The sequence below is a fragment of the Bacillus sp. SDLI1 genome (assembly GCF_001553895.1).
GTDB lineage: Bacteria > Bacillota > Bacilli > Bacillales > Bacillaceae > Bacillus > Bacillus siamensis.
The window spans coordinates 2,810,278-2,866,994 of the sequence record NZ_CP013950.1 but is presented as its reverse complement, the minus strand read 5'-3'; the positions used below and the strand labels follow the sequence as shown (position 1 = coordinate 2,866,994).

59 protein-coding genes, 1 tRNA gene and 2 pseudogenes (2 of these 62 only partly in view) are annotated in these 56,717 nt (G+C 46.3%); 16 read left to right on the top strand and 46 right to left on the bottom strand.

Annotated elements, in window-relative coordinates:
- Positions 1–283, bottom strand: the start of a protein-coding gene (rpoN, locus tag AUL54_RS13870) for an RNA polymerase factor sigma-54 (RefSeq protein WP_060965104.1). The gene continues 1,028 nt to the left of window position 1, outside the view; 283 of the gene's 1,311 nt are visible here — the first part of the coding sequence; it begins with the start codon at positions 281–283; its stop codon lies beyond the left edge, outside the window.
- 77 nt (positions 284–360) lie between these two features.
- On the opposite strand from rpoN, the gene yvfG reads away from it, so the two are divergent.
- Positions 361–579, top strand: a complete 219-nt coding sequence (yvfG, locus tag AUL54_RS13865) for a protein YvfG (protein ID WP_003151570.1) — start codon at positions 361–363, stop codon at positions 577–579.
- A gap of 13 nt (positions 580–592) precedes the next feature.
- Here yvfG and AUL54_RS13860 read toward each other — a convergent pair whose 3' ends face one another.
- The 15 genes from AUL54_RS13860 to AUL54_RS13790 all read right to left on the bottom strand — a co-directional run bounded on the left by AUL54_RS13860 (position 593) and on the right by AUL54_RS13790 (position 16,308).
- Positions 593–1,558 (bottom strand): polysaccharide pyruvyl transferase family protein, encoded by a 966-nt coding sequence (locus AUL54_RS13860; RefSeq protein WP_060964220.1) that lies wholly within the window; start codon positions 1,556–1,558, stop codon positions 593–595.
- Complete coding sequence (locus AUL54_RS13855) at positions 1,537–2,709, bottom strand: aminotransferase class I/II-fold pyridoxal phosphate-dependent enzyme (protein ID WP_060964219.1); 1,173 nt, start codon at positions 2,707–2,709, stop codon at positions 1,537–1,539. Before AUL54_RS13855 ends, AUL54_RS13860 begins: the two co-directional genes overlap by 22 nt.
- A gap of 4 nt (positions 2,710–2,713) precedes the next feature.
- Positions 2,714–3,361, bottom strand: coding sequence for an acetyltransferase (locus AUL54_RS13850; RefSeq protein ID WP_060964218.1), 648 nt, complete (start codon positions 3,359–3,361; stop codon positions 2,714–2,716).
- The gene (locus AUL54_RS13845; RefSeq protein ID WP_060964217.1) at positions 3,358–3,966 is read right to left on the bottom strand and encodes a sugar transferase; all 609 of its coding nucleotides are present in this window, start codon (positions 3,964–3,966) and stop codon (positions 3,358–3,360) included. The genes AUL54_RS13850 and AUL54_RS13845 overlap by 4 nt, the downstream gene beginning before the upstream one ends.
- Complete coding sequence (locus AUL54_RS13840; RefSeq protein WP_060964216.1) at positions 3,963–5,480, bottom strand: MATE family efflux transporter; 1,518 nt, start codon at positions 5,478–5,480, stop codon at positions 3,963–3,965. The genes AUL54_RS13845 and AUL54_RS13840 overlap by 4 nt, the downstream gene beginning before the upstream one ends.
- Entirely contained in the window at positions 5,477–6,511 is a 1,035-nt protein-coding gene (locus AUL54_RS13835; RefSeq protein ID WP_060964215.1) for a glycosyltransferase, read from the bottom strand. The genes AUL54_RS13840 and AUL54_RS13835 overlap by 4 nt, the downstream gene beginning before the upstream one ends.
- Positions 6,508–7,584, bottom strand: a complete 1,077-nt coding sequence (locus AUL54_RS13830) for a polysaccharide pyruvyl transferase family protein (protein ID WP_060964214.1) — start codon at positions 7,582–7,584, stop codon at positions 6,508–6,510. Before AUL54_RS13830 ends, AUL54_RS13835 begins: the two co-directional genes overlap by 4 nt.
- 4 nt (positions 7,585–7,588) lie before the next feature.
- Positions 7,589–8,626 (bottom strand): glycosyltransferase family 2 protein, encoded by a 1,038-nt coding sequence (locus AUL54_RS13825; RefSeq protein ID WP_060964213.1) that lies wholly within the window; start codon positions 8,624–8,626, stop codon positions 7,589–7,591.
- An 18-nt stretch (positions 8,627–8,644) separates the two neighbouring features.
- Complete coding sequence (locus AUL54_RS13820) at positions 8,645–9,748, bottom strand: biofilm exopolysaccharide biosynthesis protein EpsG (protein ID WP_047477235.1); 1,104 nt, start codon at positions 9,746–9,748, stop codon at positions 8,645–8,647.
- 3 nt (positions 9,749–9,751) lie between these two features.
- Entirely contained in the window at positions 9,752–10,888 is a 1,137-nt protein-coding gene (locus tag AUL54_RS13815) for a glycosyltransferase family 1 protein (RefSeq protein ID WP_060964212.1), read from the bottom strand.
- The gene (locus tag AUL54_RS13810) at positions 10,881–11,723 is read right to left on the bottom strand and encodes a glycosyltransferase EpsE (protein WP_060964211.1); all 843 of its coding nucleotides are present in this window, start codon (positions 11,721–11,723) and stop codon (positions 10,881–10,883) included. Before AUL54_RS13810 ends, AUL54_RS13815 begins: the two co-directional genes overlap by 8 nt.
- Positions 11,720–12,859, bottom strand: a complete 1,140-nt coding sequence (locus AUL54_RS13805; RefSeq protein WP_060964210.1) for a glycosyltransferase family 4 protein — start codon at positions 12,857–12,859, stop codon at positions 11,720–11,722. Before AUL54_RS13805 ends, AUL54_RS13810 begins: the two co-directional genes overlap by 4 nt.
- Positions 12,860–12,874: 15 nt before the next feature.
- Positions 12,875–14,692, bottom strand: a complete 1,818-nt coding sequence (locus AUL54_RS13800; protein ID WP_016937855.1) for a polysaccharide biosynthesis protein — start codon at positions 14,690–14,692, stop codon at positions 12,875–12,877.
- A gap of 222 nt (positions 14,693–14,914) precedes the next feature.
- On the bottom strand, positions 14,915–15,595 hold the full coding sequence (locus AUL54_RS13795) for a protein tyrosine kinase EpsB (protein WP_060964209.1): 681 nt from the start codon (positions 15,593–15,595) through the stop codon (positions 14,915–14,917).
- A gap of 5 nt (positions 15,596–15,600) precedes the next feature.
- Positions 15,601–16,308, bottom strand: a complete 708-nt coding sequence (locus AUL54_RS13790; protein WP_060964208.1) for a YveK family protein — start codon at positions 16,306–16,308, stop codon at positions 15,601–15,603.
- 245 nt (positions 16,309–16,553) lie between these two features.
- Here AUL54_RS13790 and slrR point away from each other — a divergent pair, with 245 nt between their 5' ends.
- The 3 genes from slrR to AUL54_RS13775 all read left to right on the top strand — a co-directional run bounded on the left by slrR (position 16,554) and on the right by AUL54_RS13775 (position 18,910).
- Positions 16,554–17,009 (top strand): HTH-type transcriptional regulator SlrR, encoded by a 456-nt coding sequence (gene slrR / locus AUL54_RS13785; protein WP_003151541.1) that lies wholly within the window; start codon positions 16,554–16,556, stop codon positions 17,007–17,009.
- 80 nt (positions 17,010–17,089) lie between these two features.
- The gene (locus AUL54_RS13780; RefSeq protein ID WP_060964207.1) at positions 17,090–18,553 is read left to right on the top strand and encodes a carboxylesterase/lipase family protein; all 1,464 of its coding nucleotides are present in this window, start codon (positions 17,090–17,092) and stop codon (positions 18,551–18,553) included.
- Positions 18,554–18,709: 156 nt separating this feature from the next.
- Complete coding sequence (locus AUL54_RS13775) at positions 18,710–18,910, top strand: hypothetical protein (RefSeq protein WP_049627452.1); 201 nt, start codon at positions 18,710–18,712, stop codon at positions 18,908–18,910.
- A 29-nt stretch (positions 18,911–18,939) separates the two neighbouring features.
- On the opposite strand, the gene AUL54_RS13770 is transcribed toward AUL54_RS13775, so the two are convergent.
- Together AUL54_RS13770 and AUL54_RS13765 are read right to left on the bottom strand one after the other, a co-directional pair.
- On the bottom strand, positions 18,940–19,470 hold the full coding sequence (locus tag AUL54_RS13770; RefSeq protein ID WP_060964206.1) for a dihydrofolate reductase family protein: 531 nt from the start codon (positions 19,468–19,470) through the stop codon (positions 18,940–18,942).
- A 102-nt stretch (positions 19,471–19,572) separates the two neighbouring features.
- Positions 19,573–20,202, bottom strand: a complete 630-nt coding sequence (locus AUL54_RS13765) for a YczE/YyaS/YitT family protein (RefSeq protein WP_060964205.1) — start codon at positions 20,200–20,202, stop codon at positions 19,573–19,575.
- Between the two features lie 119 nt (positions 20,203–20,321).
- Here AUL54_RS13765 and AUL54_RS13760 point away from each other — a divergent pair, with 119 nt between their 5' ends.
- Positions 20,322–20,840, top strand: a complete 519-nt coding sequence (locus tag AUL54_RS13760; RefSeq protein ID WP_060964204.1) for a spermidine/spermine N(1)-acetyltransferase — start codon at positions 20,322–20,324, stop codon at positions 20,838–20,840.
- Between the two features lie 62 nt (positions 20,841–20,902).
- Here the strand turns inward: AUL54_RS13760 and AUL54_RS13755 are convergent, their stop codons facing one another.
- From AUL54_RS13755 to AUL54_RS13735, 5 genes and pseudogenes are all read right to left on the bottom strand, one after another.
- Positions 20,903–21,391 carry a phenolic acid decarboxylase gene (locus AUL54_RS13755; protein ID WP_045925902.1) on the bottom strand — a complete coding sequence of 163 codons (489 nt, stop codon included), beginning with the start codon at positions 21,389–21,391 and terminating at the stop codon, positions 20,903–20,905.
- Between the two features lie 21 nt (positions 21,392–21,412).
- Positions 21,413–21,562 (bottom strand): annotated as a pseudogene (locus AUL54_RS20770) (DUF3237 family protein); the annotation flags it as partial.
- A gap of 260 nt (positions 21,563–21,822) precedes the next feature.
- A complete protein-coding gene (locus tag AUL54_RS13750) occupies positions 21,823–22,107 on the bottom strand; it encodes a DUF1433 domain-containing protein (protein WP_060965103.1) in 285 nt (94 codons plus the stop codon).
- A gap of 136 nt (positions 22,108–22,243) precedes the next feature.
- Positions 22,244–22,558, bottom strand: coding sequence for a DUF1433 domain-containing protein (locus AUL54_RS13745; RefSeq protein ID WP_060964203.1), 315 nt, complete (start codon positions 22,556–22,558; stop codon positions 22,244–22,246).
- A gap of 444 nt (positions 22,559–23,002) precedes the next feature.
- The gene (locus tag AUL54_RS13735) at positions 23,003–23,317 is read right to left on the bottom strand and encodes a DUF1433 domain-containing protein (protein WP_167388664.1); all 315 of its coding nucleotides are present in this window, start codon (positions 23,315–23,317) and stop codon (positions 23,003–23,005) included.
- 21 nt (positions 23,318–23,338) lie between these two features.
- Between AUL54_RS13735 and AUL54_RS21230 the strand changes: the two are divergent.
- Positions 23,339–23,698: pseudogene (locus AUL54_RS21230) on the top strand (hypothetical protein); the annotation flags it as partial.
- Positions 23,699–23,969: 271 nt separating this feature from the next.
- Here the strand turns inward: AUL54_RS21230 and AUL54_RS13725 are convergent.
- Positions 23,970–24,257, bottom strand: coding sequence for a DUF1433 domain-containing protein (locus AUL54_RS13725; protein ID WP_029973541.1), 288 nt, complete (start codon positions 24,255–24,257; stop codon positions 23,970–23,972).
- Positions 24,258–24,367: 110 nt separating this feature from the next.
- On the opposite strand from AUL54_RS13725, the gene AUL54_RS13720 reads away from it, so the two are divergent.
- On the top strand, positions 24,368–25,786 hold the full coding sequence (locus AUL54_RS13720) for a lipase (RefSeq protein WP_060964199.1): 1,419 nt from the start codon (positions 24,368–24,370) through the stop codon (positions 25,784–25,786).
- Between the two features lie 16 nt (positions 25,787–25,802).
- The gene (locus tag AUL54_RS13715; RefSeq protein WP_045925896.1) at positions 25,803–26,114 is read left to right on the top strand and encodes a hypothetical protein; all 312 of its coding nucleotides are present in this window, start codon (positions 25,803–25,805) and stop codon (positions 26,112–26,114) included.
- Between the two features lie 705 nt (positions 26,115–26,819).
- Here the strand turns inward: AUL54_RS13715 and AUL54_RS13705 are convergent.
- The 4 genes from AUL54_RS13705 to AUL54_RS13690 all read right to left on the bottom strand — a co-directional run bounded on the left by AUL54_RS13705 (position 26,820) and on the right by AUL54_RS13690 (position 30,927).
- Entirely contained in the window at positions 26,820–27,419 is a 600-nt protein-coding gene (locus AUL54_RS13705) for a hypothetical protein (RefSeq protein WP_223609738.1), read from the bottom strand.
- 464 nt (positions 27,420–27,883) lie between these two features.
- Positions 27,884–27,959: transfer RNA gene (locus AUL54_RS13700), tRNA-Arg, on the bottom strand.
- 251 nt (positions 27,960–28,210) lie between these two features.
- Positions 28,211–29,680 carry a glycoside hydrolase family 32 protein gene (locus tag AUL54_RS13695; RefSeq protein ID WP_060964198.1) on the bottom strand — a complete coding sequence of 490 codons (1,470 nt, stop codon included), beginning with the start codon at positions 29,678–29,680 and terminating at the stop codon, positions 28,211–28,213.
- Between the two features lie 14 nt (positions 29,681–29,694).
- Positions 29,695–30,927: an MFS transporter gene (locus AUL54_RS13690; protein WP_060964197.1), complete on the bottom strand. Its 1,233-nt coding sequence runs from the start codon at positions 30,925–30,927 to the stop codon at positions 29,695–29,697.
- 364 nt (positions 30,928–31,291) lie between these two features.
- On the opposite strand from AUL54_RS13690, the gene AUL54_RS13685 reads away from it, so the two are divergent.
- Both AUL54_RS13685 and clpP read left to right on the top strand, forming a co-directional pair.
- Positions 31,292–32,266 (top strand): LacI family DNA-binding transcriptional regulator, encoded by a 975-nt coding sequence (locus AUL54_RS13685; RefSeq protein WP_060964196.1) that lies wholly within the window; start codon positions 31,292–31,294, stop codon positions 32,264–32,266.
- A gap of 232 nt (positions 32,267–32,498) precedes the next feature.
- Positions 32,499–33,095, top strand: coding sequence for an ATP-dependent Clp endopeptidase proteolytic subunit ClpP (clpP, locus tag AUL54_RS13680; RefSeq protein ID WP_003151513.1), 597 nt, complete (start codon positions 32,499–32,501; stop codon positions 33,093–33,095).
- 41 nt (positions 33,096–33,136) lie between these two features.
- Here clpP and AUL54_RS13675 read toward each other — a convergent pair whose 3' ends face one another.
- Positions 33,137–33,997 carry a LysR family transcriptional regulator gene (locus AUL54_RS13675; RefSeq protein ID WP_060964195.1) on the bottom strand — a complete coding sequence of 287 codons (861 nt, stop codon included), beginning with the start codon at positions 33,995–33,997 and terminating at the stop codon, positions 33,137–33,139.
- A gap of 173 nt (positions 33,998–34,170) precedes the next feature.
- On the opposite strand from AUL54_RS13675, the gene AUL54_RS13670 reads away from it, so the two are divergent.
- The 3 genes from AUL54_RS13670 (at position 34,171) to AUL54_RS13660 (ending at position 37,740) form a co-directional block, all read left to right on the top strand.
- Positions 34,171–35,301, top strand: coding sequence for a 2-methylaconitate cis-trans isomerase PrpF family protein (locus AUL54_RS13670; RefSeq protein WP_060964194.1), 1,131 nt, complete (start codon positions 34,171–34,173; stop codon positions 35,299–35,301).
- 43 nt (positions 35,302–35,344) lie between these two features.
- Positions 35,345–36,721, top strand: a complete 1,377-nt coding sequence (locus AUL54_RS13665; protein WP_060964193.1) for an MFS transporter — start codon at positions 35,345–35,347, stop codon at positions 36,719–36,721.
- 134 nt (positions 36,722–36,855) lie between these two features.
- Positions 36,856–37,740: a hypothetical protein gene (locus AUL54_RS13660; RefSeq protein WP_235588372.1), complete on the top strand. Its 885-nt coding sequence runs from the start codon at positions 36,856–36,858 to the stop codon at positions 37,738–37,740.
- Positions 37,741–37,748: 8 nt separating this feature from the next.
- On the opposite strand, the gene AUL54_RS13655 is transcribed toward AUL54_RS13660, so the two are convergent.
- Positions 37,749–38,324 carry a TIGR00730 family Rossman fold protein gene (locus tag AUL54_RS13655; RefSeq protein ID WP_047477263.1) on the bottom strand — a complete coding sequence of 192 codons (576 nt, stop codon included), beginning with the start codon at positions 38,322–38,324 and terminating at the stop codon, positions 37,749–37,751.
- Positions 38,325–38,439: 115 nt separating this feature from the next.
- On the opposite strand from AUL54_RS13655, the gene AUL54_RS13650 reads away from it, so the two are divergent.
- Complete coding sequence (locus AUL54_RS13650) at positions 38,440–38,760, top strand: MazG nucleotide pyrophosphohydrolase domain-containing protein (RefSeq protein WP_060964191.1); 321 nt, start codon at positions 38,440–38,442, stop codon at positions 38,758–38,760.
- Between the two features lie 44 nt (positions 38,761–38,804).
- On the opposite strand, the gene AUL54_RS13645 is transcribed toward AUL54_RS13650, so the two are convergent.
- Positions 38,805–40,394 carry a SulP family inorganic anion transporter gene (locus AUL54_RS13645; protein ID WP_049627467.1) on the bottom strand — a complete coding sequence of 530 codons (1,590 nt, stop codon included), beginning with the start codon at positions 40,392–40,394 and terminating at the stop codon, positions 38,805–38,807.
- 2 nt (positions 40,395–40,396) lie between these two features.
- Positions 40,397–40,987, bottom strand: a complete 591-nt coding sequence (locus AUL54_RS13640; protein WP_095241440.1) for a beta-class carbonic anhydrase — start codon at positions 40,985–40,987, stop codon at positions 40,397–40,399.
- 365 nt (positions 40,988–41,352) lie between these two features.
- On the opposite strand from AUL54_RS13640, the gene AUL54_RS13635 reads away from it, so the two are divergent.
- Both AUL54_RS13635 and AUL54_RS13630 read left to right on the top strand, forming a co-directional pair.
- Positions 41,353–42,345: a 2-hydroxyacid dehydrogenase gene (locus tag AUL54_RS13635; RefSeq protein ID WP_095241282.1), complete on the top strand. Its 993-nt coding sequence runs from the start codon at positions 41,353–41,355 to the stop codon at positions 42,343–42,345.
- A 130-nt stretch (positions 42,346–42,475) separates the two neighbouring features.
- Positions 42,476–42,940, top strand: a complete 465-nt coding sequence (locus tag AUL54_RS13630) for a ribonuclease (protein WP_060964189.1) — start codon at positions 42,476–42,478, stop codon at positions 42,938–42,940.
- 60 nt (positions 42,941–43,000) lie between these two features.
- On the opposite strand, the gene AUL54_RS13625 is transcribed toward AUL54_RS13630, so the two are convergent.
- From AUL54_RS13625 to hisIE, 14 genes are all read right to left on the bottom strand, one after another.
- Complete coding sequence (locus AUL54_RS13625) at positions 43,001–43,747, bottom strand: arylamine N-acetyltransferase family protein (protein ID WP_060964188.1); 747 nt, start codon at positions 43,745–43,747, stop codon at positions 43,001–43,003.
- Positions 43,748–43,771: 24 nt separating this feature from the next.
- Positions 43,772–44,029, bottom strand: coding sequence for an HPr family phosphocarrier protein (locus tag AUL54_RS13620; RefSeq protein ID WP_012118534.1), 258 nt, complete (start codon positions 44,027–44,029; stop codon positions 43,772–43,774).
- Positions 44,030–44,052: 23 nt separating this feature from the next.
- The gene (gene whiA, locus AUL54_RS13615; protein WP_007407421.1) at positions 44,053–45,003 is read right to left on the bottom strand and encodes a DNA-binding protein WhiA; all 951 of its coding nucleotides are present in this window, start codon (positions 45,001–45,003) and stop codon (positions 44,053–44,055) included.
- A gap of 26 nt (positions 45,004–45,029) precedes the next feature.
- Positions 45,030–45,983 carry a gluconeogenesis factor YvcK family protein gene (locus tag AUL54_RS13610; protein ID WP_013353725.1) on the bottom strand — a complete coding sequence of 318 codons (954 nt, stop codon included), beginning with the start codon at positions 45,981–45,983 and terminating at the stop codon, positions 45,030–45,032.
- Positions 45,980–46,867, bottom strand: coding sequence for an RNase adapter RapZ (gene rapZ, locus AUL54_RS13605; protein WP_013353726.1), 888 nt, complete (start codon positions 46,865–46,867; stop codon positions 45,980–45,982). The genes AUL54_RS13610 and rapZ overlap by 4 nt, the downstream gene beginning before the upstream one ends.
- Positions 46,868–46,892: 25 nt before the next feature.
- Positions 46,893–47,360 (bottom strand): 8-oxo-dGTP diphosphatase, encoded by a 468-nt coding sequence (locus AUL54_RS13600; protein WP_013353727.1) that lies wholly within the window; start codon positions 47,358–47,360, stop codon positions 46,893–46,895.
- Positions 47,361–47,634: 274 nt separating this feature from the next.
- Complete coding sequence (gene trxB / locus AUL54_RS13595; RefSeq protein ID WP_101605595.1) at positions 47,635–48,585, bottom strand: thioredoxin-disulfide reductase; 951 nt, start codon at positions 48,583–48,585, stop codon at positions 47,635–47,637.
- A gap of 206 nt (positions 48,586–48,791) precedes the next feature.
- Positions 48,792–50,201: a peptidoglycan DL-endopeptidase CwlO gene (locus AUL54_RS13590; RefSeq protein WP_060964186.1), complete on the bottom strand. Its 1,410-nt coding sequence runs from the start codon at positions 50,199–50,201 to the stop codon at positions 48,792–48,794.
- Between the two features lie 397 nt (positions 50,202–50,598).
- A complete protein-coding gene (locus AUL54_RS13580) occupies positions 50,599–52,053 on the bottom strand; it encodes a tetratricopeptide repeat protein (protein WP_060964184.1) in 1,455 nt (484 codons plus the stop codon).
- 115 nt (positions 52,054–52,168) lie between these two features.
- Positions 52,169–53,227 carry a sensor histidine kinase gene (locus tag AUL54_RS13575; RefSeq protein WP_060964183.1) on the bottom strand — a complete coding sequence of 353 codons (1,059 nt, stop codon included), beginning with the start codon at positions 53,225–53,227 and terminating at the stop codon, positions 52,169–52,171.
- The gene (locus AUL54_RS13570) at positions 53,224–53,901 is read right to left on the bottom strand and encodes a response regulator transcription factor (protein ID WP_060964182.1); all 678 of its coding nucleotides are present in this window, start codon (positions 53,899–53,901) and stop codon (positions 53,224–53,226) included. Before AUL54_RS13570 ends, AUL54_RS13575 begins: the two co-directional genes overlap by 4 nt.
- Positions 53,902–53,938: 37 nt before the next feature.
- Positions 53,939–54,544, bottom strand: coding sequence for a hypothetical protein (locus AUL54_RS13565; RefSeq protein ID WP_060964181.1), 606 nt, complete (start codon positions 54,542–54,544; stop codon positions 53,939–53,941).
- A gap of 88 nt (positions 54,545–54,632) precedes the next feature.
- Positions 54,633–56,402, bottom strand: a complete 1,770-nt coding sequence (locus AUL54_RS13560; RefSeq protein WP_060964180.1) for an ABC transporter ATP-binding protein — start codon at positions 56,400–56,402, stop codon at positions 54,633–54,635.
- Positions 56,403–56,615: 213 nt separating this feature from the next.
- A protein-coding gene (gene hisIE / locus AUL54_RS13555; RefSeq protein ID WP_060964179.1) for a bifunctional phosphoribosyl-AMP cyclohydrolase/phosphoribosyl-ATP diphosphatase HisIE crosses the window boundary here: on the bottom strand, positions 56,616–56,717 show its 3' end. It continues 519 nt past the right edge of the window; 102 of the gene's 621 nt are visible here — the last part of the coding sequence; its start codon lies off the right edge, out of view; the stop codon is at positions 56,616–56,618.

Sequence of the window (56,717 nt, the reverse complement as noted above, 5' to 3'; positions counted from 1 at the left end):
TCATGTCTAAGGCCTGCTGTTTGAGCGAATCCTGCAGCGTTTTGCGCGTAAGTCTGATCTGCTGGCTTCCGTCCCGTTCTTTCATCCTGTTTTTACTTGTTTTATGGTAAGATAGTGGCGGCGTGTCTGTTTCCTTTCGTTCAATCAGAGGGTTTTCCAGTGAGAGCTCATCAATATATCCGGCCAGTTCCGCGGAATTGTATCCGAGTAATGCGATGGCCTGTTTAAGCTCTTGCGTTAATTGAGGCTTTAACATTTGTGTTTGCTGAAGTTTCATATCCATCATGCTCACTCCCCTTTTTTCATTGTACATGATTGGTTTCATACCGTATATACTTATTAAAAGGAGTTGCTTTATAGATGTCAGAACTTTTTTCTGTTCCGTATTTTATTGAAAACTTTACACAGCATATTGAAATGAATCCGAATGAAGACCGAATTCATGCGATGAACAGCTATTACCGCTCCGTCGTCTCAACCCTTGTCCAGGATCAGCTGACAAAGAACTCGGTTGTGCTCAAAAGAATTCAGCATTTGGATGAGGCATATAACAAAGTAAAACGTGGAGAAACAAAATAAACCTTCCGCTCATTCAAAGCGGAAGGTTTTCCTTCGTGCCGGCGGTTTCCCCGATCAGACGGACGTCCGGCGCTTCGTGCATCCAAGTGTGATAATAGTTGGCGTTTTTCCCGTATGAATTATCAATGACGGTATTTGGTTTCCCGAGAAGCGAGGACAGAATGTGGCCGTGAAGCCTTGACGTTTCCACCGATTCGTACCTGCTGAAAAACAGGACTGCTTTTTTCGTTAAGAAATCGGAATAGAGTTTCCAAAACCGCGCAATCGGCAGCGGGTTTCCCGCTTTTTTATTCAAAACATTCAGCGTTTGGAAAAAAGCGATCCCATGGCGGTCGCTTGCTGACAGCACATGCTGCCAGTCGCAGCTTTCAACGGAAGAATCGGTTTGCAGATTCGGATTGATTTCCCCGTCCGTGCGGATAAAATGAAGCTTGCCGCGTGACGGAGCCGCTGCCGTCCGGATCGGATACAGCTGATGGGCCATATCCGGCATAAGCCCGATATGATTTGCCGAAAAAAAGCGTTTCGCGGTTTCGTATGACACATGATCTCTCGTAAACAGGTGCAGATCCTTGTGCTCCGCAAAAAGCGCCGCTGTCTTTCGCAGCCGTGTTTTATCCTGATAATAGATGGTTTGCGGCAGAATGACGATCCTGTTTTCCGGAAAGGCTTTGACGATTCTTTCTCTGAACGTCTGATAGTACGGGTAGAGATCCCCGAAATTCCCGCCTCCCTGGCAGACGATGATCGTTTCTTTGCCCGCCCGGCGCCCAAATGGAAAATTATCTGGATTCCAGCGCTGTTTCACTCGGATGCCGTGCGCTTTAAAAAACGCCTCCGTCCCTTTCATAATTAATAAATCCCCTACATTTCCGTAGAGGGGATAGTCGGCATACATGATGTCAGACTTGGGCGGTATGACGCTGAGCAGACCTGCCAGCGTCTCTTTTAATCGGCTCATGACATGGCGGCTGTCCATGTTTTCTCCCCTTTCGTTTCAAACAGGTGCGCAAGTGCGTCAATGACACGCTGCTGCCCGACAATAGACAAGTCAGAGCCGGACGGCAGACAAATCCCCCGGCTGAAAAGATTCTCAGAAACCCGCTCATCTTCACTGTGAGGATAAAAGACAGAAGACGAGAAAAGCGGCTGCGTATGCAGCGGTTTCCACAACGGACGTGCCTCAATATGCTGTTCTGCAAGATAGGCGACGGCTTCTTCCGGCGTCACGCCGTTATCAAGCGTCAGAGCCGTGAGCCAGCGGTTTGAAACCGTTCCTTCAAGCTCCGGCATCATGCGGATTCCCGGATACGTTTCCAGCGCTTCCCGATACCTGTGAAAAATGTCTCTCCTCGCCCGGACGCGATCTTCGAGCACTTCCAGCTGTGATATACCCACGCCCGCGAGAATGTTGCTGAGTCTGTAGTTATAACCGAGCTCGCTGTGCTGGTAATGAACGGCGTCATCTCTCGCCTGTGACGCAAGAAACCTCGCTTTTTCAATCGCGGCTTCATCGTCAGACACGAGCATGCCGCCTCCCGATGTTGTAATGATTTTGTTTCCGTTAAAGGAATAAATGCCGAAACGGCCGAATGTGCCGCTCTGCCTGCCTTTATATGTTGATCCTAAAGACTCGGCAGCGTCTTCAATCAGACAGACGCCATAAGCATCGCAAAGGCTCACGAGTTCATCCATTTTTGCGCTTTGGCCGTAAAGATTGACGGCGATCACCGCTTTCGGGAGCCTGCCGCGCCGTTTTGCATCCCGGAGCGCCCGCTCAAGCGCGTCGGGAGACATGTTCCACGTCTCCCATTCCGAATCAATAAAAACGGGCTCTGCCTGCTCGTACACAATCGGATTCGCCGTGGCGACAAATGTAAAGGAGGGGCAAAATACAGCGTCTCCTTTTTTCACACCCGCAAGCCGCAGCGCAAGATGGATGGCCGCCGTTCCCGAGCTTACGGCCGCCGCGCATTTCACTCCCGCATATTCCGCCAGCCGCGCTTCAAACGAATTGACGAGCGGACCGAGCGGCGCAATCCAATTGGAACGGAAGGCTTCCGCGATGTATTCCTGTTCTTTTCCGCTCATATGCGGCGGAGATAAATAAATCCGTTTATTTGTATGCATGAAATCATCCTTTTTCATTATGAATAGAGGAGATGACGCGGGCCGGAACGCCGACCGCCGTCACATGATCGGGAATACTGCTGATGACGGCAGCCCCCGCGCCGATCACGGACCAAGGGCCGATGTCCATCTGCGGTATGACGGACGCCCCGATTCCGACGTGCGCTCCTTCCCCGACTTTCACTCCGCCGGCAAGCGCCGCGCGCGGTGAAAGATGGACGTAATCTCCGATTGCATTGTCATGATCGGCAACCGCACCCGTATTGATGATGCAATGGGCGCCGATGTCAGCGCCCGTCTGAATGACGGCGCCCGCCATCACAACCGTTCCGTGTCCGACGGAGGCCGTTTCACTGACGATTGCCCTTGGGTGAATGAGTGCGGCATAATCGTCTTGTTCAATCCCAAGCCTTTCAGCAAGCTGCTTTCTGACACCGTTATGTCCGATGCATAACGTGAACACGGCTTCGGGGACGAGTTGCAGAAGCATGTGCACGTCTTTCGTCCGGCCCGTATATAAACCGTTCCGAACGGCAAAACCGCTGAATCCGTCGTCCAATACGCCCGCAAGCTCCATATCGGAACGGGCCTGCACGATTTCCTTCACCACTTTTCCGTGTCCGCCGTTTCCGATCAGCACGATCTTTTTCACGATGACATATCTCCGCTGCCTGTGAAGCGCTTTGCCGTCACTTGGCCGTCTTGGTGTATGCCTTCTGACACGAGAACTTTTTTCACCGTTAAAAGCAGAATCTTTAAGTCGAGAAGGAATGAGCGGTTGTCGACATACCACACGTCAAGCTTGAATTTCTCTTCCCAGGAAATCGCGTTTCTCCCGTTAATCTGCGCCCAGCCCGTAATTCCCGGTTTCACCTCGTGCCGCCGCGCCTGCTCCGCCGTGTAAAGCGGCAGATAATCCATCAGCAAAGGGCGGGGGCCGACCAGACTGATATCGCCTTTGATCACATTAAAAAGCTGGGGAAGCTCGTCGATGCTTAGTTTTCTGATCAGCTTCCCCGTTTTGGTCAGACGGAGATGATCCGGAAGCAGCACACCGTTTTCATCACGCGCATCCGTCATCGTCCTGAGTTTATACAACGTAAACGGACGCCCGTTATGCCCCGGTCTCGTCTGTTTGAATAATACGGGAGACCCGATGGCGCATCTGACGGCTGCCATGGCGAAGAAAAGAATGACACTTGCGCCGCACAATAACAACATCGCGGCTGCTATATCAAATACACGTTTCGCCTTCAAATCTGAACAGCTCCTTTCACTTTTCGGCATTTCTGTAAAGCAAGCCGCCTTTCTTCTTTCGTACAAATGAAGAAAAAAGCGAATGCGGCATAGCTCATGCATACGGCAAGTCCCGCGGCGATCAGACCGGCCCAGCTGTCAAGCGGTGAAAACAGCCGGATACCCCGGCAGACAGCCCAGGCAAATGCGGCCGCCGCCAACGGACCGAACATGCCTTTGTAAAACGCGGTTTTCTGAAAGCCGGTAATATGCGAAACATACAGCGGCGTGAAGACGGCGTTTTTCAACATGAGGGAGACAGCCCCGGCAATGGTGATGCCGTACAGGCCGAGATGAGCCGGTCCGCTGAGAACCACGGCCAATATGACATTCAGTCCGCCTAAGCATAAAGTAACGACGGCGGGCGTTTTTTGTTTATTAAAAGCCGTCCATACGTAAAAAAGCGGCATGACAGAGAGACTGACCGCCAAGTACCCGGCGTGAATGTATAAAAGCGGCGCCGTCTGTACAAATGACGGGCCCAGCCAAATCGCCAGAAACGGTTCCGCAAGCCCTCCCAATAATGCCGCGGGAAGCGCGAGCAGAAGCCCGTTCAGCCGCACGGCCTTATTGGCGTAAGACAGGAGGCCTTCCATATCGCCTTTTGAATAGCAGGAAGTCAAAACCGGCGCAAACAGCGAAGCAAGCGTCCCGGCAAGACTTCTGAGCAGGAGCGGAAATTGAATAATCGCGGCATAGACACCCGCTTCAGACGGCCCCAGCACGAGGTTGGCCGTCATGAGGTCAATCTGCAGAAACAGCAGCACGCCGATCTGGTTGACAGAGCTCCAGGCACCGGCCGAAAACAGCACTTTGCTCGTCTGTAATGACAAGGTTTTACGGCTGAAAGAAAACCACGGAATCAATTTCTTAAAAAAGAAAAACGTCAGCACCGCAGCACAGACGGCTCCCGCTAAAGCCGAAAGCTGGATCTGCCAGATCTTCGGCGGCAGGCACGTAAACAGAGCGAGCACACACAGCACCCTGACCAGCATTTGCACGGCCTGAATAGAACTTGTGATATAAAGCTTGTTGGCAAAAAACGGCCCCGTCGCGAATCCCGCCGTCAAAAACGTCAGCATAAACAGCACACTGCCGATGACGATAGAGAGCCTCACATCCGTAACCAGCCCGGCCGGCACATTCATGATCTTGTCAATATAAAAAGCCGTCCCAGCGAGCGGCACAGCGAGCAAAAGCGATATCACGGCAGACGCGGCTAAATAATTGCTTACATACGCATTGGCCTCATCCCTGTTGCCCCTGTGGGCGGCGACGGTGAAAAACCTCACAACGACAGAGCTCAGCGCAACGGTAATAATTGAGAAATAGTTAATGATATTCTGTGTCAGATGGACAAATCCAAAAGCCTCCACACCTAATGTTTTCACAATAAAGGGCGTCATCCACACTGATAAAAACACCGATAGTAAAAACGCCGTCACATTAGCGCCGAAATTAATGGCAAATTTCATGCTCCTTCCGCACTGCCTTTCTCTTTCGTTTTCCGTTCGAAAAACGCATGCAGAAGAAGCGGAAGGCGCATTTTGCACAGACCGAGCACCACACGCTCCCCCGCCAGCAGCTGTTTATGCCGGCACGGCGTGCTGCGCACCGCCGTTTTTACCATGTCATACGTCAAAATTCTGCCGATGTGCGCCGTAATCTGATGTGACGGCTTCGGGGCGGCGCATGCGTTGGCGATCAGCATCGGGATCTGATGCTTGCACAAATACGTATCGATATCGTCCCGGCAGGCGTCCGTCAGCCCGTTCGCCTCATAAAAAGCCATTTTCGCTTCATATTGCTTCTGAAGTTCGTCATCTAAGTGAGGCTTAAACGGTGTTTCTGTAAGGCTTTGCGGGTTTTCCCGGTACACGTACAGCCCTTCATCTATCACTTTGACACGCGAGGCTTGCCGGAACGCTGCCAAGTTAAACGGAGAATCTTCGGCAAACCGGATATCTTCATGGAACAACAGCCCTTGCAGCGCTTCTCTCCGGTATATATAGCGCCACACATACCAAATAAACCGATGTTCGTGTGCGCGGGTCAGCAATGCAGTCATCTCAGCCGCCGTGAAGACGCGGCCCGGCGGAAGGGACGGCGGCATATACGTTCTTTCTTTAGACGGTGTTTCTTTGTAATAACCGCAGCCGGCGATATCAAGCCGGTTCTTCTCCGCTTCTTCATAAAGCCGCTCGAACATCGTTTCCGCCACATAGTCATCGCCGTCCGCAAAGCCGATATAACGGCCGCGGGCGGCTTTTATTCCGGCATTGCGGGCCGAGCTGAGGCCGCCGTTTTCTTTATGAATCACCCGGATTCTCGTATCTTCTGCGGCGAATTGTTCGGCAATCCGGCCGGACTGATCCGGTGAGCCGTCATTGACGAAAATGATTTCGATGTCTCTCAGCGTCTGTTTTGTTAAAGATACCGCGCATTCTTCAATAAAAGGCTCTGTCTTATACATCGGGACGATCACGCTCACAAGCGGCGCGTTCATTGGGCATCACCGCTGATTTTCGAGCGCAGACCGGCAAAATAAACACTGCGCAAAGAATCGCCTGCCTCATGCTTGCCGCTCAGCAGCCCGTTTACAGCGGCCGTCACGGCTTCAGGCTCCGGACGTTCAAGCAATGTCATATTCGGTATATGTTTCAGCCATTGAAAGCCTTCCATCACTTTATGATCAAACGAACGAATGACGACACAAGGCGTTTTCGTCAGCGCGCAAAAAATCATCCCGTGAAGCCTGTCAGTGACAACCGCCTCCGCGCCTTTCAGCGTATTCCACAGCGCCTCCAGCTCCCCTTCGCGTGTATGGCGGCTGACCCTTCGGCCGACCGTCGTGGTAAAAGTATGCAGCTCTCCGTACTCTTTTTTCAAAGCTTCTTTTACCATCGTTCTTTCCTCAGCTGTCAGTGCACTCTCCTTATCCTCCCGTAAACAAAGGTAGATCCCTTCCCGCGGGATGCGCCGCTCGCTTTTATCCAAATATAAGACCATATCAGGCTGTTTGAGCACAGTTTTTCCGGGAAAATGCCGCTTCATCCATTGATACGTCGTCTCATCTCTCGCCATTAACAGAAGATCGGGATGCGCATTGTACACTTTTTGGGCGCGTTTCAGTTCCTTCCGCCCCTTTTTTGAATCAGAAAAGTGAGCCGTCGCCGGAAGCTGAACGATCCGATACTGCCGGAATGTTTTTATAATAAAACGGCGCGTCCATTCCTCATACCGGTACAAATCCCCCATGTTCCCGCCGCCGATGATGAATACCATATCATCGGGATGGCGCTTTTTGATCAGCGCTTTTGCGGACCTGTAAATATCCTTCATATCGACCTCAATCAGGTCAAAATCGGGATATTCCCGTTCAAGAAACGTTTTGCTTGCGTAGGCGATGGCATGATCACCGAGATTATCGTGGGACGGAAGCAGCGTCAGAATGATCTTTTTTCTTGCCGCTGTATGCTCCGCCCTGTCCGCTGACGTTCCGAAATGAAATTGGGACGGGTATTTGACCTTTAGCAAAAGCCATTCCGCGAGATTGATTTTTAAAGATTGTATCGACATGTCTTCACCCTCTGATTTTCATTTTGTACTCGATTGCCCGCTGATACGCGGCTGATGCCAGCGATACGAACGGAATCAGCTTCAGCCTCGCCAAAAGCAGAAGGCATGAGCGTTTGGCGTCAAACGGCGCCGTTCCGGTTTTGGAAAGACTCAGCCGAAACACGGGGTCAGCGCATATCCGGCTGATATTCTTCCACTTCTCAGAAAACCGGCCGCCGTTATTCCGCTTCCATTCATTCAGCAGGCAGACTGTTCCGTGCTGAACGATAAAATAATCCAGCTCCTGCCGGTATTCCTGTAAGCAGCCGTTTTCACGCAAAAAAGCCTCGTTCAGCCGATAGAGAACGAGACCTGAGTCAAACAGCTTTTTCTGATAGCTTTGCACAATGGAAGTCAAGTGAATCCGATAATGATAGAGCGGCTGATCCACGTACGAGACCGCATCGGCGAAAACATGCGCCCGGAGGCTGAAGTACTGATCCTCCACGTGCTCAAGCTCATCCCGAAGCGGAAAGCGCAGCCGATGCTGTTCGATCATGGCCCTTTTGTACAGCTTGTTCCATGAGAATCCGCTGACTCTTCCTTCAAATAAATCTTTCAGGTACAGTTGTTTCGGGCGCCCCGCGTACACTGAAGCGATTGTTGAAACGGCGGTTTTCCCCGTATCCGCAAACTCGGCCGCATATTCGCAAATCACGAGATCAGCCTGATCAGCCTTCGCTTTTTCATACATGCGCAGGCAATAATCAGGTTCAACCCAGTCGTCCGCATCAATAAAAGCGATAAATTCGCCGCGCGCCGCCGCGATCCCCTTGTTGCGGACCGCGCCGAGTCCCCGGTTTTGCTGATGAATGACCCGGATTCTCTCATCCCGCTTCTGATAGGTTTCAAGAATGTCCGGGCTTTGATCTGTTGACCCGTCATTGACGGCGATGATTTCGATATTGGCGAGCGACTGATTGAGCAATGAATCTAAGCATCTTTCTAAATAAGATTCCGTATTATACACAGCAATTAATAAACTGACCGCGGGTGTTTCCATATAAACCTCCAGTATCCATTACCGGGAAAAAATCGTTCTGTACGGAAGCACAGACGAATCGACCGGCATAAGCAAATAGCTGTAAAGAAAATAACAGACAATAATGGCGATATAGATCAGCGCATTCGATTTTTCATCAAAAATCCTCACAAAATAAGGGATCAGGATCATTTGGTAAAGGCCGAAATATATATTAAACCGGGCAAAAATAACATCCTTTGTCGCCAGCAGACCGAAAAGCAGACCCAGCAGACAGAAATTCACGATGACATCAATGTCAGGCCAGAGCTTCCGCAGCCGCTCCCGATAGCAAAAAGCCAAGAACAGCGGCAGAAGCAGCACCGCGATTTTTACGACGTTCATCCCGTTCGTGTTGGTCATCAGCCATTTCTCATAATGACCGTACGAACTGTTTTCCAGCACGACGACAAACAGCGAAATGAACTTCTGATACAGAAACGTCATGAGAAGAAACAAGGCCGACAGCCCGAAAATCGCGGGCGACCAGGCTCTTCTTCTGACAATGAAATAAACCGGAATCATGATTAAGGCCGAGGAATGAAAGAGCGAACACAACAGCACGATGGACATATAACGCTTCCAGCTTCCATTTATCACATAGCGGACGGCCCAAAACAAAACAGCCGCCACCATATACTGCCTGATTCCGTTAAAGGAAGCGTAATAATGATACGTGCCCAAAAACAAAAATACACTCAGTTCAAATGGACGTCCGAACTCAACGAGCCCCTTTAAAATAAAGCTGCACGTCACGACCGCCACGGTGAAATACATAATTTGCGGATCTTTCGTGATAAAATTCATGAGCCAGATAAGAGCGGTAAATCCCGGATCAACGGCTGCTTTTTTCGCTCCGAACCCGAAGATCTCCCATATGCTCCCGTAATTTCCCGCCAGTTTGTACATCAGCGCGTACGTCTGAAAATCCGTCCCGACTCTGTAACGCAAACCGGAAACCAATACAAGCGATAGCAGCGGAACGAGCATGACGAGCTGATTCGGCCGGTATCCGGTTGAAAGCGATTGATCACGCCCGCCGCACATTTTTGCGAACCATGACCAAATATAAACAATTCCCATATTGACTACATATACAATCATTCGTTACTGTTCCTTTTCACAGTTCATATTGTAAAGCTTCATCACAGCCCCCGCATTCTCTCCCGCGTCATATCCCAGCCGTCCGAGGGTTTCTTTAATGCGCGCCCTGCCAGGCTTTGGCGCCTCAGCTGCCCGCAAAATCGCGGATGCCCATTGTTCAAGCGGTTCTTTGAGGCTGAGCCTTTTGACCAGCCCGAGCCCGGCATCGGCTTCTTCTGTAATGCCGTCTGATATGACGCACGGCACCCCGGAGGCCTGCGCTTCAACGAGCGTGACGGGCAGCCCCTCATAAAGAGACGGCATGACAAATACATCCAGCGTTTTCAGCAGATCATGAACGCGATCTTCCACACCGATAAAACGCACAGCACCATCAAGCCCCAGCTTCTCCGCCAGCTTTTCCATATCGGTGCGAAGCGGACCGTCTCCGGCGAGGATCAGCTGTAAACCGATACCCCGCTCTTTCATATCAGCGGCCAGCCGGAGCAGAAATTCGTGGTTTTTCTCCTCTGTAAAGCGGCCGATATGACCGATCACCAATCGGCCGGCGGCAATGCCCCGCTTCCTTTTTTCAGATTCTATGTCCGCGCGTCCGCCGGCAAATAAGTCAAGATCAATGCCGTTCGGCAAAAGCCGCACGTCTTTTTGTTTTCCGAATAAGAAACGGCCCGCCTCTTCTCCGCAGGCGCACAGCGCGGTGGCATTTGCCGTAATCAGCCGCCTGAACACAAACATCTGCACCTTGCCAAGCCCGGACGACCGCCCCCGCCACGATGTACTGTGCGAATGACAGATCCGCACGGGGACGCCTGCTAAACGAGCGGCCAATGCGATAAATCCCGACTGAAAATCGGTATGAGCATGCACGGCGGCAAACGGTCCTTTTTCCTGAATCACCCGTTTGACCTGTTTCACAAAAGTAATCGGGTTTGTGCTGCCGATGCTCGGCACATAAAAAAGCCGTCCGCCGAGAGCAAGAATTTCCTCATCATAAGCGCACGGATCGTTCCTATGGGTTAAAAAGTCAAACTGCACCTTCGTTCTGTCCATCTTCCGGTACAAATTCATCATCATCGTTTCTGCGCCGCCTCTATTCATCCCGCTGAAGATGTGCAGCACCCGCGCCGGCTTGTCAGTCATGTTCGGCAAGCCCTTCTTTTTGGCGGACGTCCCTGTTTTTATGATAACGGTTCATGACCGCGGGCGGCGTTATGGCGCGGATGAGCGGTTTTGCGATATACACGTAATGGGAAAGCGGCAGCTTCAGCCGTCTGCACGCCTGAAAAACGAGGACCGCATTATCAATGGAATACGTAAACGATCTCCTTTTGAACGCATCACTGTCCTCTCTGACTTTATACAGCGTTTCCTGAAGGTTGTACCCTCGGAAACCCGCTTCAAAAAAGCGCAGCCACAAATCGATATCCTCCATCCGCCGCGTCCGCCTGACTGACCGGTAGCCGCCGAGCGCTTTGTACGCTTCGGCCCGCATCATAATGGTGCCGTGGCAGAACGGTGTGCCTTTCGCCATAATTCCCGGTTTCGGCACGGGCGGCAAAAGCCGGGCGCCCCTTACGCCGAATTCGTCAAATACGAGCATCCCCGTGCCGACGACTTGATAGTGGGCGTGCTTGTTTAAGAAAGCGGCCTGTTTTTCCAGTCTTCTCGGGTTGGAGATGTCATCACCGTCCTGTCTGGCGATATAATCCCCCGTTGCGTATGTCAGACAGCGGTTCAGCGAAGCGGCAAGCCGCTTGTTTGTCTTATTTTGAATCAGCGTGATCCGGTCGCTGTAATGATCCGCGTAACGGCGCGCAATCTGATACGTTCCGTCAGTTGACGCGTCATCACACATAATCAGTTCCCAATTCTTATAAGATTGGCTCAGGATGGATTCAATACTCTCCGCTAAAGTCTGTTCGCAATTATAAATCCCCATGATAACGGAAATTTTCGGTTGTGCTCCTGCATTCATACGCTTTTCTCCTTTTTATCCATATAACCGGCGTAAATATGCGCCATTTCCTTTACCGTGCGTGTTTCTGAAAAACTTTCCGCCGTCCTGCGCCCTTTTTGCCCCATTGCTTTTCGCAGGCCGGGGGAGCGGTACAGCTTTTCAATCCGATCGGCAAACGCCGCGCTGTCTCCGGCCGGCACGAGAAAACCATTCACACCGTCTTCAATGATCTCGCGGTGCCCCCTGTTGTCCGCGGCAACGACGGGCTTTTCGGCAGCCATCCCTTCAAGCAGATTCATACCGAGCCCTTCGCGGAGACTTGAGGCGACAGACAGATCGGCAAGCTGAATCAGCTCATGAATGTCGCGGCAAAAACCGTAAAATCGCACAATGTCGGATACCCCGAGTGATTCAGCCTTTTTTCTGTACGGCTCTTCCATCGCGCCTTCTCCGGCAAATACGAGTTTCAGCTCCGGGATGCTGCGCTTCAGCAAGGCCGCAGACTCAATGAGGATACCCTGATTTTTGTTGCCGTTTAATTCGGCGGGATATACGAGGATAAATTCCCCGACGCTGAAGCCGTGTTTTTCTCTCAGCCGTTCACTTTCTCCCGGGCTCACAGGGCGGAACCTGTCTGTATTAACACCAATGCCGTGTATTTTTTTCGCGTCGCAATCCGTTTTTTTCATTTGCTTGGCCCGTTCGAAATCTTCTTCATTAATGGTAATGAGACAATCCGTATAAGAAGAGAGAAATTTTTCGATCGGGTAATAAAGAAGCCAGTTTTTCAGAGGCGCTCCGTCGCAGAAGTGAAAGCCGTGCGCGGTGTACAGCACCTTTGTCCCTTTTTGGCGCGCTTGTCTCGCAGCAAGGCGGGTGAGTACGCCGCCGACCGGCGTATGACAGTGAATCATGTCATAGCCGTTGTCTTGAATGAGCTGCTTCAGCCGCCTGTAAACAGAAAGATTTTCGGGATGAAACGGGGAGCGCCGGATCGGAATGGAAAACTTTTTATCAACGAACGGAAGGTTCATATGACCGCCTGCCGCGACGTGCACCTCCCAGCCCATATCCTGAAACCATTGAAAATACGGAAGGTGAAAGGCTTTAAAATGATAATCGACAGTGGCGCAAAATAATACTTTTTTCGTCATCTTTCTGTCCTCCCATCACACGCCTGCGGCCGCTTCTTCATGTACTGATTCAATCGCCTCAAACAGCCGTTTTCTCAGCTCATCTTCAGGCAGACGGCTGAATTCCTCCATAAAACGGATGAGCACGCCCCAATCCCCGTCGATCGCTTTCCCGATATGGATTTTCGGAAAAATCTGTTCCGTATGTACTTCATTATGATTCAGCAGTTCTTCATACATCTTTTCTCCCGGGCGGATGCCGGAGAATTCAATGGGAATCTGTTCTGTCGTATAGCCTGATAAATGAATCAGGTTTTTTGCCAAGTCGACGATTTTGACGGGCTCTCCCATGTCCAGAACGAAAATCTGCCGCCCTTTTGCAAGCGCCCCCGCCTGAATGACGAGTCTTGACGCTTCGGGAATCGTCATAAAATATCTTGTCATCGCCGGATGCGTGACGGTGACGGGTCCGCCTTTTTCAATCTGCTTTTTAAAAATCGGAATGACGCTGCCGCGGCTTCCGAGCACATTTCCGAAACGGACGGCGGCGAATTTGGTGCGGCTGACCTTTCCGAGGTTCATGATGACCATTTCCGCAAACCGCTTCGTCGCGCCCATGACATTGGCCGGATTGACCGCTTTGTCAGAAGAAATCAGCACGAATGTTTCCGTTCCGCACATATCGGCGGCTTCGGCGACATTTTTCGTGCCGATAATATTGTTTTTGACGGCTTCTTCCGGATTATGTTCCATTAACGGCACATGTTTATGAGCGGCCGCATGATAGACGACGTGCGGCTCGTATTTCTTCATCAACGTAAAGATTTTATCTCTGTCCTGAATATCGGCAATCTCCGCGTGAAAAAGCACCTCTTTGCCGAAGCGTGCGGACAGTTCGTTATGCACCGAATAAATGCTGTTCTCCCCGTGGCCGAGAAGGACGATTTCATGCGGAAGAAACGCGCTGATCTGGCGGCAGATTTCAGAACCGATAGAGCCGCCGGCGCCCGTGACCAGAATCGTTTTCCCCTTTATGCTGTCAGAAATTTTGCTCGTATCAAGGGTGACCGGCTTTCTGCCGAGGAGATCTTCGGCTTTTACATCCCTGATGTGTCCGGCAGCCTGCGTTCCGAGCAGGATCTCATCAAATTGCGGCATGATTTTAATATGGGCGCCCGTCTGCACACATTCTTTGTACAGCGTCTGGAGCTCATGGGGGCAAAGAGACGGAATGGCGATGATGATATGATGAATTCTCAGCCTCTGCACCGCCGGCATAATGCTTTCTTTTCCGCCGATGACGGGCAGGCCCATAATTTTGAGCTTGTGCTTCGTCTGATCATCATCAATAAAAGCCACCGGCATGATGCCGAGATCATTTTTCTGGGTAAGCTGACGGGCGAGCAGCGTTCCCCCTGCGCCCGCGCCGATGATCAGCGCCCGGGAAGAGTCATTTTGCTTCCTGCCGATCGTTTCTTTCAGCACGCGCGAAATCATCCGGCTTCCTCCGATAAACAATAGCTGAATCATCCAGCTGACGGCTAAAAGCCGGAACAAAATCGTGTGGAACACCCCGTATTGGACGGCGGCTGTCACGGCTGCGGACAGAGTGATCCCCTTCAGCAGATCAAGCAGCTCACCTATTCCCGTATACGTCCATACCTGCTTATACTGATGAAACATAAAAGCGCATACATGGTGGCTGATCAGCATGCTCACGGCGGTCAGCAATAACGCTCCGGAGTCATAAAAGTGATAAGAATCCTCAAAAAATTGATATCCTATAACAACGGAAAGTAAAACGAGATACGTATCCAATGCAAAAATCATTGAAAGTCTTCTCCGGTAAGTCAATCTTTCCCCTCCTCATTTATCGGTTTAGCTGATACGGTTTTCGTAAAAAAACTGGCATAACAGCTAAGCCGATAACAATGCATCATCTTAAGATAAATTGGGCATTTAACCCGTCCTCACACCCCGCCACCGACGACCAGCATCTAAGGCAGCAGAAACCGCTGCCCACAGCAGAGCCGAGTGCCTCCGTTGATAAAGGTAAGGAGACATCACCTGCACCGCTCAATACGAGTAGTGCTCTGTTTTTTTGATCTTCTTTTTATTCAGCAGCGCGCCCAGAAGCTTCGCCTTTGACTGCTGGAGCGCGTCTTTCGCCTTTTGGACGGTATCCATTTTCGTTTTTCCGCTCAAGACGACGAGAACGCTTCCATCCGTCTGGTTCGCTAAAATCTGTCCGTCAGCCACCGCTAAAAGCGGAGGTGAGTCGAAAATAACAAGACTGTACCGGCTGTACATCTCCTGAATCAGCTCTCCCATCGCCTTTGAGGACAAAAGCTCTGCCGGATTCGGCGGCGTCGGCCCGCTCGTTAGGACATAGAGGTTGTCAATCAGCGTTTTTTGCACCGTTTCATCGAGGGAAGCGTTTCCGACTAACACATTCGTAAGGCCTTGTACATTTTCAAGCTGATAAGTCTCGTGTATCGTCGGTTTTCGTAAATCCGCATCGACGAGCAGCACCTTTTTCTCCTGCTGCGCAAATACCGCGGCAAGATTGGCGGCGCTGAATGATTTTCCTTCTCCCGGAACGGAAGAAGTGACGAGAATGGAGCGCAGATGGGTCTGGACAGAGGAAAACTCAATATTTGTCCGAATGGTGCGGTATTGTTCAGCCACCAATGATTTGTGATGTAAAACAGATATTTGAGCCAATCCCCGTCTTGACTTCTTTTTTCTGAATCCCAAACGCCTCACTCCCCGAAATGTTTTTCATCAGACCGTGTCTGCTGATTTTTGATATCATACACAACCCCTAAAACGGGCAAGTCCGTTTTTTCGCTGAGCTGCCGCTCGCTCTTAACGGTTTCATCAAGAAAGTGGAGAAAAAACGCAAGCGTCACACCGGCCATAAGAGCCGCACCGAATGCCATCATGATATTCCGGATGCGCGAAGGCTTGACCATCGGGCTTTCCGATGCTTTCGCCTCTGACAAAACGACGACGCCTTTTATATTCATCCTGTCACGGACTTCTTTTTTAAATGTCTTCATCAGCGTGTTCGCTATAGCGGCGGCCTTTTTCGGATTCTCATCCTGCACCGCTGCGGTGATGATTTCTGAATCGGTTTCGCTGCTTGTCGTGATCTTCGCTTTTAAAGCGGATGCCGTCTCAGAAAGATGCAGCGTCTGTTTCACTTTCTCAAGCACAACCGGGCTTTTCATTATCGTTTGAAACGTGGTGCTGTAATGAAGATTCAGCTGAACGTCGCTGAGATTCGAATTTTTTTCACCGCTTGTTTCATGAATGAGCACTTGTGTCGACGCCTGATAAACGGGCGAAATCACCCGGAATTGGATGTATCCTGTTATCAGCGTCACCGCTGCTGTCATGATAAAAATCAGTAAAAATCTGTGCTTAATAATGTCAAATAATTCTTTAAAACTCATATTCTCATTCATGTAATATACAGCCTCATCCTTATTGCATCAGGCTTAAACGCCCCCTTCTGTTAATGATTGGATTATAAAAGAAAAGCTCGAAATTTGAAAATTTCAAATTAAGCCATTTGGTTCTTTTTAGAGAACATTATCGTGATTTTCCTCTTATTTACTGCACTTACCTTTCAATTTTAAATTTTATAAAGAACGGAAAATTTCTTATAATGAACGGAAAAATGTCAGTATGCAGGGGAGAATTCAGCACAATGATTGGAAGAATAATACGTTTATACCGCAGAAGAAAAGGCTACTCTATTAATCAGCTAGCAGTCGAAGCGGGAGTCTCTAAATCTTATTTAAGCAAGATAGAACGGGGGGTTCACTCAAATCCGTCCATCCAATTTCTTAAAAAAGTGTCCGCCACCCTTCAAGTCGATCTGACGGAGCTTTTTGATGCCGAAACGATGCTGCATCATATGGGAGGCACGGAAGATGAGTGGCGCATTCATCTCGTGCAGGCTGTGCAGTCAGGCATGCCGAAAGAAGAACTGTTCACCTTTACGAACAAACTGACTGAAAAACGGCCGGAGCCCGCACCCTACCGCAACAGAAAACTGACTGAATCTAACATTGAGGAATGGAAAGCGCTGATGCAGGAAGCAAAAGAACTCGGCTTGTCCGTTCAGGAAGTCAGGTCATTTTTAGAACGAAAGCGTTACTGATCATATGCAGGTGAAAGGGATTTCATTCGCTTCATGTCTTCATCTCTGTATATAATGAAAAGAAAAAAGGGGATGAAGTCATGACTGTACTTACCGTTCAAACCCGCTGCGGCGCATTAAAAGGAACTGCCGGCCGCGGTGTCCGCACATGGAAGGGCATCCCTTACGCCAAGCCGCCCGTCGAAGAGCTGAGATTTAAAGCGCCGGAGCCGCCCGCACCTTGGGACGGCGTAAAACATGCCGACGCGTTCGGACCGGTTTGTCCGCAGCCGGCTGATTTGCTGTCCATGTCGTTTTCCGGAGATGTTCCGCCTCAATCTGAAGATTGCCTTTACCTGAATGTGTTCGCCCCAGAATCAGAGGGTGTGAAACGGCCTGTCATGGTATGGATTCACGGCGGCGCATTTTTTTTAGGCGCCGGAAGCGAACCGATTTACGACGGCTCTGCTCTTGCCGCTGAAGGAGATGTCATTGTGGTGACACTTAATTACAGGCTCGGGCCGTTCGGTTTTTTACATTTGTCTTCTATTCATGACGCATATCCCGGCAATATCGGCCTGCTCGATCAGATCGCCGCGCTGCGCTGGGTGAAGGACAATATTTCCGCTTTTGGAGGGGACCCTGATAACGTCACGGTATTTGGTGAATCGGCAGGCGGCATGAGCATCGCCTCCCTTATGGCAATGCCTGGCGCAAAAGGCCTGTTTCATAAAGCCATTTTAGAAAGCGGGGCCTCTCAGACGATGACTGCTGATATGGCAAAAGACATTGCCGAGACTTTTATCAGCGAGGCCGGTATTCAGACAGATGACATGAGCAAACTGCATACCCTCCCGACAGATGACATTCTCACAGCTGCCGGAAAAGTGAACAGTATAAAGGGACAGAATATTTTTCATCTTTTTTATCAGCCGGCCATAGATCCGGCCACATTGCCGAAGGAACCTGAAAAAGCGATTCACGGCGGTGCGGCAGAAGGCATACCGATACTTATCGGCACCAATCGGGATGAAGGATATTTATTTTTCACCCCTGATTCACCTGTTCATTCCGAGCGGGAGCACGCCGATTATTTGCGCCATCACCTTGGAGAAGAGGGCTATTTGCAAGCGGCATCCTTATATCCTCATTCCTTAACGGGACAAATTGATATGATGACGGATCTGATATTCTGGCGGCCGGCTGTCGCTTTCGCACAAGGACAGTCGCGATTCGCACCGGTCTGGATGTACCGCTTTGACTGGCACGGCGAAACATCGCCGTTTCATAAAGCGGTTCACGCTCTGGAATTGCCGTTTGTGTTCGGAAACTTTGATTCTTTGAAAAAGACGCTGCAGAAACCGCCCGGTGAAGATGTAAAAGAGCTCTCCAGACTGATGCAATCCGCATGGCTGGCCTTTGCAAAAAAAGGAAACCCGGACACCGATCAGCTCCAGTGGCCTCAGTATGAAACAGGCTCGCGTGAGACGCTCATTTTCAACACAGCCGTCTCGACGGAAAGTGATCCCGATTCTGCCAAACGCCGCATCCTGTTTCAAGCATAAAAAAACCCCAAGGGATCAGGTTCCCTTGGGGTTTCGTTTTCATCCCAGTTCAGACCTCAGTCATTCGACTTCGCAGAATACCATTTTCCATATTAACCCTTATATGTTATATTCCTTTATAACTGATCTTCTCACCATTCATAAAGGAGTTTTTATATGGAGAAATCTAGTATTATCGGCACAGCTGCCGTTATCATCGGGGCGCTGATGATCTTAGTTTCAGTTGTCTTCCTGCGCGACACTGATTTCTATGCCGTGAGATGGATAGGGGCTGTCATCATGGCTGCAGGATTTTCATACGGGCCGGCCCACACAATTTCAAAACATAAAAACAAACATGAAAAAGAAACCCGGTAACCTTACTGGGTTTCTTTCTTTTATTTCATTTATCTCACTTCATAATGCAATTCCGCAAATTGTTTATAGCGCCGGACATCCGTCAGCTTCAGCCCGGTCTCCCGGTCTCCGGGTTTGAATAACGGAATTCCCCGGCCGAGCAGAACAGGGGCGACCTGAATGATAAACTCATCGACAAGTTTTTCCTCCAAAACCGGGTGCAACAAATCACTCCCGCCGACAATCCAAATCCGCTTGCCTTCTTGGCGTTTCAACGCTTGTATAAAACCGGCAGGCTCTTCATGAATAAACCGCACATCTTCAGTACGCCCGGTCAATGTCCGCGAAAACACATAGCACTCTTTTCCCTTATACAGAAACTCCTCGGGAAATAACGTCATCATTTCATCATATGTTTTTCTACCCATCATGATCGTATCGACAGATTCATAGAAAGATGCATAATCGGTGTCTTCTTCACCTTCAGTCCCGATTAACCAATCCAAAGAATGATTTTCCCGCGCAAGATAGCCATCTGCGCTGACAGCACCGTAAAAAACGAGCTTTCTTTGACCGCCCATGAAAAATCCCTCCCCCTTTTTTACAAGTTCATACAAACCAATTATACCGTAAGCTCATGATGAAAAGGAGTATAAAGGAGATTTTAAGATCATTAAAGCCTATCACAGATTTTTCGTTTCTTTTTGCTTTTCAGATGCTGTTAAGATACCGTCTATCCATCTTCCAGTAATCGGCATAAAGAAATGAAGGATGAGCCCTCCTAAACAAACGGTGAATAACGTCCCGATGCCGACCGGACCTTTTAAGATCAATGCCAATATGAAAAACACGAAGTAAATGACCGTTCTTGAAAAAAAGATGCTTCTTCCTGTTAATTCGCGGATAATCAACGTTAACCGATCAACCGGGATTGGTGCGAAATTTGTGTGCAGATAAGCCGCGGTTCCAATCCCGATCACAACCAAACCGATGGCAAAACAACCCGCTTTTTCGTACCATGGTTCAGGCACTATGAAACGATGCAGGAAAAACAGCCACATATCAATCCCGATTCCCGTTATAAACGCCGTAATCATCCCTGAAAATTCCGGTCTTTGTCTTTTTAACATTGAATTGCAGCATATTAACAGGAAAGCTATGATGATTTCCCAGCTTCCCACAGTCAGCCCGGCATGTACAGACAGCCCCACGATTAGCGCATCGAAAGGCGACGTTCCAAGATCAGATTGAATCGTGACAGAAATACCAAAAGTCAATATAATGATTCCCAAAACATAAAAACCATATTTCATTTTACCGGCCTCATTTTCATATTTTATGTTGCAAATACAATAAAATCACGTTATGTTTAATATACGGTATTTTTATTGCAATTACAATATTTCATAAATAAGAAAGGAGCTGTATGAACATGAGCATCAAATTAAAAAAATGCAGCCTCGACGATATAACAGCACTCCGTGAGATAAGCATTGAAACATTCAATGATACATTTACAGATCAAAATTCACTTGAAAATATGAAGGCTTATTTGGAAAATGCATTCCGCTCCGAACAGCTGAAAACGGAATTAGCCAATCGGTCTTCACAATTCTATTTTGTCTATTATGATGATGATCTTGCGGGATATGTAAAAATCAACATGGATGAAGCTCAATCAGAAAAAATGGGTGATGATTTTCTGGAAATTGAGAGAATTTATATAAGAAAAAACCACCAGAAACACGGGCTTGGCAAATATCTGCTGAATGAAGCTGTGAAAATCGCTGCCGAACACAACAAAAAGAAAATCTGGCTTGGCGTATGGGAAAAAAACGAAAACGCAATCGCCTTTTATAAAAAAATGGGGTTTATCCAAACGGGAGAACACTCTTTTTATATGGGGGATGACGAACAAGTCGACTTTATTATGACAAAGACCCTGTCGTAAAAACCGCAGGATTTCCTGATTTCATATACAAAAAACCCGGCAGCTGAGCCGGGTTTTTTCTATTATTTTAATTTTCCTGCGCGAATATCATCTGTCATTCCTTCGTACGGCGCTTCTGAAATCAATGATTCGTTATTGATTCCCGCATTGTTGAGATACGTAATATCCGCAAACTCGGGAACGACATATTTAGGATACGTCTCATATTTCTCACGTGACTCTTTCATCACATCAATGTAATCATTTTGATAGCATACCGTGATTTCCGGATGCTCATGCACCCATTTCGGGAAGAAAATAATCCCGTGCATCCGTTTTTCATTCGGCATAAAGTTTAATGAAACGTCTGTGCCTGTCGGTTCAGTCCATGACACTTTATATACGCCTTCTGTCAGCTTTACGATATTCACTTCTTGGTCGCGCACCCAGCGTCCGCCTACCATACCGCTATGAATCCGATAGTCGATCGTATGATCATTTTTAATATAAATTTCATACTCCCAGCCGTTTTCATACGTGTAAATCATATGGCTTCCGATAAAGTTTTCCATGTCGACTCACTCTCCATATCATTATTGAACTTCATAAATATCCAACCGAATGTCATCCGGCAATCTGACCGCAGCCCCGATAAACAGCCGGTCCTGCAGAAACTGATATGCCTCACTGCTTGTTTCAAACATAGGCACAGTGCGAAAATAAACATGCTCGGGATCTATGATGCCGTTCACTGACTCATAAATGACTTTTTTAAAGAAGGTTCGTTCAAGAACGTATCACCTCCCGAGATATTATGTTTATTTAAACATGTAACTATTTACACGTTTAATTGTAACGCTGTTAAAATGGACTGTCAAATAATGAGCTGCCTCTGATAAAGTTTACCCGAAAAAAGAGGTGTTCAACAAAAAGACAAGGGCGGCACATGCCGAACCCTTGTCTTTTTCGTTTAGTGTATGCTCATACAAGACGAGCGTCTTTATTAATAATCGCAATCTTTATCTCTACATTCTTTCTTTCTCACAGCATCTATAGTGTGTCCCATAATCTTGTCATTTGCCTTATCATAAATACCGTCAAATTTATTTGATGTATCATCGTTGTAATAGCCAAATACCTCTATCCCGCCCATTGGATCTGTTTCATATTTATCTTTAAATGTAACGTTATGTATTCCTTCATAATTCGCTTTGATAAATTTCTCCATTCGTTTCTGAGCAATCTTTATCTCTTCAGCCTGAACATTTTTATCATTCATACTCTTCATTATAAAACCTCCGGCTGCTATAAAGATAACCATGAAGATAATCATGTATGTTTTCACAGAATCATCCTCCCATGAGTTATGATGGAGCTCTCGGACTAGAAAAAATGGCCGGTGACATCCGGGGCATTTAGGCGTCTTAAGATTTTTCTTCAGTGTCCACAGAGGAGCTCCCTATTTTGTCACCTACAGGATCATATAAGCCATCAAATTCTTTACTTTTATCGCCGTTTAGATACCCCTCAACTGTGATTCCGCCAGTTGGATCAATAAAATAATCATCATAAGAAATTTTCTCTATTCCCTTATACTCGCGGTGCAAGTATTCGGTCATTTTACTTTGGGCTTTTTCAAAAAGAGCCTTTTCTTCCTTTTTCACATCATATTGATGCTTCATAATCAATCCTCCAACAGCTATAATTAACATTAATACAATAATAAGGTTCTTTTTCAAAAAAAATCATCCCTTTCCCTACCCTATTTTACATGACAAGAAAGGTGCTATATATCTTGAGCAAGAAAATCAGGACTTCAAGCCTGACAAATGAAACATATTACAGGATGAGTCAACGTGCTTATAATTATGACTATCTTAAAAGGAAATTAGAGAACAATGAGTACATACGACTGCTGGAATATTGTTTTCGGAAAAATTCAGAATTCATCGCGATTGTTGCTGACAAGTTAAGATTGGAACTTAAAGCGAGTAAAATGCTGATCTGACGTTTTTCCTATCGTTGAGTTGTCATGATATTTGTACGCGGTTACCGTTAATCGACAAATGAGACGGTAGAGTCGATTGATCTCAGGAATAGGTTTGAACCGTATGAGAAACATATCACGAATTTTGTAAGATAATTAAACAAAATAAATACCCACTCATCCTGAGGTGGGTATTTTACCTTTCTTCGGCATTGACCACTGAAATCCCTATCTCCTTGTTCGTTGGATCATATATACCGGAAAATTCTTTTTCTTTATTATTATTTATGTAGCCTGAAACTTCAACTCCGCCTGTCGGATTGATATTGTAGTCTTTTGAAAAATGAACTTCCTGTACATTTTTATAGTCTTTTTTCAAGTAATTCTTCATGTGCTCTTGCGCCTCAATCACAAGTTTTTCTTCGTTTTTATGTTTATCATATTGATGCTTCACGAAAAAACCTCCCACTGCTATAATTATAACAATTAGGATAATAATGTATTTTCTCATGCGTATCATCCTTTCGGAACTATTTTACAATATAAGAAACGTGATGTATATTTCACAAAAGGAAAAGAAATAACCGTCTCTAATGTCACAGATAAAGTATATTATCGTTTGAGTCCCCAGCATCTTACAATTATAAAATGTTAGCCTCATATTGGTATGTTGAGGAAGTGAAGCAGGATTCTGATAACGGATCTTGATGACTTTATATTCTCAAAAGGCATCAAGACAAAAAGCGGAAAATGGGTGAAATCAAAAAATCACGAAAACGGGGTCGTCGCCTTTGCGGGAACCGATATCGGAAAAGACCCGATCAATGACGGCGTAAAAGCGGACGGCGGGAATATTGTTTTCGGAAATGATCCCCAAAAAGAAGTGTATTACAAGGAGAAGAATGGCTACTCTTTAAGGAAAGGGATTTATCCGTTAGAGTTTTTGGGCCAGCCAATAATACAAAAATAAAGACGCCAGTTAGGCGTCTTAAGATTTTTCCTCAGTGTCCACAGAAGAGCTCCCTATTTTGTCATCTGGAGGATCATATAAACCGGCAAATTCGTTTGGAATTACACTATTCAAAAATCACTAAACTGTATTTTCGCCAGCTAAAGATCAATAAAATAATCATAAAGAATTCTTCTCAAATCCAGCGTCTTTTTTAGTATTCACATTCTTTTTCCTGACATTCGGGTTTCTCTTCCGCATCGACTGACGAAACTCCTATTTCATCATTCGTTTTGTCATAAAGTCCAAAAAATTCTTTTTCCTTATTACCATTCAAGTACCCCTTCACGGAAATACCACCCATAGGATTTATTTTATAATCGTTAATGTATGTAATTTGCTTTATATTTTTGTAATTAGCTTTTATATAGCTTTCCATTTTATTTTTCGCTTGGATAAAAAGTTCTTGTTCTGCTTCTTTTTTATCATGTTGGTACTTCATGTAAATACCTCCTAATGCTATAATTATTACAAAGATTAGGATAATTATGTATTTCTTCATAAACTCATCCTTTCTTAGATTAATCTTACATCAACTCCGGGGTGTTGTACATGTCTAAAAACATCAATGTAACAAATATCAGTGACCAAGAATACTTTTATATAAGCCAAATATCTTATGATTATGAAACTCTTAAAAATCACTTAGAAACACAAAAGCCATTAAAATTTAAATCTCCCACCAGATGGTACGTCGATCAAATAAAATCGGACAACGATACCGGACTTGACGCGGTTGTTCTGTCACAAGCTGAAAAGAAAAACGGAAAATGGGTAAAATCAAAAAATCCAGAAAACGTGGTCGTCGCCTTTGCCGGAACCGATATCGGAAAAGACCCGATCAATGACGGCGCAAAAGCGGACGGCGGGAATATTGTTTTCGGAAATGATCCGCAAAAAGAAGTGTATTATATTGTAAAAAAAGACGCGGAGGATACCTCGAAAACACTCGGAAAATACAATGGAACGCCCTCTCAAGACGCCATGCTCACAACCGGAAAGTATAAGCTGATAACGAAAACATCACAAATCGATCAAGCCGATCAGCTGGTACGCAGCGTAAAGAAAAAGTATGCCGGAACGTCAACGATTATTTCAACAACCGGCCATTCACTCGGCGGCGCTGAGGCCGAATACAGCGCGGTGAATAATGATATTTATGCCGTTGCGTTTAACAGTCCTTCCGTCGTGAAACTGCACGATGAAGAAACACAGAAAGACATCAACAGCGGCATATACGATCCTTACATCCGGTCAATTATCAATCCGGACGACATGGTCGGGGCGGGTTATTGGAACGAATATGACCGCCATAACGGGACAACGATTTATACGAAAAACCCCTCACTCTCACAGTTCAGCCGAAAGCAGCGGCTTGATGGGAACTTAAACGAGCAGATCAGCAAGAATCTCGCTTATTTCTTTACTACCGTCATTCTGAGAAATCCGGATACACACGGCTTAAACGAAGCGAATTTCATATTTGACCGAAACGGAAACATCACAAATCCGAACGGAGATGAGTTAGTCTTCGATAAAAATCTCGGCGCTCTTCTGCCGGCCGGTGCGATCGGAAGCGGAGACGCGATAAAAGTTACGCCGAAAAACGCAAAGAAGCTGGCTGAAAAGGTGCAGGCCATGACTGAGGATTTGCGGACGATGAAAAAAGAAGCGCAGAACGCCTATCAGGAGCACGATGAAAAAATCGCCGAGCTGAAAACAGAATTTTACGGCCAAGTCGGACACGGCTTGTTTGATCAGCTTCAAGCACAGGACGTGACCAATACAATTGAAGATATTGCGCAATCCTACGACAAAGGCCCGATTTTTTACGACACTCAGGCTGAGCAGGCGTTTATTGATTCCTTGCAGGCGGCGATCACGGACCTTGAAGAAATCGGCGGATTCTTACATAAAATAGCGGACAAATTTCAGGAAAAAGACCAGATGCTCGCAAACTGGTTAAGATGATAGAGGTGGATACATAATGCCGACATTAGACGAACTTTTAGAACACAAGGACGACCCGATGAAGAAAAGGCTGCAGCGGCAAATGCTGAAAACCGTCATGACGCAGGCAGCGGGAACAAAACTGGAAACAGTGCGCCAAACGCTGAAACCGACATTCGAAATGGACACATTGAAAGATGAATTATATGAAGTTTACTCAGCTTTATTGAACAGCTTCGAAGGCAAGGCGCAAAAAGCTCTCGCACAGCGGATCAGTGAAAGTGCGCGGCTGATTGCCGGCACCGAAAATAACAGGGACACATTCATTAACAGTTTCAAAACAAGGTAAAATAAAAAACCTCGCAGATTTATTATTTGCGAGGTTTTTCCTATCGTCTTAACTGAAACGCTCGGAGAATGTATCATATACCTCTATGAACGTTGATATATAAGGTTTTTTGATAATCCTTTTGCAAAAGAACATGTTGAATCTAAAATGTGATCCATCAGTCGGAATGAGTATCCGGCGGGAAGTGAGAGCGGGAGAATAAAAGAAGCTTATCATGAACATTAACAAAACAAGGGGTTTATTGTATAAGATCGCGCGTATTCTTGACGATGTTCAAGCTGCTAAAAACGGCATGCTTGGAAAAAAGGATAGACCGCCACGCTGCAGGAAAAGCCATCGGGAAACTAAACGAGTAGTTTTTTTACGGATAGGCTATATCCTCTTTTAAACAAAACCCTTATTTGGTAAAATAATGGGTATTGTAAGGAAGGAGTGATTGAAGAGTGTTATTCTTCATAGGAAAGTTCATATTGCTCTTTTTGTTCTGTACGTTAGTGTATTATTTATTTAAAGTGGTTTATTATAATGTTGGTAAGAAGGTAGCCCTCAATGCGTCAGAAGGAACAAAAGCCAATTGGGTAGCGAATGTCTTAATTAAAAATGGTACTAAGCTTACTGACGGAGATTACTTTATGGTTGCTGTCGTTACGACATTATGGCTTGTGCTGAGGTAATATAAAAGCCTCCCTTACAGGAGGCTTTTTCTTATTTGGTTGGATAACCGTTTGCCTTACAGAAACTCTTTATATATTTGTTTTTCTTCGCAAATTTTCTGCACGCTTTATTCATTCCAGCATTATAGACTTCTTTCAAAAACTGTTGAGCTAATCCAGCAAGCCCGATTGCTGTCAAAAGGGCAAGCAACTCTTGCAAAGCAATATAAACTACCCAAGGGATAGCTGGTACAAATGTCGCTGAGGCATCCCCGTTGATTTCAACTTTTTCACCTTTGTTTTCCTCTAACCATTTTACTTGTTTGCTCGGAATACTTTCATAAAACATCGACATATTAAATAATTCTTCGCTTGAATAGCCAATTTGTTTAGCTTTTTCAACATCTATGGTGTATGTAAAATCATCGTTGAGTTTTAATGCACTTTGAACAAATTTCTCTGCTTTTTCGTAATCAGCCTCAGTAACTTGTTTTAATGCTTCGCTGATCTTCTCTTCCGAAGTTAAATTCTTCATGATTGATTTTGCTTCTACGGTGTTGGCAGGAGTGCTTAACAGGACAGTGACCAAAAGAGCGACCGACGACAAAATGATAATCGCACTACTCTTCAACTTCCTCATTCCTTTAATCATTCCTTTCTACCAATTTTATTACATGTTAAATGTTATCATATTTACCAATTAAATTGAAACCCCGTTTTACATTTTAAAGTTCTATTAATATATTAGTTAAGCCTCTCTAAAATAAGAAGGAGCTTTTTTCTATTAATCAACGACGCTTTCATTTTAAGACATTGGTAACAATCATTATCATACAATCTTTTCAACGATCGGCTTTATAGTTGGATTGATATTTTTAGTTTTTCACCAAACAAGATAAAATCCATTTATGATGTAGCAAAACGATTAGGACTTGCTAGTATTGATACGACTCAAAGCCATGTGCAAAGATTGCGTAAAACGAAATGAAATAATAACGTTTTTTAACGCTTTCTCGGGTTCCCAATAAGTCCATCGAAACAAAGAAAAACCCTTGCGCGGCAAGGGTTTTCGACTTCTTTAAGCTTTATTCATTTAAAGCTATCTCATGCTTATGACGCGCTCGGAGGGATTCGAACCCCCGACAGACGTGGTACCGGAAACCACCGCTCTATCCAACTGAGCTACGAGCGCACGTTTTTTCAATCAGATACCTTTATATTATAATAAAGACACGCGCAGAAAGCAACACTTTTTCAATAATAGTAAACTTTACGGCGCTTATGCTGCAGTGATGTATGTATAGTAACGGGATTATGCAGCGTCCCCATGCAGCATAATCCCGCCCCGCATAACGGCTTGGTTTTCAAAAGGTTCACACGCCTGATGCGATCAGTCATTTCAGCTGCTCAGTACTTTTCCAGTCACTTCAGAAAAAGCACGTTTCAGCTTTTTTTCCAAATGTCTTTTAACGTCCAATAGGTGAATTCCTCAACCTTTACAGCGCCTTTCTCAGAAAATAGCTCAAGCCCCAATCTGCCCTCTTTCGGATAGATACGGCTTGTCATCGTTGCTTCTCCATGATTGGCGAATACTTCAATCGAAGATCTGTCAATAAATATCCGCAGCGCCAGCTTGCCGCTTGCATCCAGCCGCACTCTTCTCACACCGTCTTTTACTTTCCCCATTTTGGTGCAATCAAGTGTCAATTTTTTATCCGTTAGATTGTACTTAAGTACAAGTTCTTCTTCACCAAGGCCGCGAATCTTAAAACCTGCCGTTTCGGCATCACAATCGTTGATATCAAACACGACTCGGGCTTCAAGCAGGTCTTCGGACGTCTTTGCCACGTAACTCCCTGATACCTGCCGGCCGGCACATTCCCGGTATTCCTTTGTTCGCAGCTGTTTGGTTTCTTCCGCGGGATTCATCAAAAGTTTATGATCGTCACGCAATGTCAGTTCTCGCGGCAGCGTCAATGCACCGCACCATCCGTCCGCTTTTGTCGGCATCTCGGATTCCCACATATCCATCCAGCCGATAGCAATTCTGCGTCCCTTATCATCCAGTAATGTTTGCACGGCGTAAAAGTCATGGCCGTAATCCAGCTCTGTAAAAGCGCCATGTGCAAATGTATTTGTTTCATCATTATAGTCACCGATTAAATAACCGGTTTGATGTAAATTGTTATATGAATCGCCGTTCGCTTCAATACCCTGTGGCGAAATCAGCAGGACATGTTTGCCGCCTAATTCAAAGAAATCCGGACATTCCCACATATAGCCGAGATGACCGTCGCTTTGGGCGAGAACACCTGCGTATTCCCAATCACGCAAATCAGATGAACGGTATAAAACGACCCGTCCGACGTTTTCTTTTGTGGAGTTGCCGATGACCATATACCAATCATCGCGATGCTTCCATACTTTCGGATCGCGGAAATGACGGGCGCTGTCTTCCGGCGGTGCCGCAATAACCGGGTTTTCCTGAAGCTTTTCAAACACAACCCCATCTTGGCTGACCGCAATATTTTGAGTTTGATAGAAAAGGTCTTTCTCTTGATCAATCATATTATGACCTGTATAGATTAAAGTAAGGCGTCCGTTATCATCGGCCGCGCTTCCCGAAAAACAGCCGCTTTGATCAAATGCATCACCCGGAGCCAAGGCAACCGGCAGGTGCTCCCAATGAATGAGATCTTTACTCTTTACATGTCCCCAATGCATCGGCCCCCAATGCTCATCATACGGATGATGCTGAAAAAAGACGTGGTATTCTCCTTTAAACTGAATAAGCCCGTTCGGATCATTGATCCAATTCGCCCGGGGCATAATATGGTACCCCAATCGATATCTTTGTTTCACTTTACCCTCGGCTTCCTTCAAAGCTTCTTCCGCCTGCTGAATTCTATCCATTTGTAACATCCTCTCTATCCGATTTTTTGCAGATGCTGGACACGCCTGCTGTTTTGTTTCGGGCCCAATAAAGTAAATATGGAGATGACGGTAAAAACAAAGACGACCATTCCCATGATGAGATAGGTTTGCCGGAACCCCGCACTGTCATATAATCCTCCCGCCAGCGGCGACAGAATCGACGCGCCTGCCTGAGATGCAAATTGAAAACCGACGAGATAAAGGACGGACGAAAGACGCGTATCGAAATTGGCCGCCAAATATTTAAAAACGGCGATCAGCATAATCGGCAGTTCCAGTGCATGGATGAGTTTCATTGATGAAATCCCTACAGGCTCAACTGCAATTCCGGACCCGACGATGCGGAAAGCCATTAAAAACCCCGCTAGAATCAAACTCTTTTTCGCTCCGAACTTATTGACGATAAAAGGCGCAAGAAACATCATGCCGGCCTCTAAAAATACCTGGACTGAATTAAGATAGCCGAATACTTGGTTGCCTATCGCCACTGAAGGAAACAAAGACGCATAGTAGATCGGGAACTGCTGATCATATACGCCGTAAATGCAGGTCACGCCGATAATGTACATCATAAAAAACCAAAAATCCTTTAATAAAAAGAGCCGCCCCACATCTTTTAACCGGACCGAATCCGCTCTGTTTTTCTCGTGATCGGTCATTTCGATTTTTACAGACATGATAATGGCCGTTAAAATGACGGCTGAAACAGACGCGATCCAGAAGTTGATATTGGGATTGATATTGAAAAGCTGCCCTGCAAAAAATGCAGCCGCCGCCCAGCCCAATGAGCCCCACATTCTTGATTTTCCATACTCGAAATGATATTTTCGGCTGACCTTTTCAATGTACGTTTCAATCGCGCCTATCCCCGCCAAAAAGCCGGCTCCCAAATACAGGCCTCCGACAATGGCGCCAAGAAAGACATTGTACTGTAAAAGCGGTCCATAGATGAAAATATAAAACGGACCTGTAAATAAGAGAAGAAAGCTGATCATAAATAAGATCTTTTTCTTCAGCCCCAATCTGTCAGAAATAAAACCGTAAAGAGGCTGCATGCACAAGGCGAATACGGCGTTTACAGAAAAAATAATGCCTGTCGCTGACCCGTTTAAATTGATTTCCTGCCCCAGCCAAATCGCAAATAAAGAATAGCTGGAAGACCAAGTAAAAAAGAAAAAGAAAAAATAAGCACTCAGTTTCCAATACAGACTTTTTGCGTTTTTCATTTTCACCGCTCCTTTAATAGGACCTTTTCATCCACGTTCCCGAACCGCTGAGCCACGTCATTCCCTCTCGCTATAAAGTAAGCGCTTTCTTTTTTAGCGCTGTCCGGTAATTCACTTTAGCTGCATTACGCGAACAGCCGCCGTCACTTCCCTTCACCCTCTTTGTAAAGCGCTTTCAAAAAGAATTGTATGTCAACCGGTTTCATATGTCAATCGGTTGACATAAAATTTCTGATTATTCAAATCAAACAAAACGCACCCCTAGCAGAAATATGGAATTTCCTTGCGCATGTCAGCCCGATTCTCTAAAATAAGTGCGTGACGAGAATTGTAAGCCATTTCAGTAAAGCAGGAGGGCAAGGGAATGAAGCCTAACATTCACGATGTTGCAAAAATAGCGGGAGTTTCCTCTACAACCGTTTCGCGGGTATTAAATAACCGCGGCTATATCAGCGAAAAAACAAAAGAAAAAGTGTACAAGGCAATGGAAGAAATCAATTACTTTCCAAACGATCTCGCCCGCTCTTTATTCCGTAAAAGAACCAATTTAATAGGGCTTATCATCCCGAACTCCGGCAACCCGTTTTTCGGCGAACTCGCTTTTCATATTGAAAGCATTTGTACGTCCATGGGCTACAAACTGCTGCTTTGCAACAGTTTACATCGAAAGGATAAAGAAGAAAAATATGTGGAGATGCTGATAAGAAACCAAGTGGACGGCGTGATCGCCGTGACTTACAACCGGGGAATTCTCAATTATCATAAGCAAAATCTGCCGATTGTCGCCATTGATCATTTCTTATCGGATTCAATTCCCGTCGTCGGCTCAGACAACTATGACGGCGGAAAAAAAGCGGCGGAACTGCTGATCGAAAAAGGGTGCCGGCACATCGTCCATATCAACGGCCCGCTTGAACTCGAAACACCGGCAAACCTCAGAAGAAAAGCATACGAAGATGTCATGCGTAAACACGGAAGGCAGCCCATTACATATGAAGTACCCTTTTATCAACATGACCGTGACATCATTTCATCGTTATTCGATGAACAGCCTGACACCGACGGCATTTTTGCCAGTGATGATCTGATGGCGGCAGCAGTCATGACCGAGGCCAAAAAACGGGGAAAAGACATCCCGACTCAATTAAAAGTGATCGGTTATGACGGCACCGAAACCATTCAATCGATTCTTCCGGAATTGACAACCATCCAGCAGCCGATCGAATTGATTTCCAAAACAGCCATCGAGATTTTAGTAAAAGAAATTGAAGGCGAATTTGATGATTTGCCGCTGGAAACGTATTTGCCGGTGAGGTTTCTGGAAGGTCAGACAACTTAATCAGCCGTACGGCACGCCAGCGTTCTATTTCGGCTGCTCAGGCCATATCATTTTCTCAAGCGCCGGCGTTGTTAATACCCATTTCCACTTTGCTGTTTGAACTTTTTGTTTTATGGGAAAAATGGTGTTAGAAGAAAAGGTTCGCATTTTGGTCAGCGTTTTGTTTGACCTTTATTGACCAAAAATGTATCATGTAAATACATACTTACCTAAAAGGTGAAGGAGGAGCATTATGAATTTAATACCTACAGTCATTGAACAAACGAACCGCGGAGAAAGAGCTTATGACATTTACTCCCGTCTTTTGAAGGACCGTATTATCATGCTTGGATCTGCGATTGATGACAACGTTGCGAACTCCATCGTGTCACAGCTTTTATTCCTTGAAGCGGAAGACCCTGAAAAAGATATTTCCATTTACATTAACAGCCCTGGCGGATCAATCACTGCCGGTATGGCAATCTACGATACAATGCAGTTCATTAAACCGAAAGTATCTACAATCTGCATCGGGATGGCCGCTTCTATGGGAGCATTTTTACTTGCAGCCGGTGAAAAAGGCAAACGTTACGCGCTTCCTAACAGTGAAGTCATGATTCACCAGCCGCTTGGCGGAGCGCAAGGACAGGCGACAGAAATTGAAATCGCGGCAAAACGCATTCTCTTGCTTCGCGATAAATTAAACAAAGTGCTTGCTGAACGTACCGGCCAGCCGCTTGAAGTGATCGAGCGCGATACAGACCGCGACAACTTCAAATCAGCTGATGAAGCTTTAGAATACGGCTTAATCGATAAAGTGCTGACACGCAATACGGAAGACCAGAAGTAATATCCTGCCTGCAAGAGAGTCTCAAACTCTTGCAGGTTTTTTTATGCTTTATCTTCATTCAAAAAAGTAATGAATGCTTTGACGACAGACAATTCTAACGCTGAAGAATCATACATAAGCCACGTATCACGTATCACAGGCTCGTTATTTTTATAAGACAGCGCCAATGTGTATAATTCATCAGAAGGCTGAAGACAGATTTCCGGCACAACAGAATAACCGAGACCGTTTTTCACCATCTCTTTACAGGTTTCCTGTCTGTCTACCTCCATTGCAATGAAAGGCGGTTCAGTAAATTGATTATTCCACCATTTTTGAATCAGACTTTTCAAAGAGGCATCAGTTTGATAATAAATCATCGGCAATGTGGGCAGGTCCTCACTGTTGATTTCAGTTTTTGAAATAAGGTACAGCCTCTCTTCATTTAACAGTTGTTTTTCCCCTTGCCAATCATAATTTCCCCTCATAATCCCAAGGTGTACCCCCGAATGATGAAGCAGATCCATCACCTTCGCACTCCATCCCGTATTGACGTGGAATTGAACAGACGGATACTGATCAGAAAACCGTTTTAGAATCGCCGGGAGCTTATACTGAGCAAAATTGCTTGAGACTCCTAATCTGAGAACCCCGCTGACTTCACGACTCATATTGAGCATATCATCCTTCATTTTTCTGAATTCCTGCAGCATCTCTTTCGAATATTCAACCAGATATTCACCTTCTGAAGTGAATTCCATCCCTTTTTTTCTTTTATAAAAAAGGCGCACTCCGAATTGCGATTCCAGGTTTTTGAGCCGATAACTTAATGCCGGCTGTGTCATATATAACCGCTCCGCCGCCTTCGTCATATTTTTTTCCTCGAATAATGTAATGAGTACAGCCCAATCCTTTTCATCCATATAAAATCCCCCAAAATATTTTTCTGCTATAAAATTTTCTCCTATTATAAAAGTTTTTTATTCAACTTTATAAAAATTATATGTTTTACTTATAATCCTTATTTATCATACGATATTTTCCAAAGGGACCGGTACCTTTTTATCCACACAAAATGATGTAAGGATGAGACAGCATGGAAAAAGTTCCTGTAACCGTCATGAGAGGCGGCACCAGCAAAGGCGTTTTTATTCTTCAAAAAGACATGCCAGACGATACAAACCTATGGAGCGATTTTCTTTTAGACATCATGGGAAGTCCTGACGAGAGACAAATTGACGGCCTCGGCGGCGGCCATTCTCTCACAAGCAAGGCAGCCATTATTAAGAAATCTGCCAGAAAGGACGCAGATGTTGAGTATACATTTGCGCAGGTCAGTCTCACTGACAAATTTACCGACTTCAAAGGCAATTGCGGAAATATTTCTTCTGCCGTAGGCCCTTATGCTATTGAGAAGGGGCTCGTTCAAGCTGAAGAGCCGGTGACAACAGTCAGAATTTTAAACACGAACACTCAAAAAGTGATCGCAGCAGAAGTTGAAGTCAAAAACGGAACATTTCATTATCAGGGAGACTGCTCGATTCCGGGGGTTCCAGGTACAGCTTCTCCTATTTATCTTTCATTTCACCAGGCTGAAGGGGCGGTGACCGGAAAACTGTTTCCGACCGGTCAGCCTATTGATGTTCTCGATACACCGTATGGGAATATCTCCGTATCGATTATTGATTACGCCAATCCGCTTGTCTTTGTAAAAGCAGAGGACGCGGGGCTTACCGGCATAGAACTTCCGGACGAATATACTCCGGATATATTGGAAAAGCTCGAAATAATCCGATCAATTGCAGCCGAGAAATGCAGATTCGCTCCGAGACATGAGGCTTCGGCAAAATCACCGGCCGTACCAAAACTGACTTTAATCTCATCTCCAGCGGATTATATAGATACAAAAGGGATAAAGAGACACGCTCATGAGATGGACCTTGTCATTCGTATGATGTCCATGCAAAAACCGCATCAAGCTTTAGCCATTACAGGGGCGGTATGCACGACCGCCGGCATGTTATTGCAGGATACAATATTATCTGAATTTTCATTCTCCGGAAAAACGATCCGATTAGGGCATCCAAGCGGCATTTTAAAAACCGAAGCAGATGCTGATCCAGACGGAACAACGATTAAAGTAGTACGCACAGCAAGAAAAATCTCTGAAGGCTATGTGTTTACTAAACAAAGTTACAACATGAATACGCTGAATCACATTGGTTAATACAAGCCCCCAGACAAGTCAAAGATAAACGGAGGAATACGAGATGATCAATGTAAACGTGTCTAATCGACTGAACAGACTGCCTTTTTCAAGGGCTCATCAAGCGGTGCTCGTTATCCTTTCATTCGCTTACTTTTTTGATTTTATTGATTTAAATACGTTTTCATATGCGGCGCCTTCACTTTTAAAGGAATGGAACATATCCACTCATACCATCGCTTTTATTACGTCTGTCTCCTATTTCGGAATGTTTATCGGCGCCTCTGCCGGAGGATGGTTTTCAGACCGTTTCGGAAGGAAAAAAGGTTTAATTCTGGTTGTCACCTTTTTCTCTTTCTTCTCCCTCCTCTCTTCTCTGTCTTGGAATCCAGAAATACTCGGTGTTTTTAGATTTCTTACGAGTTTGGGTATCGGCGCCACGACGATTGTGGCCAGTACGTATATCAGCGAATTTTTCCCATCAGCAGCCAAGGGGAAATACCAGGCAATCTGTATTACGATAGGCATATGCGGAATTCCTGCAGCCGGCTGGGTGGCTAAATTGGTTGTGCCGTCCGCCTCTTACGGCTGGCGGTTTATCTTTCTATTCGGCGCGGTCGGTATTTTTTTTCCGCTGATCGCCAGAAAACTGGAAGAATCACCGAAATGGCTGGATACGAAGGGAAAAAGCGAACAGGCACACCGCATTCTGCTTGAGCTTGAAGCAAAAATAGAAAAAGAAAAGGGTGAACTGCCTGAACCGGCTCCGGCTCTAAAAAGCAGAAAAACCGCTGTAAAATCCGTTCCTTATCGGACGCTATTTCAAAAGCCATTAGCAGGAAGAACTGTTGTTTTAATGACGATGTGGGCAGCTTCCACGATTGCCATTCAAGGCTTTGGCACGTGGGTTCCCACCCTTTTGGTGAAAGAAGGCGTATCAATGGATGAGTCTATCGTATACGTCACTCTGGGAACGATCGGTGCCCCGCTCGGCGCTCTCATTGCGTCGCAAATCTCTGACCGTGTGGATCGTAAGTGGGCCATTTCTGTTTTATCGTTCATTATTATGGCGCTTGGATTCATTTACGGCATCAATCCTTTGCCGATGGTCATTGTCATATGCGGATTTCTCATGCATATGTTTGAGCGTACGTTCAGTTCGATCGCATATGCTTATACGCCGGAATTATATCCGGTTGAAGCCAGGGCGTCTGGAAATGGTCTCACTTACGGTGTGGGACGTCTTGCGAATGTAGCCGGTCCCTTTGTCGTCAGTTTCCTGTATTCAGGCTACGGATTTTTAAGTGTTTTCTTGTTCTTTACAGGCTGCTGGCTCCTTTGTGCACTGACAGTCGGTATTTTTGGAATCGGGTCAAAAAAACAAAAGATGCAGCAGGATGATTTCATATCAGAAGACACATTCGCGCAGCAAAAGTTGTAAACGCATACACCTCAAACCGCAAAACATCCATCTCCTCAGAGGAAATGGATGTTCTTCTTTCAATCTCAACCGCAGTCTCTTTCTCACCTTATTCTCATACATATGTCTTATCTTTAAGAAAGGGCGTGATACGCATGAGATGGAGAAAACGGTTTTTCCCCAGAAAGAAAAGGTATTTTATGGGCGGAGAACTTTCCGATCAGAATGGTTTAGATGCAACCGCCGAACCATCTTCCTACAGAGCAGTTGATGCCGAAACATATTTCAGACCCTCTTGTCTGCCTGTCCTGAACACAGCAATTGAAAGTTCCTTTTTTAATCCTTATATTGATAGGCCTTGGAAAAACATTCATCTGCCCCAATCCCTCACTTTGGCTCCGGAAAAAACGATCTTACATTATTTCAGTATTTTACGTGAAGCCGAAAATCTTACGGACGAAAAAGCCGGGGGGTGCGGTACAGTCGGCCAGGCCCGCATTCCTTTTCCGCTTGCCTATGCCTTTTTCTCTCCGGCCTGCCGTAAGAAACATTCCTACAAAGCTTTTCTTGCCTCATTTGAAGGTATCGGTCAGACCCATTTGATCAAATTGAATCAGCTTGAAGGCTTGCGCTATTTCGTTGAGATCGAAACCATTCAAGGTTCAAATCAAAACGTCACATTTTTCGCTTATTATCACGGTATTGTCCAGTTGGAAAAACACAATGGCCGGTTTCTGATCGGACGAATAACTTGGTATGGTGAAGATTTTTTGTGTGTCGCTTACCATTTGTGGCAGCACAATGCAGAAACCAGCCTTGATATCAAATTTGGCAGCTGGTGCAAGCTTATTAAAAAAAGGTGGCCCGTCCGGCAGAATGGTTATGTCAAAACAATTGATTTTGACGGGACAGACGGCGGTCATTACCGTTTTGTCTATTTTCAGCTCACGAATGGTACAGACGTGTTAGTCAAACAGCTGAGAAAAAACAGCTCCGGACAATGGGAGCTGATTCATCTTGATGCTGACGGCTGCTTATAGAATCTTCCTTACAATTCCCGCCATTTCTTATCTAAAATCGGGTATGTATACCGATTCATCTGCTCAATCAGCTCATCCGGGCGGGAGGAGCTGTGGATCAGCTTCAAATGAGATTCATTCGAAAATCCTTCCTGAATGCTGTACTTGACCATCTTCATCATCGGCTCAAAATACCCGTTCACATTGTAAAGTCCGATTGGTTTTTGATGAATGCCGATTTGCGCCCAGCACAGCACTTCAAATAACTCTTCATATGTTCCGAAACCCCCGGGCATGGCAATGTACCCGTCGGCAAGTTCACTCATTTTCGCTTTCCGTTCATGCATGCCGCTGACTTCAATCAGCTCCGTCAGATTTTGGTGAACAATCTCTCCGCTGAACAGTCCGCTCGGCATGACGCCGACAGCTTTTCCGCCGCCTGCCATTAACGCGTCGGCAACGGTTCCCATCAGACCGACCCGTGAACCGCCGTAAACAAGGGCGATTCCCTGCTCCGCCATATATTCACCGAGTTCGGCCGCTTTGCGTTTGTATTCTTCATTTACCCCCGGATTTGATCCCGCAAATACACAAATCGTTTTCATTTTTTCATCTCCGCATCTATATATGTACATCAATAAATCAAAATACACTATATATTGTCCCATCTCTATATGATAATATCAATAAGAATCATACAGGACATAAGGAGTGTTTCACATGCAGATCGCAGAAACAGAACAATGGCTGAAAGACTTTTACGAAAAACGGGGATGGACGGCGTACGGACCATTTATCAGAATCGGCTTTTTAATGGAAGAAGCGGGTGAGCTCGCCCGGGCGGTAAGAGCATATGAAATCGGCAGGGACCGGCCGGATGAAAAGGACGCGACCCAGTCAGAACGCAGGCAGGAGCTGATCGAAGAAATGGGTGACGTCCTCGGAAACCTCGCCATCCTCGCCGATAAGTACGGAATCACCTTAGAAGATGCGATGAGAGCCCATCAGGAAAAACTGATTAAACGTTTTGAAACCGAATAAAAACACGGCCTGTCCGCTTTTTCATGGACAGGCCGCACCTGAATTTACCCCGTTATCTCGTCCTGATGCTCAAAGAAGTGCTGTTTTCCGATTTTATGAAACAGCCCCGTCTTTCGGATCAGCTCCCTCGGCTGAGACTGCAATCCGACGATCATCAATCTGCCGTTATGGCGTTTGATCCGGTTCATGACATTCCCCAGCACCGCTTCTGCGGAAGTATCCATGTAATGCACATTATTCATCAGCAGAATAAGCGTTTTCGGCTTTTCCTGAAGCCTCTCCAGCAATGATGATTCCAATGAATCAATCGAACCGAAAAACAGCGGCCCTTCAATGGAATATGTGCTGACGGACGAATCGTTTTTAACCGATTTGACGGCGGCATGCGGTGTTTTGACGCTTGTCGATTCGCTCATTTTTCTGATAAAGAAAACAAAGGCGAGCACGAGACCGGCAGACACGCCGATGATTAAATCAAACAGAACCGTCAGTAAAAAGGTTGCCGCCAGTACGAATGAATCAGTGTTTTTCAGCCGCATCATATTGGCGACTTCCCTCCGTTCACTCATGTTCCAAGCCACAACCATCAATACCGGCGCCATGCTTGCCAGCGGTACGTGAACGGCAAGCGGGGCGAAGACGAGCAGGACGAGGAGGACGGTGACTCCGTGGACAACACCGGAAATCGGAGAAACTGCGCCGTTTTTAATATTTGTTGCGGTCCGCGCAATCGCTCCCGTTGCCGGTATGCCGCCGAAAAGCGGCGCGGCCATATTGGCGATGCCCTGCCCGACAAGCTCCCTATTGCTGTCATGCCGTGATCCCTTCATATTATCCGCGACCATCGCCGATAATATGGATTCAAGCCCGCCGAGAAGCGCAATGATCAGAGCCGACGGAAACATCATGATCATGTTATCAATTGAGAAATCCGGAAGCTGAAAAGCCGGAAGCTGCCGCGGAATCTCTCCGTAAGCAGAACCGATTGTCGCCATCTTGTCAGGGAAAAACACGACCGCCGCGGCTGTAGATACAAGCAGCGCCACAAGCGCGCCCGGAATCTTCGGCATCAGTCTCGCTGATAACAGCAAAATGGCCAAAGCAATTCCCGCGATCAAAATGCTGTACAAATTAAAGGTTCCGATCTTTTTGCCGATCTCCGCAATGTTAAGGATAAAGCTTTCATGCTTTTGAATATCGCGCAGACCGAGAAAATGGGCGATCTGCTCTGAGAAAATCAGCACTGCGATTCCGGCCGTAAATCCGACAATCACCGGCTTCGGCACGAATTTCATAATCTTCCCGAGCTTAAATACGCCGAACAGGACGAGCATCACGCCTGCCATGAAACCGGCTACAAGTAAATTCTCAAAACCATACTGCATCACAATGGCAAATAAAATGGGAACAAACGCCCCCGTAGGCCCTCCGATCTGATATTTAGAGCCGCCCAACAGCGAAATCAGAATTCCGGCCACAATAACGGTATAAAGCCCGTATTCCGGACCGACCCCGGAGGCGATGGCAAAGGCCATGCCCAGAGGAATTGCTACAATTCCGACGACAATTCCTGCGACCAAGTCTTTCTGAAATTTCTGCAAATTGTATCCATGATATCTGCCGGAAAATTGCATGGTCAGCTGCATCCCCCTTTGACTGTTTCATAGCCGTCAACAACAACATCCAGCGTCCCCGTCCCCGGATCAATCACCAGCCCGTGCACCGGCACCTCTTCAGGCAGGAGCGGATGGTGCCTGACCATATTCACGCTGTGAGCCACGCTTTCCTCGACGCTGTGAAAACCGGACAGCCATGTCTCCAAATCGACTCCCGCATGCTGCAAAAGGCTGAGGCATTTCTCCTCCACGCCGCGCTCTTTTGCTTTATTTAATATGGAAGCCGCATTCAATCCCGACATCCCGCACTCGCGGTGACCTACGATGCAGACTTCCTCAGCCTGCAGTTCATAAACGGCAACCAAAATACTCCGCATGACACTTCCAAATGGGTGAGAAACAATGGCTCCCGCGTTTTTTATGATTTTGGCATCGCCGTTTCTGAGTCCCATCGCCTGCGGCAGAAGCTCCGTCAGCCTTGTATCCATACAGGATACGATGACAAGCTTTTTTTTAGGGAATTTTGTCGTTTGGTAAGGTTCATATTTCCTTTCTTGGACAAACTGCTGGTTGTGCTCCAAAATGCTTGATAAAGAAACCATTTTTCTAATCATCTCCCATCCGATTGTATTGCAAGCCTTCTTACCCAGCTTACAGTAAGGAATTATAGCACAGAAAAAGGCCTCAAAAGCGCTTTCAAAAAAAGACACGATAATTTAACTGTAAATTCAGATTATATTCATTTATATCTTTCAAAAATAATAAAATTTATCTTTATACAAACCTATAAAGCTTTTGAAAACAACGGTCCCGCGCTTTTTGCCTTCAGAAATATAGGCGGATTCTGTTACGGATTGGAGAAATCACACATGTATATCTCTTCTCCTTTTCATTTTGGGTTCAAAAGAACCAGAAATTCATCGAATGCGTTTGAAAATTTCTCACTTTACCGCTTCTCTTATATAATAAAATAGAGATGAAAGACAAAGGAGGAGAAGCCCCGTTGAAACCATATGTATTCATCGCAAAACCGATACCGCCGGAAGTCGAACAAATGATAGGCGAGCATTGCCGCTATGACATCTGGAAAGAAGATACCATTTCAAAAGAAGAATTGTACGAGAAAATGAAGGATGCTGAAGGGCTGCTGACATCCGGAACGGCGATTGACAGTGATTTGCTGGATCACGCGCCGAAACTGAAAGTCGTCAGCAACAATTCAGTCGGCTACGATAATTTTAATATAGAAGAAATGAAAAGACGCGGAGTCGTCGGCACACATACGCCGTACACCTTGGATGACACGGTCGCTGATCTGGCTTTTTCATTAATCCTGTCTTCCGCCAGACGGGTTGCCGAATTGGATCGATTCGTCCGGGCCGGCAAATGGGGAACTGTTGAGGAAGAATCCCTTTTCGGTATGGATGTGCACCATCAGACATTAGGCATTATCGGCATGGGCAGAATCGGTGAACAAGCAGCCAAACGGGCAAAATTCGGCTTCGATATGGACGTGCTGTACTATAACCGCAGCAGAAAACCGGATGCTGAGAAAGAGCTCGGCGTTACATATGCCGACTTAGATACACTGCTGAAAACGTCAGACTTTGTGCTTTTAATTACGCCTCTTACTGACGAAACGTATCATATGATAGGAGAACGGGAATTTAAAATGATGAAAGATACGGCATTTTTCGTCAATATTTCCCGGGGAAAGACGGTTGATGAAAAAGCGCTCATCCGCGCATTGCAGGAGGGATGGATAAAAGGCGCCGGTTTAGATGTATTTGAAAAAGAGCCGATCGGCGAAGACAATCCGCTCCTCCAGCTGGAAAACGTCACATTGCTTCCGCATATCGGGTCAGCAACAGCGAAAATCCGTTTGAATATGTTCAAGCAAGCCGCCCAAAACATGATTGACGCCGTATACGGAAAAACACCGAAAAACCTCACGAAAGAATTTCAATGAGAGGAAAAATCCCGGTTGGTTCAGCCGGGGTTTATTTTTCGATAGATCAAAAGTACTATTTTTAAATTCTTTCTATTCCTTTCTCTCGATGCTGATACAATGAAAAGGAATCAGCTTCACATGATGAAAAATGGGAGGTATTGCTTTGAAAAAACGTTTATCATGGATTTCCGTATGTTTACTGGTGCTTTTCTCGGCGGCCGGGATACTGTTTTCAACGAATGCCAAGACGGAAACACCGTCTCACAAGGCACACACAGAAGCACAGGTTATCAACACATTTGACGGGGTTGCGGATTATCTTCAGACCTATCATAAACTTCCTGATAATTACATTACAAAATCAGAGGCACAAGCCCTCGGCTGGGTAGCATCAAAAGGGAACCTTGCAGACGTCGCTCCGGGGAAAAGCATCGGCGGAGACATCTTCTCAAACAGGGAAGGCAAACTCCCGGCCAAAAGCGGGCGGACGTGGCGTGAAGCGGATATTAACTATACATCAGGCTTCAGAAATTCAGACCGGATCCTTTACTCAAGCGACTGGCTGATTTATAAGACGACAGATCATTATAAAACCTTTACGAAAATGAGATAAACACATACAAAAAACGGCTTCCCTGCGGGAGGCCGTTTTTTTGCAGAGAACCTGCGAGCTTCATATAAAATGAGCAGTAAATTTTTCTTCAAACTCTGATCGGTCTATTCTGCTGTTTTCCGCCGTGCCATCGTGTTTTTTTATTGTTATATTGCGTTCAGACAGAACCATGTGCCCTTCCGGTGTCCGCTTAGAAGCAAGCAGGCGTTTGTTGAAAGGAGAGCGTTCATGTTCAAAGATTGTTTGTTTCATAGACTTGAGGTCCTTTTCATCGATTTCTTCAAGCGAAAATGCGTAACCTGTCTGCCAGCCGTCCCCTTTGTTCATTTCAAGCATGTATGTCCCGAATTCCGTCTCTTCTATCCTCACGCGGAACGCGCCGGCCGCTGATACCGTCTCATCTCCCGACATCGGCACAGGCTGCATGGCGAGATTGAGGCCGAAGCCTGCATCAGCGATGTACTCATTCCCCCCGGCGGAAAGAAGGACGGCCGCATGTGTGCCGGGCAGCGCCCAGCCGTTTTTCCAGACCGTTCCGCGGATCAATTTGACATCAAATCCGGCATCTTTCAGGATGAAATAAAGCAGTCCGTTCAAGTCATAACAAAGGCCGCCATGAGGCTCCTTCACCATGTGCCGCCACAGTCCTTCTTTCGTGAGGTCATATTCTTTTTTGGACAAAACCGCGCGATTTTCAAACGGAAACCGATACGCGAGCGCCTTTAAAAACTCCGGCAGGTTGCTGAAATCGAGGGAATCCTTTTCCCAGCCTATCGTTTGATAACAATCTTTCAGAAACTCATTCATCGTTCCGTCCCCCTTACAAAGTGTTTACACTTCCTCCTGCACATAAGCGGACAGCTTTTCCAGCGCTTCCTTTTCATCGTCGCCTTCAGCGATCAGAGTGACTTCCGTCCCCGTGCTGACCGCCAGACTCATTAATCCCATAATGCTTTTGGCGTTCACTTTCTTGCCGTTTTTCTCAAGAAACACATCTGATGCAAAGCGATTTGCCTCCTGTACAAACAATGCAGCGGGACGCGCCTGCAATCCCGTCTTTAAACGCACTTCCACTTTCTCCTGAACCATAAGATCTCCCCTTTTCGTTACGGTTATTTCAAAGTGATGCTTTGTCCTGTACGCAGCTGTTCTGCAATTTCATCGAGCTTTCTCAGCCTGTGATTGATGCCAGATTTGCTGATTTTCCCGCTTGCAACCATTTCCCCAAGTTCTTTCAGCGTGACTTCCTGATAATCAATCCGCAGCTGCGCAATTTCGCGAAGCTTTTCCGGCAGCGCTTCAAGACCGATCCGTTCATCAATGTATTTAATATTTTCCACTTGTCTGAGCGAAGCCCCGATGGTTTTGTTTAAGTTTGCTGTTTCACAATTGACGAGGCGGTTCACCGAATTTCTCATATCTCTGACAATCCGCACATCTTCAAAGCGCAGCAGTGAATTGTGGGCGCCGATGACATTCAGAAATTCAGTGATTTTTTCCGCCTCTTTTAAATACGTAATATAGCCTTTTTTCCGTTCAAGCGTTTTGCTGTTCAGATGGAACTCATTCAGCAGGGCGCATAATGAATCGTTATGTTCCTTATAAAGCGAGAAGATTTCCAAGTGGTATGACGATGTTTCGGGATTATTCACGGATCCCCCCGCCAAAAACGCCCCTCTCATATAAGAACGTTTGCAGCAGCGTTTCGCCACCAGTTCCTCAGAAATATTCCGTTCAAATACAAAGTTCTCTCCGAGGATTTTCAATTCCTCTAAAATCAGCTTTGCATTTTCAGAAAAGCGTACAATATAAACATTGTTTTTTTTCAGCCGCATTTTTTTTCTGACTAACAGTTCGACCGATACATCATATTGTTTCTTCAGCAATGTATAAATGCGGCGCGCAATCGCCGCATTTTCGGTTTGAACGTCAAGCACGAGATGGCGGTTTGAAAATGACAATGAACCGTTCATCCGAATCAGCGCGGACAGCTCCGCCTTGGCGCAGCAGTCCTTCACTTCCAGATTCGTCAGTTCTTTTTTGGTTTCCGATGCAAATGACATATTAGCCACCTCATTTCAAAAGACCTCTAGTCCCTTAATAAATCGACGAGAAGAGAAGCCACTTTATGTGTATCGTGACGGATTACGCCATTTTTATACGTGATAATCTGGTCTCTGATCACTTCAAGCCCCATGGCTTTCAGCTTTTCAACGTTAAATTCAACGGGCCGGGCCAGCTCTTTCGCATATTTGCTTTTGATTTCGTCAGGGATATCTTCATTATTGATTAAAATCGTATCGATAAACGGCTGCTCCATATGATCGTTCAGCGCCTTGACATGGTCGGCTGCGCTGTATTGAAGCGTTTCGCCGGGCTGCGTCATGACATTACAGATATATACTTTTTTGGCCGCAGCCTTGACGACTTCCTCTCCGATTTTCGGCACGAGCAGGTTCGGGAGAATGCTTGTATACAGGCTTCCCGGGCCGATAATGATTAAGTCGGCCTGGCGGATCACGTCAATCGTCTCCGGCAGCGGATCAATTTTTTCAGGCGTCAGAAACACCCGTTTAATGCGCTGGCCGTAAGAAGGAATGGTCGATTCTCCGGAGACGACCTGCCCGTCCTCCATTTCGGCATGAAGAACGACGCTGGTGTTGGCAGCCGGCAATACTCTGCCGCGGACATTCAGCACTTTGCTCATTTCGGTGACAGCGTGAAAGAAATCACCGGTTATATTCGTCATCGCTGCCAAAATCAAATTGCCGAGCGAATGTCCGGTTAAGTCGCTTCCTTTATTGAAACGGTGCTGAAACAGGTTTTCAACGAGCGGCTCAACATCTGACAAAGCAGCCAGTACGTTACGGATGTCACCCGGCGGCGGAATTTGAAGTTCATCCCGCAGACGGCCTGAACTTCCGCCGTCATCGGCAACGGTCACAATCGCCGTAATATCAACGGGCTTATGCTTTAATCCGCGGAGCAGCACGGACAAACCCGTTCCGCCTCCGAAGATTGCGATTTTCGGCTTCTTATTCATTTCCTGCTTCTCTTTTCAATGTCCCGGTGAGTAACATGAGTATAAAAATCCTTTTTAAAGTAATCAGCCAGATACTCAGCGAGTGTAACAGAGCGGTGCTGGCCTCCCGTACAGCCGATCGCGATGACAAGCTGGCTTTTTCCTTCCCGCTTATAAGACGGAAGCATAAAGCCGAGCAGATCAACAAGCTTTTCGATAAACTTTTGTGTTTCATTCCACTTCATCACATAAGATGAGACTTCCTCATCTTTCCCCGTAAGCGGCCTCATGCTTTCAATGTAGAACGGATTCGGCAGAAACCTTACATCAAACACGAGATCGGCATCTATCGGAAGGCCGTATTTGAAACCGAATGACATCACGTTCACTGTAAAGGTCTCACCTTGGTTCGTGGCGAAATGCGCCACGATTTTTTCACGCAGATCACGCGGTTTCATATCCGACGTGTCATAGATCAGCTGAGAGCGCCCTTTCAATTCTTCAAGCAGCTGGCGCTCCAGTGCGATTCCTTCGAGAGGAAGCCCGGTAGCGGCCAGCGGATGAGAACGTCTCGTTTCTTTGTATCTCGTCACAAGGATGGAATCCTTCGCATCTAAAAAGAGAATGCGCGGTGTAATCCACGGATTTTCCGCCATTTCATCCAGCGCCTCAATCAGCCTGTCAAAAAATTCACGTCCCCGCAGATCCATGACAAGTGCGACCTTGCTCATTTTTGAACTTGATTCTTTCATCAGTTCCAAAAATTTCGGCAGCAAGGAAGGCGGCAGATTGTCGACGCAAAAATAGCCGAGATCCTCAAAGCTTTGAATGGCGACGGTTTTCCCCGCTCCAGACATTCCCGTTATGATGACGAGCTGAATATCATGATTTTCATTCACACTCATCTTTCTCCCCCCTGAGGTCTTTCTTTTATTTGATAAGCTGCGGATCTAAACGATAGCTGAGCAGCTCGAAGTCCGGCGTATACGTAAAGGTGCCGTGCAAAAGCCCTTGGCCCTTGATCATAAAATCAAGGATATGTCCGTCTCCGGGCGCCATCGGAAGGCTGTGGATATCTTTCACGTCATGCCACTTCAGAATGCCTTCCTCTGATTCAGCGACATTCCGCCCCGTGTAGGAATCGGCGACAAAAGTAAACATCATCCACTCTGACACGATTTGTTCCTGTTCCTTAATAATAAAGGTAAACACGCCTTTTAACTGCGGATTTAAGATATAAATACCCGTCTCTTCTCTGTACTCTCTGATGACGGAATCTCTGACTGATTCACCGCTCTCCATCTTCCCGCCGGGCGCGACCCACCAGCCCCGTCTCGGCTTTTGGAGAAGGAGAACCTGATCATCTGTCTGCAGCACACAATTTGTCACTCTTTGCACAAGTACGTCACCTAACCTTCTCAACAAATCATCGTCTCTTCATTATACCGTTTCGGCATGTCTCTCACAATGCAGAGACACCGACATCCTTTTCTTTTATTTGACAGAAAACAAAAATTTACAAAAAAAGGGCACGGATACTGGAATCCGTGCCAAGGTGTATTCATATAAAAAGGGGGTCAATTACTACATTTATCTTAAAACATCAGTATTTCACCCGTGTTACAGCGGAATTAAAAGCCAGTAACGATTCAAAAACTGAACATTACAGCGATTATTTAACGGTTTTGAGCGTTTCCTGAAGCTCTTCCACATAATGCTGAACGCTTTGGGCCGCAATACTTCCGTCACCTGTCGCCGTAACGATCTGGCGGAGTGATTTTTCACGGATGTCTCCCGCAGCGAAAATGCCGGGAACTTTCGTTTCCATTTGATCATTTGTTTCAATGTAGCCTTCTTCATTTGTGATGCCCAAGTTTTCGAACGGTTTAGAAAGCGGAAGCATGCCGATATAAATAAAGACGCCGTCAGCTTTGAATTCTTCCTCTTCTCCCGTCACAGTATCCACAAGTGTCAGTCTGCCGACTTTTCCGTTTTCCTCGTGGATTTCTTTTACGGTTTTATTCCATTCGAAATCAATTTTCTCATTGTCAAAGGCACGCGCCTGAAGAATGCTTTGCGCACGCAATTTATCACGTCTGTGAACGATGGTGACTTTTGAAGCGAAGCGTGTCAGATAGACGCCTTCTTCCACAGCCGAGTCTCCGCCGCCGACTACGACAAGCTCTTTATTTTTGAAGAATGCGCCGTCACATACCGCACAGTACGATACGCCGCGGCCGCCAAGTTCTTTTTCCCCGGGAACGCCGATCTTTTTATATTCCGCTCCGGCAGAAATGACGATGGCGCGCGCTTTATATTCTTTTGAACCGGCTTTGACCGTTTTATATTCTTTGCCGTCGACGATTTCTTTAATATCGCCGTACGCATATTCCGCACCGAATTTTTTCGCATGTTCAAACATTTTATTAGAAAGTTCAGGGCCGAGAATGCTTTCAAAACCCGGATAGTTTTCAACATCCTCTGTGTTAGCCATCTGGCCGCCCGGAATTCCTCTTTCGATCATTAATGTGGATAAGTTCGCTCGCGATGTGTAAACGGCAGCGGTCATCCCCGCCGGACCCGCGCCGATAATGATCACATCATAAATTTTTTCTTCTGACACCATGATTCACTCCTTTTCGAAATGGGGCGCACCCTATATGAATAAGAATCCCCATCAATCGTATTCCTTACCCATATCCTATAAAATCTGAGGGCAATACGCTATTTTTTTGCTCATTTTTCTGAGAAAACGTGATTAGGCATCTCCTGAGCGGGTATACAAATAAAGAAAGAGCCTTCCGGGATGGAAGGCCCTTGTCTTATTCATTATTGCACGACACGTCTTACATTGCCGTTGAATACTTTTTTCCAGTAAGGGTTGCTCATAGAATCAATGGATACACCATGAGATGTATTATCGTTCAGGAACGTTCCGTTACCTAAGTAGATGCCGACGTGGCCGTTTGTTTTATACGTATCGAAGAATACTAAGTCTCCGCGTTTCATGTCAGACGCGCTGACCGCTTTACCTCTTCCGATTAGCGTATCTGTGCTTGTGCCGCTTACAGGTCCGAGGTTAACGCCTGCGTTAGCATAAGCCCAGCGTACAAATGAAGAGCAGTCAAAGATACGGTTATTAATATCAGATTGTGTGCGTCCGCCGCCGAATTTGTACGGAGATTGACCCACAAGGCTTGATCCTACGCTGATCGCGCCTTCAATACCGCCTGAGTTTGAAATAACAGATCCTCCGTCAGAATCATCTGAACCGCCGCTGTTATGAGAAGATCCGCCTGAAGTGCCCGATTGGCTTGAGCTGTCAGATGAATCGGATGTTTCAGTTGAAACAGCTGCTTTTTTCACAGTTTTAACCGCTGCCGGCTGGCTGTCATCTGTTTGGTTTTGGTCTTCAGAGGCTTTTTGCGCTTCTTCCTGCTTTTTGATCAGGGCAGCCGCTGCAGCCTGCTCAGCTTTAATGCGCTTCTGTTCTTTTTCAGTCTCAGCTTTTGCGTTTGCAAGCTGTGACGCTTCTTTTTTCAGATCAGAGATAGCGGCAGCCGCTTTTTTCTGACCGTTTTTCGCTTCGTCGAAAAGCTTGTCTTTCTGATCAAGCTGTTTGTTCAGGTCTTTTTGCATAGACTCTAGCTTCGCAAGGTCATCCTGGACTTTTTTCAGCTTCACGTTAAGCTCAGCTTCCGCATCTTCGAGTTTCGCTTTATCCTGCTCCTGCTGTTTGATCAGGTCTTTATCCGCATCAACGATAGAAGATACCGCAGTCGCACGTGAAATGAAGTCCCCGAAGCTTGTCGCCCCTAAAAGAACATTTATGTATCCTTGAGAACCGCCGTTTTCCTGTAAAGAACGAACGCGTTTTTTCAGGATTTCATTGCGTTTTTCAATACGCGCTTCTGTTTCTTTGATTTCTTTTTTCAAATCAGCGATGCGCTTTTTCGTTTTTTCGTTTTCAGCTTTTTTATCTTCAATTTTATTGCTTGTATCCAACGCTTTTGCGTTAATGTCTTTCAGTTCTTTTTCAATCTTAGCCTGCTTGTCCTGAAGTTTAGACAATTCCTTTTCTTTTGCATCAAGGCTTGAAGCCACCTCAGATTGCTTGCTTTCGATTTTTGCTTTTTTGCTGTCTAATGTTTCCGCCGATGCAGTTTTTGTAAATGGGATCAAAAAACTGCTTGTCCCGATGACGGAAGCCAAACCAAGTGTTAATAAACTCTTTTTCACTTTTTCTTTCCTCCCTTTTACTTTAAACCTGTTCTCATTTGGAATTCTATTATGAACATCAAAGTTACGCTTCCTCACAAACCCGTGAGGCTGATGATTTTTATGTATGAATCTTTTAATCTTTTAAATTGGTATAGATTATACAGCACATGTAAAATAAACTAATCTCTTATGTACGAGAATCATTATACCATCATGTTTCGACAATTTTTATTACAGTTATATTTCAATGTGATTGCAAATCTCATATTTTGCAAAATAAACGGTGCTGGCGGCCTGATTTCGGTTCAAAAAGCAAAAAAAAGACGTATAAAAATCTCTTTTTTCGGCAGTAAAGTTCTGTTTTACCCCTTTCTGATAAAAAAAGAACCGACTCTTTATATAGAAAGAATCGGTTTTATTCCAATATATCATCTATTTGTCTGATGTATTTTGACAGTGTTGCCGGAGATACACCGTAAACGGCGGCCGTATCTTTTTTCGTCGTTTTTTCGCCGTTCGCTTCTTTCCATACGTATGCGATGGCTGCGGCCCATGCCCGCTCATTCTGTACGGCAGCGGCGGCGCGGATGTGCTGAATGACGTGAAAAACCCAGCAGCTCATGACGTCAGTCTTTAAACTGCCGGCTTCCGCTTTCTCCAGCAGCTTGACCGTCCGATACGTAAACAAAGCATCATGAGAAACGCCTGAAGCGCCTTCTTCACCGGAAAGCAGCAGTCTGACGAAGTCTTGTTCAAACGGTGAAGCAGCGCGTTTTGCCGTCAGAACTTTTTCAAGCTGGTTCCGCTCTCCTTCAGCGCTGCTGATATAATAGGCGGCGAGCCGCTGTTCAAGTGCAGCAGGCAGCGGTTCCTGCCGTTCCGCCCAAGGCGCGGACCGGTCTGATTCGGGAAATTCGGTTTCGGCCTTTCTCCAAATGGTTTCGGCAAATGCTGTGCGGCCTGTCCCGTAGGCTGAGGCGGCCAGCCAGTAATAAAACGTGTCGTCGCCTTCAAACCCGCTTTTGTAGAGAGACCGGAGCCATTTATAGCCGAGATCATGTCTGCCGACAAGCGCCAGCGTCGCCCCCAGCTTGTAGCGCTGTTCGAATAAAATCGGATATACATTGGAGAGCCTTTCGCTCAATTCCCCGACTTTTTCATCTTCTCTCTCGTAATAGCAGAATACCAGGTAGTTGCACAAGGCATGGAGATTGCCTTCATTTTTCTCAAGCACTTCGAATACCGTCTGTTTCGCTTTTGTGACATTGCCTGAGTAAAAGTAAGCGAGCGCAAGGTTGTTGTATGCGGACCAAAGCTCGGGATAATCGGCTGTAATCTCTTCAAGCATGACAACCGCTTCATGAAGCTGGCCGCTCTCAAGAAGCGTTTTTGCCCGGTCCTGCCTGATCAGCAATTCATCCTGGTCATAGAGCGATTCGTTTTCACCCGCTTCACCGAAATCCAAAAGCTCCATCAGATTTTCTATCTCTTCGCTGAATTCTCCGTCCGGATCGGCATCTGAATAAGCCGCGGCTTCTTTGTATGCTTCCTGAAAGAGCCCCAAATGCGCGAAATTGTTCGCTTTAAAGTAATGACACTCGGGCATTTCTTCTTTCAGGTTCACCATAATAAAGTCGAACAGCTCATTTGACTGCTGGTAGTGGCCCATTTCAGAATAAATGACGGCCAGCCGGGACAGCATTTCGGAATCATTCGGCTCGAGGTGAACGGCCCTCTGAATCAGTTTGCTGGCCCGTTTTAAATTCCGCTCTTTATATGCTTTTAAGCCTTTATGAAAAAAATATTGTCCATCCTGAAGCAGCTGGACAATTTGTGCGTGCTTTTTATGTTCAGAAGTGTGTTTTCCCACAAATATCCTCCGTTTTATACGTATTACCGTCAGTAGTATACCATAAAACGGTTTCGCCTCAATAGTTCAAAAGACAGAATCAGCTTCGTTTTTTACTGGCTGGTTCGACCAGATTTTAGCTGTTTTTTTCATGAGGATCGGCAGGAAGGGTGACGCGGAAAAGGGTTCCTTCGCCGCGCTTGCTTTCAACCTCTATCGAACCGCCGTGCAGCTCGGCGATTTTTTTGGCGATGGACAGGCCGAGGCCGCTGCCCCCTGCGTTTCTCGCCTTGTCCGCTTTATAAAACCGTTCAAATACGCGCTCCGCCTGCTCAGGCTCCATTCCGATTCCGTTGTCGGCGATTTCGACAGCCGCCTCCGGCAAATCAACAATTTTAACAGATATGCGGCCTCCCTCACCGGTAAACTTCACGGCATTGTGAATCAGATTCATCCATACTTGGCTGAGCAGCGCCTCATCTCCGTACACATACGATTCCTGTAAATCAATGAGAAATTCAATCTGTTTGGCGGACCACTCAGGCTCACAGGTCAATATGGTGCGCCGCAGCTGTTTGTCAATGCGGAACGGTTTTTTTTGAATCGGTTCGGTTTGGCGTTCGAGTGCAGTGAGCTTCAGCAGATTTTCACTGATTTTTGATAATCGTTCTGTTTCTGTCTCGATGATGTGTAAGTAGCGCCCCCGCTCCTCATATGACAAATCCGGTTTTTTCAGGAGGTGCGCGTACCCCTTTAATGAAGTAAGCGGGGTTTGGATTTCATGGGAAACGTTCGAAATAAATTCTTGTTTCAGTTTTTCCATTTCACTCAGTTCCGCGGCAAGTGTCGACAGTTCATCAGCCAATTTCGTCACGGGGTGGTCCCGTTCAATCTTCTCCATTTTTCTGGAGGCGGCCGCAGTGAAGTTGCCGCTCGACATTTGCTTGATCGTGGCGGTCAGCGAATCCCAGATCGCATGATGTCTTTCACGTGCTGACTTTGAAAAAATAAACATCGTGACAAACAGCAGGCCGAAAACAAGCCAAAGCGTGAGAATCTGCTGGACGTAGGGCACAAGCAAAATCGGCCATATGAGACCGAATCCCTGAACGATCAGGTGGGCCGCGAGCCATAAGAATGCGGTGACAGTGAGAAGGATGATGATTTTTCCAGCCGTTCTGAAGATCCGTTTCATCCTGTCACCACAAACCGATAGCCGAGCCCCCGCACCGTATGAATGGCAAAGGGATAGTCTTTTTCCGGAAACCGTTCTCTCAGCCTTTTAATATGCACGTCAACCGTCCGCTCATCACCTTCATAATCAAAGCCCCAAATATCTTCTATTAAATGTTCTCTGGAAAACGTCTTATTCGGGTAACTGGCGAGCTTGAATAAAAGCTCAAATTCGCGCCGGGGCAGCGTCATTCCCGCCCCGCCGCCGCGCGTTACGGTGCGGGATTGCTTATCTAATGTGACCGTTCCGACGGTCAGCAGTTTTTCAGCGGTGATCCGGTACCGTTTCAGCAATGCTTTGACCCTCGCTTCAAGCTCAAGCGGCTCAAACGGTTTGACGAGATAATCGTCCGCTCCGGAAGTAAAACCTTGCACTTTGTCCAGTGTTTCGCCTTTTGCCGTCAGCATCAAAATCGGAATGTCCGTAAAGCTGCGGACGGCTTCACTGACTTCAAACCCGTCCATTTTCGGCATCATCACATCCAGTATGGCAAGATCAACAGGTGTTGATTCTATCAGCCGCACCGCCGCTTCTCCGTCTTCAGCTTCTGCGACGTCAAAGCCGCTCTGCTCCATCATAAGGCGGACAAGCTCACGGATATGACGGTCATCATCCGCAACCAATATGACAGCCATAAAAATCCCTCCTTCTGATTTTTTCACTCATCATCTTTTAATGAATCGACATGATCTTTATAAGCCGTCTGATCTTCTCATTGTCTCCTGTATCGACATACACTTTTTTTGTATGGCGGATCATCTCCTCCGTCACTTCTTTCATTACACCTTTTTCAGTAAACTCCCAGCGCAAAGGAACATTGTATACCTGAGTGGTGCCGTCGCCGTTGCTGCTGTAAGTGACCGACCCATCAACTAAACGGGAACCGGCTAACTGAGTAACATCTTCCGGATAGCGGGCGCTCGTATGATCGTCAGGATTGACGAGTGCTCCGGCCGGAATGCGGCGAACGTTCAATTCATCTATCTTCTGATTTTCCCCAAGCTGCAGCCAGACGCGGGCATATTCAATTTGCAGAGGCGAATAATCTGCCGCGATGCTGTCTGGTTCGCTTTTGTCCGCAGAGATGTGATGTGAATCTTTGTTTACGGCTTCGTTTTTTTCTGCCGCTGATGCTGTTTCATCCTTGTTTATGCTGCTTCCCCCGGCCGGACTTGAAGAATGGCCCGGCTCTTCATCGTTACCGCCCGTACACCCGGCAGTCATGATTACGAGCAGCACGGCAGCGTGACAATAAAAAATCGTTGTGCGTTTTTTCATGATTTGACCCCCGCTTCCAATGAATAGGACTCCGGCTGCAAAATAAAAAGCAGCTTTTTCAGCTGCTTTCTATTCCTAAAGTCTTGCTTTACACAGCTTTGTTTTCTAAATCGGCATTCAGCTTCAGCTGCTGTTCCGCAAAATCGCGGTACAGCGAATGGGATGCCATTAATTCATGATGTGTGCCCCGGCCGGTGATTTCCCCCTGTTCGACAAAGAGAAGCTGATCTGCATCCACAACCGTGGATAAACGGTGGGCGATCACAATCGTGGTGCGCCCTTCCATTAAGACTTCGAGCGCCTGCTGCACCCATTTTTCAGATTGGCTGTCCAGACTGGATGTCGCTTCATCAAGCATGAGAATGCTCGGATTACGGAGAAGTGCTCTGGCAATGGCGATGCGCTGGCGCTGTCCGCCTGACAGCATAATCCCCCGTTCACCGACCTCGGTTTCAAATTTCTTCGGTAAGTCTTCAATAAATTGCAGGGCGTAGGCCATGTCGGCTGCTCGTCTTAATTCATCGTCAGTCACCTCGCGTTTTAATCCGTAGCAGATATTGTCGCGGATGGTGCCTGACATTAACGGGCTTTCCTGCGACACGTAGCCGATATGCTCCCGCCATGATTCAAGGGAATACGCATCAATCGGTTCGCTTCCGAGCAGGATGCTGCCGGCCGTCGGATTGTAGAATCGTTCCAGCAGCTTAAATAACGTTGTTTTCCCGCCGCCGCTCGGTCCGACAATCGCGGTGACTTTGCCGGCCTCAATCGTTGCCGTAATGTCTTTTAAGATGGTTTGATCTTTTTTGTAGCCGAATGAGACTTGTTCAAGCTTAATCGGCTGATCTGCGTTTTCAATGATCTTTCCGGTTTGGATATCTTCTTCTTTTTCTGCAAGAATGTGAATCATCCGTTCCGTTGCGCCGACGGATTTTTGAAGCTGTGTAAAAAATGAAGTGATTTGGCCCATCGGCATAATGATCTGAAACAAATACAGAATAAAGGCAACGAGCGCGCCGGCTGTTAGTTCACCCGATGACACCTGCATTCCGCCGTACCCGATGACAGCGACCAGCGCCGCCATTAATACAAGTGTAATAAGCGGGCCTACGAGCGACTGCACCTTCGCTTCACGAAGACCGAGTTTAAAGAGCGCCATGATGCCTGCTTTTCCGCGGCCGTATTCCGCTTCTTCAGCGTTTGAGGCTTTCACAAGTCTGATTTCCGGGAGGATGTGGTTTAATAATCCGGTGAATCTCGCCGTCTCATCCTGTGTTTCCCGAGAAATTTTAAACATTTTCCGGCCGATCGGCACTAAAATCACCGCAGCCAGCGGCACGACGATCAGCACGAGCAATGTGAGCTTCCAGTTCATGAAAAATAAGATCGTCAGTGACCCGATAACGGAAATGATTCCGGTAATAAATCCGCTGATATTGTTTGTGATCAGCTCTTTTACCACCATCGTGTCATTGGTGACACGGCTGATCGTTTCTCCCGTGGCGTTTTTGTCAAAATAAGAGACAGGCAGTTTAATTAACTTCTGCCACAACAAATCACGCAGCCCCGAGATGATTTTCTGGCCGCTGTAGTTCAGGGCGTAGGTGGCGTAGGCGCTTAATGCAGCCTGTACGATAAACACGGCTGCGATGATTCCGATCTGCACGCCTGACAGCGACGACATGGAAAAGCCGTCGACGAGCTGCTTTGTCAACAGCGGAATCAACAGGCTGACGAGCGTTGTCACAATACTGAGAGACAGTGCGAAGGCCAGCATTCCGTAGGATGGTTTTGTTTTTTTGACTAATGAAAAGAATGAGCTGAATTTCCCTTTAGGTTTTGGTTGTTTATTCGGCATATGTTTTCCTCCTATATCACTGTTTATACTATAACGGATGTGCATGAACGGAATATGAACAAAACGTACATTTTTGATAAAAACCAAAATAAACTCTATTAGTCAATATTATCAAATTCGTCTGCCTCCGGTTGCAGAAATAAGGAATATTTTATTGAATGTTTAAGTTCGGGCATATTTAAAAACCTCACGGAGTCCTCCGTGAGGTTTTTGTTACTCAGATGCTGAATGGCGTTTCGCAAGAACGTCAAGCACGTCGTCTAAAGGAAGCGACTGTTCACGCAGAAGAACGAGCAAATGATACAGCAAATCTGC

Excerpts from the sequence above, each read along its gene's own strand:
- AUL54_RS13650 (WP_060964191.1), top strand. The coding sequence starts at position 38,440 with ATGCAGATCGCAGAAACAGAACAATGGCTGAAAGACTTTTACGAAAAA.
- AUL54_RS13780 (WP_060964207.1), top strand. The coding sequence starts at position 17,090 with ATGACTGTACTTACCGTTCAAACCCGCTGCGGCGCATTAAAAGGAACT.
- AUL54_RS13665 (WP_060964193.1), top strand. The coding sequence starts at position 35,345 with ATGATCAATGTAAACGTGTCTAATCGACTGAACAGACTGCCTTTTTCA.
- clpP (WP_003151513.1), top strand. The coding sequence starts at position 32,499 with ATGAATTTAATACCTACAGTCATTGAACAAACGAACCGCGGAGAAAGA.
- AUL54_RS13565 (WP_060964181.1), bottom strand. The coding sequence starts at position 54,544 with ATGAAAAAACGCACAACGATTTTTTATTGTCACGCTGCCGTGCTGCTC.
- AUL54_RS13720 (WP_060964199.1), top strand. The coding sequence starts at position 24,368 with ATGTCTAAAAACATCAATGTAACAAATATCAGTGACCAAGAATACTTT.
- AUL54_RS13705 (WP_223609738.1), bottom strand. The coding sequence starts at position 27,419 with ATGATTAAAGGAATGAGGAAGTTGAAGAGTAGTGCGATTATCATTTTG.
- AUL54_RS13825 (WP_060964213.1), bottom strand. The coding sequence starts at position 8,626 with ATGGAAACACCCGCGGTCAGTTTATTAATTGCTGTGTATAATACGGAA.
- rapZ (WP_013353726.1), bottom strand. The coding sequence starts at position 46,867 with ATGAGTGTGAATGAAAATCATGATATTCAGCTCGTCATCATAACGGGA.
- AUL54_RS13635 (WP_095241282.1), top strand. The coding sequence starts at position 41,353 with ATGAAAGACAAAGGAGGAGAAGCCCCGTTGAAACCATATGTATTCATC.
- AUL54_RS13645 (WP_049627467.1), bottom strand. The coding sequence starts at position 40,394 with ATGCAATTTTCCGGCAGATATCATGGATACAATTTGCAGAAATTTCAG.
- AUL54_RS13835 (WP_060964215.1), bottom strand. The coding sequence starts at position 6,511 with ATGAACGCGCCGCTTGTGAGCGTGATCGTCCCGATGTATAAGACAGAG.
- AUL54_RS13765 (WP_060964205.1), bottom strand. The coding sequence starts at position 20,202 with ATGAAATATGGTTTTTATGTTTTGGGAATCATTATATTGACTTTTGGT.
- AUL54_RS13620 (WP_012118534.1), bottom strand. The coding sequence starts at position 44,029 with ATGGTTCAGGAGAAAGTGGAAGTGCGTTTAAAGACGGGATTGCAGGCG.
- AUL54_RS13660 (WP_235588372.1), top strand. The coding sequence starts at position 36,856 with ATGAGATGGAGAAAACGGTTTTTCCCCAGAAAGAAAAGGTATTTTATG.
- AUL54_RS13685 (WP_060964196.1), top strand. The coding sequence starts at position 31,292 with ATGAAGCCTAACATTCACGATGTTGCAAAAATAGCGGGAGTTTCCTCT.
- whiA (WP_007407421.1), bottom strand. The coding sequence starts at position 45,003 with ATGTCATTTGCATCGGAAACCAAAAAAGAACTGACGAATCTGGAAGTG.
- yvfG (WP_003151570.1), top strand. The coding sequence starts at position 361 with ATGTCAGAACTTTTTTCTGTTCCGTATTTTATTGAAAACTTTACACAG.
- AUL54_RS13790 (WP_060964208.1), bottom strand. The coding sequence starts at position 16,308 with ATGAATGAGAATATGAGTTTTAAAGAATTATTTGACATTATTAAGCAC.
- AUL54_RS13750 (WP_060965103.1), bottom strand. The coding sequence starts at position 22,107 with ATGAAGAGTATGAATGATAAAAATGTTCAGGCTGAAGAGATAAAGATT.
- slrR (WP_003151541.1), top strand. The coding sequence starts at position 16,554 with ATGATTGGAAGAATAATACGTTTATACCGCAGAAGAAAAGGCTACTCT.
- AUL54_RS13840 (WP_060964216.1), bottom strand. The coding sequence starts at position 5,480 with ATGAAATTTGCCATTAATTTCGGCGCTAATGTGACGGCGTTTTTACTA.
- AUL54_RS13855 (WP_060964219.1), bottom strand. The coding sequence starts at position 2,709 with ATGCATACAAATAAACGGATTTATTTATCTCCGCCGCATATGAGCGGA.
- AUL54_RS13575 (WP_060964183.1), bottom strand. The coding sequence starts at position 53,227 with ATGAAACGGATCTTCAGAACGGCTGGAAAAATCATCATCCTTCTCACT.
- AUL54_RS13690 (WP_060964197.1), bottom strand. The coding sequence starts at position 30,927 with ATGAAAAACGCAAAAAGTCTGTATTGGAAACTGAGTGCTTATTTTTTC.
- AUL54_RS13775 (WP_049627452.1), top strand. The coding sequence starts at position 18,710 with ATGGAGAAATCTAGTATTATCGGCACAGCTGCCGTTATCATCGGGGCG.
- AUL54_RS13695 (WP_060964198.1), bottom strand. The coding sequence starts at position 29,680 with ATGGATAGAATTCAGCAGGCGGAAGAAGCTTTGAAGGAAGCCGAGGGT.
- AUL54_RS13810 (WP_060964211.1), bottom strand. The coding sequence starts at position 11,723 with ATGAATGCAGGAGCACAACCGAAAATTTCCGTTATCATGGGGATTTAT.
- AUL54_RS13675 (WP_060964195.1), bottom strand. The coding sequence starts at position 33,997 with ATGGATGAAAAGGATTGGGCTGTACTCATTACATTATTCGAGGAAAAA.
- AUL54_RS13815 (WP_060964212.1), bottom strand. The coding sequence starts at position 10,888 with ATGACTGACAAGCCGGCGCGGGTGCTGCACATCTTCAGCGGGATGAAT.
- AUL54_RS13830 (WP_060964214.1), bottom strand. The coding sequence starts at position 7,584 with ATGTCGATACAATCTTTAAAAATCAATCTCGCGGAATGGCTTTTGCTA.
- AUL54_RS13725 (WP_029973541.1), bottom strand. The coding sequence starts at position 24,257 with ATGAAGTACCAACATGATAAAAAAGAAGCAGAACAAGAACTTTTTATC.
- AUL54_RS13625 (WP_060964188.1), bottom strand. The coding sequence starts at position 43,747 with ATGAATGAGTTTCTGAAAGATTGTTATCAAACGATAGGCTGGGAAAAG.
- AUL54_RS13610 (WP_013353725.1), bottom strand. The coding sequence starts at position 45,983 with ATGAATAAGAAGCCGAAAATCGCAATCTTCGGAGGCGGAACGGGTTTG.
- AUL54_RS13655 (WP_047477263.1), bottom strand. The coding sequence starts at position 38,324 with ATGAAAACGATTTGTGTATTTGCGGGATCAAATCCGGGGGTAAATGAA.
- AUL54_RS13735 (WP_167388664.1), bottom strand. The coding sequence starts at position 23,317 with ATGAGAAAATACATTATTATCCTAATTGTTATAATTATAGCAGTGGGA.
- AUL54_RS13760 (WP_060964204.1), top strand. The coding sequence starts at position 20,322 with ATGAGCATCAAATTAAAAAAATGCAGCCTCGACGATATAACAGCACTC.
- AUL54_RS13630 (WP_060964189.1), top strand. The coding sequence starts at position 42,476 with ATGGGAGGTATTGCTTTGAAAAAACGTTTATCATGGATTTCCGTATGT.
- AUL54_RS13805 (WP_060964210.1), bottom strand. The coding sequence starts at position 12,859 with ATGACGAAAAAAGTATTATTTTGCGCCACTGTCGATTATCATTTTAAA.
- AUL54_RS13715 (WP_045925896.1), top strand. The coding sequence starts at position 25,803 with ATGCCGACATTAGACGAACTTTTAGAACACAAGGACGACCCGATGAAG.
- AUL54_RS13860 (WP_060964220.1), bottom strand. The coding sequence starts at position 1,558 with ATGGACAGCCGCCATGTCATGAGCCGATTAAAAGAGACGCTGGCAGGT.
- AUL54_RS13820 (WP_047477235.1), bottom strand. The coding sequence starts at position 9,748 with ATGATTGTATATGTAGTCAATATGGGAATTGTTTATATTTGGTCATGG.
- AUL54_RS13670 (WP_060964194.1), top strand. The coding sequence starts at position 34,171 with ATGGAAAAAGTTCCTGTAACCGTCATGAGAGGCGGCACCAGCAAAGGC.
- AUL54_RS13560 (WP_060964180.1), bottom strand. The coding sequence starts at position 56,402 with ATGCCGAATAAACAACCAAAACCTAAAGGGAAATTCAGCTCATTCTTT.
- AUL54_RS13570 (WP_060964182.1), bottom strand. The coding sequence starts at position 53,901 with ATGGCTGTCATATTGGTTGCGGATGATGACCGTCATATCCGTGAGCTT.
- AUL54_RS13770 (WP_060964206.1), bottom strand. The coding sequence starts at position 19,470 with ATGGGCGGTCAAAGAAAGCTCGTTTTTTACGGTGCTGTCAGCGCAGAT.
- AUL54_RS13755 (WP_045925902.1), bottom strand. The coding sequence starts at position 21,391 with ATGGAAAACTTTATCGGAAGCCATATGATTTACACGTATGAAAACGGC.